Here is a 57,671-nt window from a genome sequence, read left to right on the forward strand (position 1 = left end):
GATTAACAAAACAAATAGTCTTGCTCATGCTCAACTGTCACTAAACCTCAACATATATTATCATACATTCAATACTATAAAAAAATAATTTCGCAATTCATTATTTATTAAGTTAAATAAATATTATTAATAATAATAAAACCAAAATAACCTACAATATACTTTTTTTCACAAATTCACATGATTCTGAAAAAATAATGTTAATTATTCAGTTCCTATATTGAAAAAACAAAAAATCCCCACCCCATAACAGGGTGAGGACTTTTCTAACTATACTAAACTTACTACTTTAACTATTTAAGAATGACGAATTCACTGCGTCTATTGATCGCGTGATCCTCTTCGGAACAGTTTGATTTACAATCGATTTTCGGCTGACTAGCGCCATATCCTTGGGATTCTAGGCGATAAGGCTCTATGCCTTTTGACAACACGTATTGAACGGTGGTCTTCGCTCGATTCTCCGATAGCTTCTGGTTGTAGGTTGCACTTCCGCGGTTGTCCGTATGAGCGCCTACTTTGATGCGCATCTGTGGGTTGCGCTTCATTACCTTCACTAACTTATCCAACTCGAAAGCCCCTTGTTGGGTGATGTTCGAACGGTCAAACTCGAAGTAAATATCCCCTAAGATGATTTCGTCTTTTGTGACGATCACCTCAATCGGACGCAAAGCAACATTCACTAGCTGACGTCCTCCTTTGCGGTTCAACGGAACTTCGATAGACTTGCCTTCGAAGTCCTCTTTGTCAACCTGTAAGTGGTAAAACTTATCGCAGTCAACCACGTATTCCACGATACCGCGACGATCTGTAAACTTGGTTTCTATCAAGTTCTTGCGGTCATCAAAAATGTCTACACGGGCACCCTCGAGGATCTTACCTGTATCTTTGTGGGTAACCGTTACATACATCTCTGTATTACAAACAGGTTTTGCCTTGTAGATATCATCGCGACCAACGCGGTTGGTTGAAAAGAAACCGATGTTTTTGCCTGGGTAAAACGAAAAGGCAAAATCGTCTTTTGCCGTGTTAATAGGAGAGCCTAAGTTCTTAGGCTCTGCCTGAGGAATGGCTAAGTCTACAACATAAACATCTAGACCGCCAAAGCCCTTGCGGGAATCCGAGGCAAAGTACAACTTGCCATCCTCTGAAATAAAGGGGAAAGACTCTCGTCCTTCTGTGTTGATCTGACTGCCCATATTAATTGGAGTCCCGTAGTTGCCTTCCGAATCAATATCTACTTTCCATATATCTGTGCTACCCATCGTACCTGGCATGTCGGAAGAAAAGTAAAGCGTACGACCGTCCTTACTCACACTAGGATTACTAACCGAGTAATCACTCCCATTGAAGGGAACTGGCTCGAAATCGGTCCACTTATCTTTTTTCTTAGTCGCACGGAAAACACTTACTTTTCCTAGCTTAACCAATTTTGCTTTGTTCTTAACAAACTTACCTGCGCGGAAACTCTCCGTTGCAAAGTACATCGTATGACCATCCCCAGTTACCGTAGACGGACCATCGTGGTATTTCGTATTCAATTCTGAAACCGGTTCTACATCGTACAAGGGATCATCTGCGTTTTTGTATTTCGCTTGGTAGATGTCTAAATACCCTTGGTTGTCCCAGCCGTATTTCTTTTTTGAGTTGTTCCCTGCACGAGTAGACGCAAAGTAAAGCGTGTCCCCAACGGTTAAAAAGGCACCAAAATCATTGCCCTGACGGTCGTTGATCCCTGACTCTTCATAGGTAAACAACTCCTCTTGCTCGCGCAATCTTGGAATGTAATCCGGTTCGCGTAAAAATGCAATAGCCCGTTGATCCTCGGGGTTGCGCTCAGCGAATTTCTTCATCGCAGCATTGGACGACTCATAGCGTCCGCTAGCCTTGAGCATCTGTGCGTAACGATAGTACAACTCCGAATCTAAACTAGGATCCTTCTCCAAGGCTTTCCCGTAGTATTTGGCCGCTTCAACAGTATTGAAAATGTTGTAATAGCAGTCTGCTAGTTGTAAATAAATATAATTATCTGTCTTGGCACCGCGGATCAACTTCTGATACACCTTTGCCGCCTCGACAAACTCGTAGCGGTTGTAGTGTTCATTGGCAATCTCTAAAGGTGGTTTGATAGGCTCTTGAGCACTTAGACTTTGCGTGGATAATAATCCACCCAATAACAGACTTAAATAAACCTTTCTTATTTTCATTGTGTGTTTTTTAATCAATTAGAAATAACGGGATGAACTAGAAACTTTCTTAGACAAGAAAATGTCATACAACACCATGAACTCATGGGATCCTTTTGCTACTTTATTGATGTCTGACGTCACGTAATCATAAGCATAACCTACGCGCAACTGAGGCGTAACTCGGTAGTTGATCATACCGCCAACGGCATCATCTAAGCGGTAACTAATACCCGCCTCGATTTTATCCATATACATCACATTCATATTCACGTCGAACGATACAGGGGAATTAAGTGCGTATTTGATCATAGTTGAAGGTTTCAATTTCCAGTCTTGATCTAAATCAAATACATAACCTCCATTTAAGAACATATGGATCTCGCGTTGACCGAAGTCTTTTCCATCGTAATTCAGGTAATACTCTTTGATCAAGTTGGGAACTCCTAAACCAATGTAGTATTTATCAGTATAGTAGTAAGCTCCGATACCTGCGTTAAAAAGCGTTGATTTACTATCTGCACCGAAGGCTGGGTCATTGGGATCAATCGTATAACCATCACCAACCTCAGAAAACAAGTTCGCACTGTGAAACGTAGCACCTGCTTTAATACCCAAGGCCAACTTGTGTACGCCACCTAACTCCAAGGTATAAGAGAAATCTCCATAGAGGTTGTTCTCAGTAACAGGGCCAATGCGGTCATTGATAAAAGACAATCCAACCCCAACTTTCTTACCAACTCGGCTGTTGATAAAGAATGTGCCCGTTTCTGGAGCTCCTTTAAATCCAGCCCATTGTTTGCGGTATAAGGCTCCCATAGAAACAGCATCCTTAGAACCAGCATAAGCAGGGTTAACAACACTCATATTGTACATGTATTGGGTGTACTGTGGGTTTTGTTGGGCCTTTGTCTCTAGGCAACTAAGCAGACTCAGTAAACCTAGTGTTAAATATATTTTTCTCATATACGATTTAATTTTTTACAAAGAATTGAACCAACTGTGTGAATTTTCACACAGTTGGTGGTTTTATTAATAATTAAGTTGTACCCAACCTGTTCTCATATTTCCATGCGTAACAACTACATAATAGTAGGTTCCTGCTGGAAGCAATTTACCAGAATTGTTTTGACCTGCCCATTGTGTTTTATATCCTAATCCATGACTGTAAACCTCTACTCCATTTCGGTTAAAGATCTGGAGTTTAGCAACACCGTGATTACTTAAATCAAAGGTATCGTTGATACCATCGCCATTAGGTGAAAATCCTTTAGGAATTGGACACTCTTCAAAATCTACTGTAAAACTTGTCTCATCATAACAATAAACCTCTTTATTACCGTTTCTTGTTACAATATAAATCGTCATTGGAACAATTACTTCATAATCTACTGGCAACTCAATACCGCCTTCATTTGGCAAGGTGTAATACTTACTTCCCGCAGGTAATGGTGGCAATTTGTAGGCTTCACAGCTAAATACTTGATCTTCAAAAACAGGAGAGAATACCTCTGGCAAAATCTCAATTGTGAATTCCGATTGTCCATAGCATCCATTTTCATCCTCACGATAAACATACAAGGTGTTCATTCCTACGACATTATACAGTGCACCTGCTTCGTATTTGGTTCCCGCCCCGTATGGATCTGTATAGTATGCTTCTCCATCCGCTAATTTAGGTAAAACAACTTCTTTACAAATAAAAATAGGCTCTATTTGAGTTGCCCCTAATTGCTCATTTTTACCTAGCCTAAATGAGGTATCTTTCGGACATTTGGTCAGCTTATTAGTAACCTTCATATAGATGATCTCATCTTCTGGAGTCTTCGTTACAAACGAGGGGTCTATTGGATTAATACCAGCATCTAAATCGGCTTTACTAGTAAAATACTCAATCGTAAATTCCTCTATATTTAGACCTTGTAATACCGAAGGAATAATTTCATCTAAATTATAGAAATACTCTGATCCTGGTTTTTTAGCGCAATCATACAATGTTGTAGGAGTGCTTAATTCGAATGGTTCTTTTAAGAAAGAAAAGTTCTTTTTAATTTCTAATTCCTCACCATTACAATGGGTATAACTAATTTTTCCTGTATAGACAACTGATTCCTCAATAGTTACGCTAATATCCGTTTGATCAGAATAGAATTCTCCATCTTTTAACCATTGGAAGGTAGCAATTGATGGGCCACTAGGCACAAAGCGCCAAGCCTCATTTTGAGCATCCCATGGTCCAGAATTTCTTCCTGGAGGGGCATAGCCTTGAGTACCATCTTCATTTTGAATACCAATTAAACCACTTCCGTTATTAAATCCAGTACATGCCTTTCTGTTCTTTACATAGACTTCAATAATATTAGTACCTTCATATAAAACAACTTGCGTTGTTTGCGTACTTCCCTCAATATCAGATGGGTTGTAAGGACAGTTAGAGCCAAATAATCCCATGTGATACATATTAAATACTAACGCACGACATGGAGCGGTTCCCAAAATCTGATAGTTAACAGAATAATCTGATGGAGAATTATTAGGATACATATCTTGCATTACTCCAAAAATTGAATTTACATAAGGAGGGCTTCCGCCTCTATCTATTGGAATTTGATGCGTATCATCAAAGCTATATCCCGTAGTACCAAGCGGTCGGTATCTTCCATTTTCGACTTCTCCAGCTATACTGAATGTCAGCATCCCATTAGTACCGATTAATACTTTGTCATAACTATTGCCAAAAAAACAAAAATCAAATCCAAGATCAATGATATCAGACCAATAATCATCTCTTGTCAAACTAATAGCTGCACCTCCCACAAATGGGAACGGAGGATCGTAGTCAATCGATTCAACTTCATATTCCGTGGTAGCTTTGATATCGTAGAAATTTGCTTTTAAATCTAGCGTTACAGGTTCATCTGTACAAAGGTAGTAATTCCCATCATCAGCAATTTCAATATCGAGTTCCTCAACGTTAATATTTGCACATCCTGGAGGGTAGAAAATAGAGAATTCTTGTGGTCCTACCCAGAATCCTTTTTCAGTATCAGAACAAATAGCGCGAACATAAACACGATAGAACACCTCTTCTACAGCATCTTCAAATATATACTCTGGGGTTCCTTCTACTACAATACCCTGAGTAGCATATAAAGGATCTCTTTCACCTACTTCATGGATAAAAACTTCCCATTTTGTTTCGTCACCAGCAGGTGTCCATGAAATATGAAAATCTTCTGTATTGTCAATTTTCTCAATCACAATTTCCTCAATATCTCCACAAGCCACATGTTGGATATACAAGTTCTTAATTGCAGCAGGTGGTTGAGCACCGCCACCCCCATCTTGTCTCCACTCAAAAATAACACGCATAGTCTGACCCGCATAGGGTGTAGCATCAAAATCAATGCGCTCTGGTGTAAAAGAAGCCGTTAGATTGTAAATATCTTGTCCTAACTGAACTCCGCCACTATTGGCAGCAGTTGTCTGTACACCGGCAACAGGAACGTATGTAGTAGGTACTAACCAGACCTTGAAATAATCATAAGCATAAGGTGCTGTTCCTTCTCCTTCGGATCTCCATTTAAAGCTCATCGTGTAAACTTCTGTTGCATTTGCTGGGAAGACAATGTCTTTATAAATATGTGAAACTTGTACACCATTTACATCATACGAGTTAGAAACTCCGTTGTCTTTACTGATATACATTGCTTCTCCAATAATATTATCAGCTTGACCCACAAACCATTTATTCTTGCTGTCGTTCACATAGCCAAATTTTGGATTCTCGTTAAAATCCTCATAATACGGTAAATTAACAGGGCCCAAATCTGTTCCAAACACTATAGGTCCTTCCCAATAGCCTGTATCAGTCGCACTACAATGAGAACGTACCCAAACAAAAAACTGTGTACCATCCTCTAAGTTATTTAAGGTATGAGTTGTTCCATTAACTGTAGCAGTTGGCGTAGTTGTTTCATCTGGACGAATCCCCGTTGTATTGTGATAAACATCATAGGAGCTTATTCCTGCAACCGCAGTCCATGAAACAACTGCTGAATTTCTTGTTATTGATCCGATGGTGATCGTTGTAGGATCAACAGTCGGACATGTGATTTGTTTCAGTTTTAAATTGTCTATTGCCGCTGGAGGTTGAGTCCCACCACTTGTGTCATTCTTCCATTCAAAGACTAGACGCATGGTCTGCCCTGCATAGGTAGAAGCATCCGCAACGATTCTTTCCGCTTCAAAGGAAGGATTCAAACTATACACGCTTCTTCCTACTTGTACACCTCCACTATTTGTGGCTGTGATTGCAGTCCCAGCAGTAGGGATATGCGTAGTAGGAACCATCCAAACTCTAAAAACATCCCATGAATTTTCTCCCACACAGCGCCAATCAAATGTAATTTCAATATCTGTTGCTCCGGTAGGAATCGTGAAGTCCTTAAAAATATAGGAATATTGTGCTATTTGATTATTTGTATAGATATTGCTCACCCCTTCATCATTACTAATATATAGGGCTCTCTCACCACCATTATTTACAGCATTACCAATAAACCATTTATTCAAATTATGATTGACGATACCGTACTCTTGATCTGTTTCAAAATCATCCACATAGGGTAAACTCACAGGAACAAGAGGTGTTGTTTCACGTAAATTACTCCATAAACTTTTATTGGTGCTAGAGCAAATTGAACGCACCCAAATATAATACGTTGTATTACTTGCTAAGTTATCGAATGTATGTGAGGTAGTGCTCACGGTTGTTCCTACTGCTGTATCAGCTGGAGCGGTTGGAGTAGTTGTAATTATTACTTCGTAATTTGAAACGCCCTCAACTGCTGTCCACTCAACATCAATACTAGTACTGGAAAGGGTGTCAACAGCTAAATTTGTCGGTTGAACACAAGCCGAATATAGCAATTTCAAATTGTCAATCGCTGCAGGTGGTTGCGTTCCTGCCCAGTCGTTATTTTTCCATTGAAACACTAAACGAACCATTTGTCCTGCAAAATCACTCGCATTGACCACCATACGCTCCGTGATGAAAGCTTGATTTAGGTTGTACATAGTACGACCGAGTCGAACTCTATCCGCCGATGTGGTAATCTCACTTCCTGCTACTGGCACAAAGTTGACAGGTACAACCCATACACTAAATCCATCACTGCTATCCCCAACAGATCGCCAATCAAATTGCACTTCAACTTCTTCAGCATCTGCTGGAATAGTAAAATCTTTGTAAATATGAGATACTTGAGTGGTCGAAGTTGAATATTGATTCGTTACCCCATTGTCATTACTGATATATAAACTAGACGTACCTCCGTTATTAACGGCAGTACCGATATGCCATTTATTAAGATTGTGATTGGCAAAGCCATAATTTCCTTCTTGTTCAAAGTTTTCCGTAAAAGGAAGCGTAGCTGGTATTAATGCTGTAGTAAACACAACAGGTCTACTGATCCAAGCTGTTGTTGAATCATCCTCACAAATATTTCTGGTCCAAACATAATAGGTTGTACTTTCAGTTAAGTCCTCTAAGTCTAAAGAGCGATCATCGCCAGTTAGAGAACTTCCAGAAGGAGTTGTTGTATCCGTTGGTGCCGTATCGGTCGTTGAGATATAGTAGTCAATCCCATTGGATTCACCATCCTCAATAATATCCCAATTCAATTGTGCACTTTCTGCTTCGATATTGCTTACCGCTGTATTCAAAGGTAAATAACAGCTAGGCGGAACAATTCCCCCTAAATATATCTTAGGCAAATATTGATATCTTCCACTAGGCGAGCCTAATCCTGTGTCTGGACTAAACTCCGTATCCGTGTTGCGATTAATTCCTCTATAATTAGTAGTTCCATAAACACCAAAACTAGCACCACTAGACCAACCTGGTGCATTTTCGTACAAGGCAATGGCCAAATTGCTTCCTTCATTCCAGACAAAAGGAGAATCCAACTCTATTTCAACCCATGCATTTCGAACAAGCGTAACTGTTCCTTGGAAGACTTGTGAAAATAACGAAGGATCTATCCAGTTCGTAGCAGAAGTTCCTGTAAACTCTCCAACGGAAGTATTCAACATATACAATGTCCATCTATCATAGTTAGAAGTTGTTCCGTTTCCTGTATAATAAAATCGGATGCGTTCAATAAGCTTATTAGCTCCCAAAACTCCCTCTACCTCGTCAGCCGTATAGATCATTTGAGCGTAGTTATAAGAGTTATAAGAGTACAGCGGGAATGAAGTTTCCGTTCGAGTTCCTTCGCCAATTACACCTATTTCTCGCGTTGTAAAAGTTCTAGCTTCAGAAAAATCCGATGCTGTATCTGCATCACAAACCACCTTCACATATACACTATAGTTTGTGTTTTCGGTCAAATCCGAAATTTCAATAGGGAATGTAGTCAAATCGGTAACCGTGCCAGAAGTAACGAGTCCGGTAGCACCAGAACCTGCTGCTCCTGCTGTACGCACTTCATATTGAACAGATAAGGCCGTACTATTTACACCAATCACATCCAATTCCATACTAGTGACACCAACAGTACTGACTATAGGTACAGCGCTTAAACAACCCGTTGTCTCAGTACCAAATGTGATTTTTAAATTTGGTCTATTACCTTGGAAGCTCAACATCCCATCAGGAGCAGAGGAATCCCTTGTTGCACCCAAATGCATATTTGTTGCACTTGACGCCTTAATTTCCAATCCAGAAACAGTGTCAGTACCACTGCCTCCAAAATTCGCCTCTACCAAGACAACTAGGTTTTTTGTACCTCCTGAATAGTGAAAACTTCGATCCAAAGTAATCGTTCTATACCCTGTAGTAGTAGCCTCAAATACACCGCTATATACAGGTAAAGCATCATTTATCAAAGTAGCCCAAGTGGCTGAAGTCAACGTAGCTGCGTCCACTTCTTTTAGATAAATCTTTATAGGACGGTTTGCACCTGTCCTACCGACGTTCCAAGCTAATTGGGTGATAAATCCTCCTTGTCCTATCTCTGCGGCTGTATACAAAGCAGCAGAGCGTTGGTAACCAAAGTAATTACTCAACGGATGCGTTTGATTTATTGTCCCAACACCTATGGTCACTTCTTGTCCATAGCTAAGCATAGCGCTCAACAAGAACAAAAAGAGCATCGTAATTTTCTTCATACAAATCTGTTTTAAGTTAGTTACTACCAAATATAAAGTTTTTTTATATTAATATTAACAAAACATAAAGATTAACAAAACAGAAGATGTAAAAATATAAGTAAATTAAATACACATAAACATTAAATTACACAAAATAAAACAATATCTTCATCAACAAAACACTTAAAGCCCCTTTATATTAACAGAATCATAACATTCTGTCATTTTGTTGCTAATTATTCATTTCTAGTACGTAACAAAAAATCCCCACCCCATAACAGGGTGAGGACTTTTCTAACTATACTAAACTTAATACTTACATATTTTTATTTGAGGATAACAAATTCACTGCGTCTATTGATCGCGTGATCCTCTTCGGAACAGTTTGATTTACAATCGATTTTCGGCTCACTAGCGCCATATCCTTGGGATTCTAGGCGATAAGGCTCTATGCCTTTTGACAACACGTATTGAACGGTGGTCTTCGCTCGATTCTCCGATAGCTTCTGGTTGTAGGTTGCACTTCCGCGGTTGTCCGTATGAGCGCCTACTTTGATGCGCATCTGTGGGTTGCGCTTCATTACCTTCACTAACTTATCCAACTCGAAAGCCCCTTGTTGGGTGATGTTCGAACGGTCAAACTCGAAGTAAATATCACCTAAGATGATTTCGTCTTTCGTGACGATCACCTCAATCGGACGCAAAGCAACATTCACTAGCTGACGTCCTCCTTTGCGGTTCAACGGAACTTCGATAGACTTGCCTTCGAAGTCCTCTTTGTCAACCTGTAAGTGGTAAAACTTATCACAGTCAACTACGTATTCCACGATACCGCGACGATCTGTAAACTTGGTTTCTATCAAGTTCTTGCGGTCATCAAAAATGTCTACACGGGCACCCTCGAGAATCTTACCTGTATCTTTGTGGGTAACCGTTACATACATCTCTGTATTACAAACAGGTTTTGCCTTGTAGATATCATCGCGACCAACGCGGTTGGTTGAAAAGAAACCGATGTCTTTGCCCGGGTAAAACGAAAAGGCAAAATCGTCTTTTGCCGTGTTAATAGGAGAGCCTAAGTTCTTAGGCTCTGCCTGAGGAATGGCTAAGTCTACAACATAAACATCTAGACCGCCAAAGCCCTTGCGGGAATCCGAGGCAAAGTACAACTTGCCATCCTCTGAAATAAAGGGGAAAGACTCTCGTCCTTCTGTGTTGATCTGACTACCCATATTAACCGGAGTGCCGTAGTTGCCTTCCGAATCAATATCTACTTTCCATATATCTGTGCTACCCATCGTACCTGGCATGTCGGAAGAAAAGTAAAGCGTACGACCGTCCTTGCTCACACTAGGATTACTAACCGAGTAATCACTCCCATTGAAGGGAACTGGCTCGAAATCGGTCCACTTGTCTTTTTTCTTAGTCGCACGGAAAACACTTACTTTTCCTAGCTTAACCAATTTTGCTTTGTTCTTCACAAACTTACCTGCGCGGAAACTCTCCGTTGCAAAGTACATCGTATGACCATCCCCAGTTACGGTAGACGGACCATCGTGGTATTTGGTATTCAATTCTGAAACCGGTTCTACATCGTATAAGGGATCATCTGCGTTTTTGTATTTCGCTTGGTAGATGTCTAAATACCCTTGGTTGTCCCAGCCGTATTTCTTTTTTGAGTTGTTACCTGCGCGAGTAGACGCAAAGTAAAGCGTGTCACCTACGGTTAAAAAGGCACCAAAATCATTGCCCTGACGGTCGTTGATCCCAGACTCTTCATAGGTAAACAGCTCCTCTTGCTCGCGCAATCTTGGAATGTAATCCGGTTCGCGTAAAAATGCAATAGCCCGTTGATCCTCAGGGTTGCGCTCAGCGAATTTCTTCATCGCAGCATTGGACGACTCATAGCGTCCGCTAGCCTTGAGCATCTGTGCGTAACGGTAGTACAACTCCGAATCTAAACTAGGATCCTTCTCTAAGGCTTTCCCGTAGTATTTGGCCGCTTCAACAGTATTGAAAATGTTGTAATAGCAGTCTGCTAGTTGTAAATAAATATAATTATCTGTCTTGGCACCGCGGATCAACTTCTGATACACCTTTGCCGCCTCGACAAACTCGTAGCGGTTGTAGTGTTCATTGGCAATCTCTAAAGGTGGTTTGATAGGCTCTTGAGCACTTAGACTTTGCGTGGATAATAATCCACCCAATAACAGACTTAAATAAACCTTTCTTATTTTCATTGTGTGCTTTTTAATCAATTAGAAATAACGGGATGAACTAGAAACTTTCTTAGACAAGAAAATGTCATACAACACCATGAACTCATGGGATCCCTTCGCTACTTTATTGATGTCTGACGTCACGTAATCATAAGCATAACCTACGCGCAACTGAGGCGTAACTCGGTAGTTGATCATACCTCCAACGGCATCATCTAAGCGGTAACTTATACCTGCCTCGATTTTATCCATATACATCACATTCATATTCACGTCGAACGATACAGGGGAATTAAGTGCGTATTTGATCATAGTCGAAGGTTTCAATTTCCAGTCTTGATCTAAATCAAATACATAACCTCCATTTAAGAACATATGGATCTCGCGTTGACCGAAGTCTTTCCCATCGTAATTCAGGTAGTACTCTTTGATCAAGTTGGGAACTCCTAAACCAATGTAGTATTTATCAGTATAGTAGTAGGCTCCGATACCTGCGTTAAAAAGCGTTGATTTACTATCTGCGCCAAAAGCTGGGTCATTGGGATCAATCGTATAACCATCACCAACCTCAGAAAACAAGTTCGCACTGTGAAACGTAGCACCTGCTTTAATACCCAAGGCCAACTTGTGCACGCCGCCTAATTCCAAGGTATAAGAGAAATCTCCATAGAGGTTGTTCTCAGTAACAGGCCCGATGCGGTCATTGATAAAAGACAATCCAACCCCAACTTTCTTACCAACTCGGCTGTGGATAAAGAATGTGCCCGTTTCTGGAGCTCCTTTAAATCCAGCCCATTGTTTGCGGTATAAGGCTCCCATAGAAACCGCATCCTTAGAACCAGCATAAGCAGGGTTAACAACACTCATATTGTACATGTATTGGGTGTACTGTGGGTTTTGTTGGGCCTTTGTCTCTAGGCAACTAAGCAAACTCAGTAAACCTAGTGTTAAATATATTTTTCTCATATACGATTTAATTTTTTACAAAGAATTGAACCAACTGTGTGAATTTTCACACAGTTGGTGGTGTTATTAATAATTAAGTTACAGCAACTGATCCTCATATATTACAATGTAACAGTTACTTATCTACAAGTTTTGAGATCGTGTATCTTCAGGTTTGTCTTGCCCTGATTGGGCAGCTGTCCAATATTTTTAACTAACAAACTGCTCATCCTACTCATTCAACTACAGCTTACTCCTTCACTTTATCTTTAGAACGGTTTATACAAGTAGAAAACCAATCTCCGCCAGAAAAGTTTCAACTGACATTTCTTTCTGCCTTCAAATCCCCTAGCCCATCGATAAAAGGGCTATTCAGTTGTTTGTGGAACGCGCCAATATACAAAAATAACTAGCTTATTTTTACGTTGTCTGCCAACCCAACAAAGCAGTAAAAAGCAAAAGTGTCTATCAACTTTTATATGCTCTGTCCATTTTCAACTTAGTAACATCAAACATATGATTTTTTTTTAAATAATTATTAACATTTTGAAAATAAAAAATTACATTAAAGTTCGTTAATTAACTATTATATAAATAAAATAAAGCAAATACACTCAATTATTAAACAATACAAAGAATTCACAAACACACACCCAAAAAACATTCAAGCCATTTTTTTTACTAATTTTGTTACCATAGACAATATATATATGATTGAAAGAGAAGAAATAAATTTTGAAAGATCTGTCATTGTTGGTATTATCAATAGAGATCAGGATGAGGCGAAGTTAAATGAGTACTTGGATGAACTTGAGTTCTTAACGATTACGGCGGGTGGTGAAGTACACAAGCGCTTTAGTCAAAAATTAGATCAGCCGAATCCAAAGACCTTCTTGGGAACGGGAAAGATGGAGGAAATCAAGCATTATATTGTTGAACACGACATTCACACCGTAATATTTGACGATGAGTTATCGCCAGCGCAACAAAAGAATATCTCTAGGTTATTGGATTGTAAAGTTTTAGACCGCACGAATTTAATCTTGGATATTTTTGCTCAACGCGCTCAAACGTCTTATGCGAGAACACAAGTAGAACTCGCCCAGTTTCAGTACTTACTTCCTCGTTTAGCGGGAATGTGGACCCACTTAGAAAGACAGCGTGGGGGGATTGGAATGCGTGGACCTGGAGAAACAGAAATTGAGACTGATAGACGAATTGTTCGCGACAGAATCACCTTATTGCGAGAAAAATTAAAAGTAATTGACAAGCAAATGGCTTCTCAACGCAGCAATCGCGGAGCTATGGTTCGCGTTGCCCTAGTTGGGTACACCAATGTGGGAAAATCCACCTTAATGAATGCCATTGGAAAAAGTGAAGTCTTTGTAGAAAATAAATTATTTGCCACTTTAGATACAACTGTTCGCAAAATCGTAATCGGCAACTTACCATTCCTTCTCTCTGATACTGTAGGATTTATACGCAAATTACCTACGCAATTAGTGGAGTCATTTAAAAGTACGTTGGACGAAGTACGCGAAGCTGATTTACTTTTGCACGTCGTCGATATTTCACATCACGACTTTGAAGATCACATTGCTTCGGTCAACGAGATATTGAAAGACATCAAAAGTGATGATAAGCCGACCATCATGGTATTCAACAAAATTGACGCCTATCACCCAGAAGTGATTGCTGAAGATGATTTGATGACGGAACGTACGTCGCGTCACTATAGTATAGACGAGTGGAAAAAAACGTGGATGAGTAAAGTAGGTCCTGACAATGCTATTTTTATCTCAGCTACAAACAAAGAAAACTTCGAGGAGTTTAGAAAGACGGTATACGAAGCGGTACGTCACATCCACGTGACGCGATTCCCATACAACAATTTCTTATACCCTGATTTTGACCATTTAATCGAAAACGAAGAAAAAAACGAAGACGAATAAATTTAACTTTTATTTGAGGGTATCTTCAAGATAAAAAATAGTATCTTTATTCTTTAGTTAATCAAACGCCAATTTATAATGCTTATCACACATTTAATCAATACTAATTTCTCTTCAAATTTGAATTGCATCTGCTATTCGAAGGGGAATTTCTATGGATCAAGGATAAGCTAATTCTTATATTATTTATTCAACGTTTCAAGGCTCCTCATTCGAGGGGCCTTTTTTTATTTATTAATTTTAATACCAGGTACATTTATGCGTAAAGACGACATTTTACAGACCGAAAAATCCATTGCTTTAATTAAACAAACCTTTGCTACAAACCTAAGTGAAAACTTGAATTTGTATCCGATCTCTTCTCCCATGCTTGTCAGTGAAGGCACGGGAATCAATGACGACCTAAATGGCGTAGAAAAAGCAGTTTCATTTCCTGTAAAATTCTTATCGAATAATGCCGTAATTGTACACTCTCTCGCCAAATGGAAGCGAATTCGCTTACAAGCCTTAGCCTTGCCGCTATACGAAGGAATATTGACGGATATGCGTGCGATTCGCGCGGAGGAAGACTATAGTCCGATTCATTCTATCTATGTCGATCAATGGGATTGGGAACTGAGAATTGCGGCTTCAAACCGCTGTTTAAGTTATTTAAAAACGGTAGTTCGCACTGTGTACCAGGCCATCAAGGACACAGAAACTACGCTTTGGCAACAGGTAGAAATAGAGCCTATTCTTCCGACTAATCTTGCCTTCATACAGGCAGAGCAACTCTTACAGCTTTATCCTACCCTCACTCCTAAAGAGCGAGAACAAGCGATAACAAAAGAACACAAAGCTGTATTTATAATAGGCGTGGGACATCCGCTGTCTGACGGACAAGCACACGACAGTAGAGCCTCCGACTATGACGATTGGAGTACGCCTACGGAGGACGGATACCGCGGTTTAAACGGCGATCTATTGGTTTGGCACCCTGTACTAGAGCAAGCGATAGAACTGAGCTCTATGGGCATACGCGTCGATCAAGCGACCTTACAACACCAACTGGAGCTCACCCAAACCACTAACCGAACAAAGTTGTTGTACCATCAACTTGTGCTTAACGACCAGCTGCCTTTGAGCATTGGCGGTGGCATTGGACAATCACGCCTGTGTATGTTCTTGTTGAGAAAAAGACATATTGGCGAAGTGCAGGTCAGTTTATGGCCAGAAGAAGTAAGAAAACAAGCGGAACAGCAAAACCTGCAGCTGTTGTAATAAAAAAAGCTCGAGCAATGCTCGAGCTTTTTTATGCTGTATACTTAATTAAAAAGTATAATTTACTCCTAAACCAACCATTTCACGTAATTGGAAACCTTGGTATGCTTTGTCATCATAAATCGCTTGGAAAGTCAAGTTTGTAGATAAGTACTTGTTCACTTTCAACACCACGTTTAATTGATAATCTAACACCACATTTTGCGGTTTGTCTAAATAGTTAGAGTACAAGTTTAAAATGTTCTCAATCGAAACATTTTCCATTGGATTAAACTTGTAGTACCCATTTACTGCCATACCCAGTTGATACTCCATTGTTTTACCTTGTTCAACCCCAAAAGCATCACCGAATTCAGTAAAATGCTTATGAACCATAATAAAACGAGAAGTTGCTGGCGCGATGTTCACTTTTAAGTTATCATCTTGTTTCCACAATAAACCAGGTCCAATTTGTAAATAAGCTGGAGACATAAAGTGTGTATTTTTATTCCCGTCTTTATCCCATCCAGAATCCATCTGTGTTTTAAAGTTCATGAATAATGAGTAATACCACTTGTCTGTCATTTGTTTACCAAGTAAAGAGGTAATTTCTAAACGGTCATCCGTTTTCTTTTCTTTTTCCCCTTTCAATTTGGTTAAACCATAACTTACTTGAAATTTGTTATCCCAAGTCCAATCGTCTTGTTTGTAATTCAAATCGTAATTCAAGTTCACGTTTCCAGCAAGGTTATTATCCCCTCCTGCTTGCCAATTTGAAAAACTCGACTGATTTGCGATTAGGGCAAAATTCCCTTTAGAAGTCCATTTTTTTTGAACTTCCGTTCCTTCAGCTTCCTGAGCTTGTGCGGAATACAACATAAACACAGCAGCAATGCTAAGCAAAATTTTTCTCATAATACTGTTATTTTAACACGAAAATAACAATAAAGGTTGAAAAAGACAAAAATAAATTACTTTTTTGCTAAACGTTTGTAAACTGGAACTGCAGAACAAGCCTCACCGAACATAACGGAACGAGCCGTATTCATCATTAACTGAGTAACTAAGACATAAGCTTCGTCGGGAATTTCCTTCTTTGAGCAGCCCTTAATAATTACAGGTAAATCCTGGTATTGACTGTAGTCAATCGAAAATAGTAACTCCTGATAAATCGACTGTTCTAAATGGTGTTTATCCCCTAAGAAGATACGGGTCGCAAAAGGTTGTAAATAACTAGTTAACAACATATAAGCCCATCCAGGTAAGATAGCATCTGTCGAACAAAACAAACCGACATAAGCATCTTGATAACGACTCCAATCTACTTCTTTTAACGCCGCTCTAAAGTCTTTTTCTCTTAACACTAAGCCTTCGTACAACCATTGTGTAATGTCGATTTCCATCCTTGGATTTTCGGGATATAAATCCTCCAAATCAAAAACTACTAGTGCGCTATTGGCAACTTTATTTACAATTTCTCCTTCCATATTATAGCAATCCCAACTCTAATTGTGCTTCTTCACTCATCAAATCTTTAGACCAAGTAGGTTCAAATGTCAATTCCACCTCCACGTTATTCACCTGGTCGATAGACTTCACTTTTTCTTCTACTTCCATTGGCAAGGTCTCAGCTACAGGGCAGTTAGGCGAAGTTAAAGTCATTAAAATCTTCACGTCATTTGTTTCATTGACAAATACGTCGTAAATCAAACCCAATTCATAAATATCAACTGGAATTTCGGGATCGTAAATTGTTTTCAACATTTTAACAATATTCTCTCCTAATTGTTGTACGTCTATTTCTTCCATACTAAAACTCTTTCTTTTAATTAAAAATTACTTGGCTTGAAACGCCAAAGCGTACATGCGAATTTGTTTGATCATAGAAACCAATCCATTTGCGCGTGTGGGTGATAAATGTTCTTTCAATCCAATTTCGTCAATAAAAGACAAATCGGCTTCTACGATGTCTTTTGGATGTTGATTGGAAAAAACACGAATTAAAATAGCAATAATTCCCTTGGTAAGAATGGCATCACTATTGGCTGTAAATACAATATTACCTTCTATATTTTCAGCGTGCAGCCACACTTGGGATTGACAACCTTTGATTAAGTTTTCCTCTACTTGGTATTGTGCATCAATAATAGGAAGTGTTTTCCCTAATTCAATGATATACTCATAGCGTTGCATCCAATCCTCAAACATAGAGAATTCATCTATTATCTCTTCTTGTGCTTCTCTTATCGTCATATTTTTCTTATTTCAATTTGCTTTATGACAGCATTTGCTTGGCTTTTTTAACGGCTTCCACCAAGATGTCAATTTCTTCTTTTGTATTGTAAAAACTAAATGAAGCTCTAATGGTACCCGGGATACCAAAGAAATCCATAATAGGTTGCGTACAGTGATGTCCTGTTCGCACGGCAACGCCAAGTTTATCGACAATTACCCCTACATCATAAGGGTGTAAACCCTCTAGATTAAAGGAAATAACTGAAGTTTTATCAGCTGCAGTCCCCACGATGTAAAGGCCTTCAATTTCGAGTAAGCGTTGTGTTCCATACTTCAACAACTCATGTTCATAGGCTTGAATATTGTCAAAACCTAAGTTGTTCAAGTAATCAAGTGCATGACCCAGAACGATACCGCCTGCGATGTTGGGTGTTCCCGCTTCGAATTTATGAGGCAAACACGCATAGGTCGTTTTTTCGAAGGTCACCGTTTTGATCATTTCCCCACCGCCTTGATAAGGAGGTAATTTGTTTAACCACGCTTCTTTACCATACAAAACTCCGGTTCCTGTTGGCCCACAGATCTTATGTCCAGAAAAAACGTAAAAATCACAATCGAGCTGTTGTACATCGGGTTTAATATGTGGTGTTGCTTGAGCTCCATCAATTAAAACTGCGGCGCCGACAGCATGTGCTTTGGCAATCATCTCCTTAATCGGGTTGATTGTTCCCAAGGCATTCGATATATGCGTAATAGCCAATACTTTCGTATTAGGGCTTAACAAGGCGTCAAATTCTTCCTGAATCAATTCGCCTTTTTTGTTCATTGGAATGACTTTGAGCGTAGCGCCAGAACGCTCGCAAGCGAACTGCCAAGGCACGATATTCGAATGGTGTTCCATCGCAGAAATCAAAACTTCATCGCCCTCCTTTAACAAAGCACCGAAGCCATGAGCCACTAAGTTGATGCCAAATGTCGTTCCTGGTGTAAAAATAATCTCTCGATCTTCTTTGGCATTGATATGTTGTTGCACTTTTTTTCTCGATTCTTCGTATGCATCAGTAGCCAATTGACTCAACGTATGAACACCGCGGTGAATATTCGCATTAATCGTCTCGTAATAGTTTTTGATTGCTTCTTCAACCACTTTGGGTTTTTGAGCTGTAGCAGCATTATCAAAATACACCAAAGGCTTTCCATTTACTTGTTGTTGCAAGATTGGAAAATCATCTCTAACTGCTTTTATATCGAACATAATCTGTCTTTTTTAATCAAAATTATAGACAAAGATAGTGAATCCCATTTGTTTGCAGAAAACAATCTATTCGCAATACAATACTGCATTTATTAAAAAATAGCTGTATTATTTACTAAAACACCCTATACCTTTTACTTCTAAAAGAGGAAAAGTAGAAACTCTACGGCTAAATACCTTAAATGCAACACCTAAGGATTTTAGCTTTTAATTTAATATTTAGCTTTTTCTTCACAAAAGATAGCGTCCTCTTCCCTTTTTCTATCGCTTTTTCACCTCGTATACTTTAAACAAATTCGCCTAGTTTTTATAGGACATGCGTCCATAGTGAGTCCATTATAAGTCCATAGTGCGTCTATTAAAATGGCCATTTTAATAGACGCACTATGGAGGCAGAACGCTTGTATTATGTAGTCAACCTACAGTTATTCCGTTTAAGTCTAATCGTAAAGCCAAAAAAAAAAGAGTGCCCTTATGGAGCACTCTTTTTTACTTTCTTATGCAGAAAAGACTATTTTTTTGCGTCTTTTTTAATTTTTTCTTCTACGCGTTTTACGCGTTTTTCACTGTCTGGGTGACTAGCTGAAATTTTAGCTCCTAATGATTTGTCTGCTCCGTATTCTTTTTCCATGTCAGCGAATTTTTGGAATCCATCAGCCAAAGCTTGTGGATCTTTCCCATTCGCCACTAAAAACTTGTACGAATAATCATCTGAATCCGTTTCTTGTTTACGCGAGAAAGAAGCTCCCATCAATTTTTCTGACATCCCTCCTAAATCCGAATTCATCAGGTCTGCCACAGTTCCTTTAGTAGAACCTACATACTTTGTTGCTGCCTCTGCTAATAAAATTTGCTTATAGGCATTTTTGGTGTGCTCTAATTTCACGTGTCCGATCTCATGGCCGATTATCGCTAATAATTCGTCATCTGTCATGATGTCCATCAAGGAAGAGAATACACGGATACTTCCATCAGCACAAGCAAAGGCATTGATATCCGTTACATAATACACTTTGTAGTTTAAATTTAAGCCATCGTAGTTCTTATATGGCCCAAAAATACGCTCTAATCGCTCAGCATACTCACGCATGTCTTTTTGCTTAGAATTTAGCTCGCAAATCGGATTGTTTTCATCCATCCACTTGATTGCTTCTTGTGCCGATTGCTTAATTTCAGCATCTGATACAGTAAATGCAGAAACCGCAGTTGTAATAGCGTCGATTTTTTTTCCGCTTAATTTACCTAATTGCGCCTGAGCCGTTGTCATTCCCATAAATGCTACGGCTGCTGTAAATAAAATTTTTTTCATAGTTACTTTTTTAATACAGCAAATATACTGTAAAAAAGCAATTCATTGCGCCTGATTTTTTGTCAGAATGACAAAAGCACGCCCCCATATAATCTGCTCTTTTTCAATCTCCCTTTAACCGTTGCACTTTTTGTCAATTTGTATTTCGATTTTTTTAACATATCCTCAGGCTACCACGACTTTAGCTATAATTTAAAATTAATCTTAATATATTTTGTTTGAGTGTAAAAAACCCTATTTTTGCCTCTATTCAGATTTAATTAAAATAAGAATCCGGTATGAAAAGAACTGCCCTTGTAGTCTTAGTCGCGTTATCAGTAATCGCGTGTAAAAACAGCAAAGAAGAGAAAGCTGTAGAAACAACTAACACAGAAGTAACAACTTCGAACGAACGTATTGTTTCCTTAAACGGGGCCATTACAGAAACTTTAGTTGATTTAGGTCAACGCAATAATATCGTGGGAATCGATGTTACAAGTACCTATCCAACAGATATGAATACAACAGCAACACAATTAGAGCACGTAAATAAAATCAATATTGAGGCTCTTCTAGCGTTGAAACCAACAATTGTATACATTGCGAAGAAAGATTTAAACGAAAATTTGAAGAAGCAGTTAGAAGATGCTAACATCAAAATAGTGGTGATTGATCAGGTGTATTCAGTTGAAGGAACGAAAGCCTTAATCAAAGACATCGCTACGAGTTTAAATCTTACTGATTACGAAGGCTTAGTAGCTAAAATTGATCAAGAACAAGCACAAGTAAAAACCTTAGAAAACAAACCTAAAGTTCTTTTCATCTATGCAAGAGGTGCGGCGAACTTATTTGTAGCAGGAGATAAAACACCAATGCAAAGCATTATTGAATTAGCAGGAGGACAAAATGCAGTAACTGGATTCGAAGATTTCAAACCACTTACTCCGGAAGCTTTATTAAACAGCAACCCTGATTACATCTTGATGTTTGACACAGGATTACAAAGTATGGGTGGAGTAGAAGGCGTGTTAAAAATCGAAGGATTAGACCGTACAAATGCAGGTAAAAACAAGAAAATCATCGCCATGGATGGCTTGTTGTTAACTGGCTTTACGCCGCGTATTGGTCAAGCTGTTACCCAATTAAATCAACAGTTATCAGAATAAGGAAACGAATATGCAGAAAAGACTCTCTTTTTATATAGTCACTTTAAGCATTGTCTTATTGGGAATTGCTGTTGTGTCTATTTTTTTAGGAGTGTATAACTTTGAGGATAGTAGTCTAAACACCATTATAAATTTACTTTTTCATCCTGAAAAGGTAAATCCGAGCGATCAATATGTCATAACACATGTACGATTGCCACGAATTATCATGGCTATTTTAGCAGGGGGTGGTTTGGCCTTATCAGGAACAGCGTTGCAAGGGATGTTTAAGAATCCTTTAGCGTCTCCTGATTTGATTGGAATCACCTCTGGATCCGTTTTATTTGCTTCCATAACCATAGTATTAGGCGCTTTTATTAAACCCTTCATCCCTGAGGTTCTTCACTATTCGCTTTTGAGTATCATGAGCTTTTTTGGAGCGATCTTAACGATGAGTTTTGTGTACAAAATGTCCACTGTTGGCGGTAAAACCAATATCAGTATTCTCTTGTTATCAGGGGTTGCCATCACCGCTTTATCGGGTTCGATTACTGGTTTGTTGACCTTTATTTCAAACGATGAAGAGTTGAGAAACCTAACATTCTGGACTTTAGGTAGTTTAGCTGGTGCCACTTGGACCAAAATAGGGATTTTAACCGTCGTAATTGGCGTATCTCTATTTTATTTACTAAATTTAGGTAAAGCACTAAATGCCATGATGTTAGGCGAAAGAGACGCCAATCATTTGGGCATAACAGTTGAGCGTATTAAAAAGAGAATTATCTTATTTTCTGCGCTAATGGTCGGGACGATTGTTGCCTTTACGGGAACGATTGGGTTTGTTGGCTTGGTAGTACCGTATATTTTGCGTTTAATATTCAAGTCCAACTACTATTTTATCCTGCCCTTATCCATACTAGCTGGTGGTATTTTATTACTCCTGGCAGATGGGGTTAGTCGAACGTTAGTTCCCCCGACGGAGGTTCCCATAGGAATCTTAACCGCTATCATGGGAGCTCCCGTTTTTATCGCCATTTTAATTAAATTCAAAAAATCACTGTAACATGATTGAAGCACTAAAAGTTAGTTTTAAAGCAAAAGATACTTTCCTTATTAACAACATCGATTTTAGTTGTAATAACGGGGAGTTTATTGCTGTACTAGGTCCTAATGGTGCAGGTAAATCAACTTTTTTGAGCCTACTTGCCGATGAATTACACCAACCGGGCAATCGCATCTTATTAAAGGAGTGCGAGTATCCTAAGTGGTGTAAAAAAACATTGCCGAAACACAAAGCTAAATTCTCTCAATCATTCAATACCGACATTCCATTACAAGTTGAAGATGTAGTCATGATGGGACGCTATCCTTATTTTGAGCATACGCCTTCAGAAGAAGACAAGAAAGCCATTCAACACAGCATGGAGTGTATTGATGTATGCCCGCTTCAACACCGGGAATACAACCATCTTTCAGGGGGTGAAAAACAACGCGTCCACTTGGCTCGTGTGTTGTCTCAACTCAACAATTCTATAGAGAACAAATTGTTGTTTTTAGATGAACCTCTCAATAACTTAGATGTCTTACATCAGCACAAAATTCTTGATCTTATTAAAGATTTTACCAAACAAGGCAATACTGCCATTGTTGTCATCCACGATTTAAATATTGCAGCGCAATATGCTGATCGCATCCTTTTACTCAACAAAGGAGAAAAAGTATTGTATGATACTCCGGAAAAAGTGTTGACACAAGAGACCATTTCTCAGGTGTATAAATTTCCGTGTATCGTAACTAAAAACCCAGTTAATAATGCTCCATTAATCATATTTGGAGTTTAAAACTAATATCATAATGAATACCGAAATAGCAACATTAAAAGACCGTTGGGCAAAGTTAAAGGAAGAAAATCCACGTTTGCGCATTCGCAATGCAGCGGCAGAATTAAACACAAGTGAGATGGAATTACTTGCTACTACTTTAGGAGAAACAGCAACGTTGTTGCGTCCTGAAATGGTGGCAATCCTAAGTGAAATTGAATCCTTAGGCAAAGTAATGGCCTTAACGCGTAATGACGAATGTGTACACGAGCGCAAAGGGGTGTACAGCAATCCTGATTTCTCAAATCCACATGCAGGTTTATTCGTTAATCCTGACATTGATTTGCGCATCTTTTTATCTCACTGGAAATACGTTTTTGCCGTGGTAGAAGAAACGGGTAATGTTGTGCGTAAAAGCTTGCAGTTCTTTGGCAAAGATGGAGAAGCAATCCACAAAATTTACCTGACAAGCATTAGCAATGCCGCAGCATTTGACGCTTTAGTTGAAAAGTATAAAGAAGACGTTCAAGAATTTACAGGTAAAACAGAACCCTATATTCAAAACCTAGATGAAAGACTAGACGAAGAAGTTGATGTTGAAGGATTTAGACAAGAATGGGAAAGTTTAAAAGACACGCATAACTTCTTCAGTTTGCTTAAAAAATACAATGTTACGCGCACACAAGCTTTGCGCTTAGCACCGAGTGAGTTTTATGCTAAACCTATTGCAAAAGAGGCTATAATTACGTTATTAGAACAAGCGGCAGCAGAAAAGACTCCTATCATGGCTTTCGTTGGTAATCGAGGAAATATTCAAATCCACACAGGTGAAATCAACAAAACGATGTGGCACCAGAATTGGTATAACATTTTGGATCCTGATTTCAACATGCACTTGGATATGGACAAAGTAGCACAGACGTGGATTGTGCGAAAACCAACAGAAGACGGTATCGTAACTGCAGTAGAAGTATTCAATGAAATGGGTGAAATCATCATCCAATTCTTCGGAAAAAGAAAACCAGGTATTCCGGAATTAGAAACGTGGAGAACAATTGTTTCTCAGTTAAACTAAACCAAAAATAGTCCAAAAAGAGCATCCATCTCACCGATCGATGCTCTTTTTATTTGCCACATTCTTTCATCTAATTTGGGAAAGGCCACCAAAAAAAAATTTGATTTCTCAACAATTTATATCAAAATAAACAAACCCTTCTCGTCTCAATCCGCGACGAATCTAGGTAAATACGGCCTTAAAAAAGTTATTAACAATATTTGATAACTTAATCTAAAATAAAGTTGACATCATAGGTTCTAAATAGTAACTTAGCATTATTGAGTTTTACCGATATCCTTATCTCTAAGGAAGTAAAAGCAAGCGAGTTAAGCAAAAACCGAGTGACATTTCTAGCTGAAACATCCCGTGTTTACTGCCATTACCAAACGCACATCTGTTATTAATTTAAAAATATATTGCTATGTCTATTTTTGATAAAAGAGTTAACTATAAACCATTCGAATACCCAGGGATTTACCAGTTCACGGAAGCGATCAACAAATCATTTTGGGTACATAGTGAAGTAGATTTCACGGCAGATACACAAGATTTCCACTCGCATTTGTCGAAAGAAGAGCAATTGGCGATCAAGCACAGTTTGTTGGCTATTGCACAAATTGAAGTAGCGGTAAAAACATTTTGGGGAAATTTATTTCAACACTTCCCAAAACCGGAGTTTAATGGTTTAGGTGCTACGTTTGCTGAATGTGAATTTAGACATTCGGAAGCCTATTCTCGCTTATTAGACGTATTGGGATATAACGATGAGTTTGAAGCCTTGTTGACTATTCCAGTAATCAGAGAGCGCGTGGAGTATTTGTCATCGGTATTAGAGAATTCAAATAACAGTACGGATCGCAAAAAATACGTCGTATCGCTTATCTTGTTTTCATTATTAATTGAAAACGTATCTTTGTTCAGTCAGTTTGCCATCATCTTGTCGTTTACGCGATTCAAAGGTTTGATGAAAAACGTGAGCAATATCATCGCATGGACCTCAGTTGACGAACAAATTCACGCCAATGCGGGAATCTATATCATCAACATCATACGCGAAGAGTACCCTGACTTTTTTGATGAAGAATTAATTAATCACGTAAATGATGTGGTACGCACATCAATTGATATCGAAGCGAAAATCTTAGATTGGATTTTCGAAACAGGCGCGATTGAAACGGTAAATAAACATGACTTATTGAACTTTATGAAATTTAGAGTAGATGAGAGCATGTTGAAAATTGGCTTGAAGAAAGTGTACAATATTACACAGGAACAATATAAACCGATGGCTTGGTTTGAGGAAGAGGTATTCGCTAATAGTTTAGACGATTTCTTCGCCAAAAGACCCGTAGATTATACGAAGCACGACAAGAGTATAACCGCTGAAGATTTATTCTAATAACCCCTTATAATTGCACAAAAAAACTATGAACAATTTCGCATTACCACTAGAAGTAAAAGAAAATGATAACCTACAAGAAAAACTGTGGTGGAAAAACTCCGAAAGTGAGCAAATTCTAAACAGAGGTTATTTATTGAAAGGAGAAACGGTTGAAGGAGCTATTGACCGTATTACGACGGCAGCTGCAAAGCGCTTATTTAAACCAGAATTAAAAGAATCTTTTCAAGAGATGATTGAACGTGGGTGGATGAGTTTAAGTTCACCAATTTGGGCAAATATGGGAACAGAACGCGGCTTGCCGATTTCGTGTTTCAACGTAAATATTCCGGATAGCATTGAAGGAATTACGCACAAATTAGGGGAAGTGATTATGCAAACCAAAATCGGTGGAGGTACTTCAGGTTATTTTGGAGGCTTACGCGAAAGAGGGAGTGCGGTTACAGATAATGGTAAAAGTAGTGGGGCGGTAAGCTTTATGAAGCTTTTTGATACGGCTATGGACACCATCTCACAAGGGGGCGTAAGACGCGGTGCATTTGCGGCTTATTTGGATATTGATCACCCTGACTGTGATGAGTTTTTAAACATTAAAAATATCGGAAATCCAATTCAAAACTTATTCTACGGCGTGAGTATTCCTGACTATTGGATGAAAGAAATGATTGACGGAGACAAGGAAAAAAGACAATTATGGGCAAAAGTACTGGAAAGCAGACAGCAAAAAGGAATGCCGTACTTGTTCTTCTCTGACAACGTAAATAGCAACAAACCACAAGTGTACAAAGATTTAAACATGCGTATTAACGCAAGTAACCTTTGTTCTGAAATTATGTTGCCCTCTTCTGATGATGAATCGTTTATCTGTTGTTTATCGTCAATGAACTTAGAGCTATACGACGAGTGGAAAGATACGGAAGCGGTTAAATTAGCGATCTTCTTTTTGGACGCTGTATTACAGGAATTCATCGAAAAAACGGAAGGAAACTATTACTTAGCTTCTGCTAATCGCTTTGCGAAAAGACACAGAGCTTTAGGTTTAGGTGTGTTAGGATGGCATTCTTACCTACAAAAAAACATGATTCCTTTTGAAGGTTTAGAGGCTAAGATGTTGACAAACAAAATCTTTGAAGACATCAGTGCTAAAGCAGATAAAGCGTCTCAAGAATTAGCGCGCATCTACGGAGAACCTGAAATTTTAAAAGGATACGGTAGAAGAAATACGACGACAATGGCGATCGCACCTACAACATCTTCTTCTGCTATTTTAGGACAAACATCTCCTGGAATTGAACCGTTCAGTAGTAACTATTACAAAGCGGGCTTATCGAAAGGAAACTTCATGCGCAAAAACAAATACCTAACGGCTTTATTAGAGTCGAAAGGAATGGACAATGAAGAAACGTGGAGAAATATCATGCTTTCTGGAGGAAGTGTTCAACAATTAGAAGGCTTAACAGAAGAAGAAAAAGCGGTATTCAAAACATTCAAAGAAATCAGCCAATTGGAAATTATTCAACAAGCTGCGATCAGACAAAAATACGTGGATCAAGCACAAAGTTTGAACTTAAACATTCCGTCTTCTCTTCCAATTAAAGACGTAAACCGCTTAATGATTGAAGCATGGGAATTAGGAGTAAAAACGCTATACTACCAAAGAAGTCAAAGTGTTTCTAAAGAAATGGTGACTAACTTAGTAAACTGTAGCAGTTGTGAATCTTAATCTACACCTACAATAATAAAAAGCCTCAAAGTATTCCTTTGAGGCTTTTTTCATATGTATCTTTAGGACGGATCGGTCCTCTACTTCCACTTCAATCCAATCGGTTTGTTTTTTACTTAAGATTCTTCATCACGAATTAGCCCCCAGTACAACATCTTCTTTTTACACGATCGGTACAAACCTCATCTGACGCTTATTTTAAGCGTTATAAAGGATTTTTTATGTAATTATATCCTGTAAACTGTTTTGTGTTAATTAAGCGCTTATTTTCGCTAAAATCAACGTTAAAGGTCTAGAAAGCAAAAACCTCAGCGATTTGCTTTTGTTTAACTCTTGGATTCACCGCAATTTACTTGAACTTACATCGACTCTTCTTAAAGTGATACTACCTCAACCTTTGATATAGGTTGAATTTCGTTGAAAAACTAAGGTAGATAAAACAACGTCTACGCTCCAAGCTTTCCTAGTAAATGGAATAGTAGATGTATTACAAAAAACAATCTACCATAATTGACATACTTGGTATCAATCCTATTCACTAAACTTTAGTTATACACAGACTCAATTTTCTGATTCAATTATTTCAAATCTAATTTCAATTAAATCATTAATTGTTTGGAGAATTTTCCGGACGTTGTTTGCTCTTTTTTCCTTGTCTTCATTTTTTCCATGAGTAAATGAGGCAGTTACTAAAATAGGAAAATGCTGATGTGCCTCTTCTTGCCAGCAGTCCTCTTCTTCTACATAATTTTCAAGAATAGAAAGTGTTTCCGCTACAGGACCAAATCTATAGCCTAATGTTCCTCTTGAGAGAGTCTTCAATTGAATCCCTAACTTACTTGAAATTATTTCACCCAAACCTACTTTGTCTTGTTTCGAAAAGCCGAAGGTTAAATAATATGATTTTACCATCTTAGTTAATAACTTTTTATTGTATAACTTTTAGTTATACTAGCATCTATAGCAACTTCTACGCTCTGAAATACTCTAAAATTAACGTCACGCCCCATTCTATTTGAAATTTTACTCTGTAATTTTCCAAGGCCTAATTTTTTTGCTCTCCATGGATTATCAACATCCAATGGAAAAGATTTTCCCGATCCTTGTTTTGATAAACCAACAGATTCTGCTTTTTTCAACAAAACTGGATTGACAATCGCGACATCAAAATCACTTACTCTCCCAACGTCAAAAGGCAACTTACTCTTGTATCCTATACCACTAACTGCACTACCTTGTAAGATAATTGGTGATCCCTTGCCATTGCCTCCTTTTGCGACACTAGCTTGTATCTCAATTGCAAACTGACTTAATTGTCCGTAACTTTTAAATCCGAATGGAAGGGTTAACCCAAATGGGTCAATTTCAACACTAGTATCCCAAACATACCCATACAACGTTGGGTTATTCCCTGCTAGACCAATGGGATCCTGGCTGATGTAATTACCTACATTCGGATCATAGTATCGAAAGCGGTTATAGGCTAAACCCGTCTCCATATCAACGAGCTGTCCTGGATAAAGGTAGTTACAAAATCCCGCATGCCCAACAGTCATACGCGTATTTCCGAAGCTATCGAGTTGGCGTTGCCAAACCTTATCTCCAGTATCAGTATAGGCGCGGATTGGTGTTCCCAAATGATCACTCACCAAGCTGTATCGCTTGTTGCCTTTGATCTTTGCCATAGGCGTAAAGCTATCTTCCTCAAACACCCAAGTAATGATATCGTCAGCTGTAGTTACTCTAGCATCGAAAGTTTTGTACTCATGTAAGATGACATTCCCTTGCCACACATAATGGGTCGTCGCACTTTTATAGCGCTTGCTCACCCGTCTACCCAAAGCATCGTACTTAAAGATTACGGCTTCTCCATCTGGTCGTACCACTTGGCTCAACATACCTGCACCATTCCAGGCATACGTCCACTTTTTACCTGTTAGCTTCTCTATCTTTTCAATGAGATATCCTGCTTTATCATACGTATACCTTGCCGTTTTCGTTTCAATTAAGCGATTTTTAGTATATATTCGATCCTTACATCCCAACTGTTGATATAGATTTCCACTGGCATCCACTCCGCGCTCTTCTTTTTCATTCCCCTCATAAACAACCTGTTGTAAAAATCCTCTTGGATCGCGTTTGTATTGGGTTAACTCATGTCCTTGATCTACAAATTGACGAAGCCTTCCTGCGTCTGCCCACGTGTACTGTCGATGAAAACAAGGAATGGAAACACTGTTTTGCTGTTGTTTATTGACGCCTAAGGTTAGCATTTGACCCATTGAATTGTATGACCACGCTTGCTGTATGCCTCCTGAGTAGGCTCTGGTCAATTCCATGCCAAAGGAATCATAGGTTTGTGTAACCTTCCAATCGTTGAACTCGCTTTCAACAACATTGCCCCATGCATCGTACTGATATTCAAATTTTGCCCCCAAACTACTGCTGACTCCAATGCGACGTCCATAAACATCATAGGTGTGTTTAACCTCATGTCCATTAAAGCACTCCTTAATTACCTGTCCTTCCTTGTTGTAATATAGATCGACCACACCCGCCTCATTTATGGCTTGGCGTAAAGAGCCGAATTCATAGGTAAAAGTTTCACTTGTTTGATCACTGTAATTCACCTGTATCACACGTCCCATTTCATCGTGTTCATACGTCTTCCAGCGATTTGCAGTGCGTTCTTCTGTGATCCACCCTCCTTCATTGCGCTTGTATTGCTTTTCCAACCCATCAAATCCTCTTTCGCGAATGACTTGTCCAACGGCATCTAGTTCAAAGTGATACAGTTGTCCTTCTTCATTTTGAATACTGCGCAACCGTTCATTTGAATCGTAGCTGTAACAAAGCCGTTGACCTGCTTCACTTCTGCTAATCAGCTTGTGCATGCCCTTATACTGATAGTAGATGTTGTGATAATTATCTTCATAGTGTATCACATTGTCCAATGCATCGTATTGCAAGTGAATGATATTGCCGTCAAATTCACAAACCATTAAAGGACGTCCTACGTAATCCAACACACACTTTCTCATTCGACCCTTGGGATCTAAAGTATGCGTACAGCGGTTCCAAAGATCGTATTGATATTGTGTTCTTTCTCCCGTTGTGTTAACCATCGCTACTACGTTGTACTGCTCGTCGTATTCAAGCGTCATACGAACTCCTAACCCATTGCTAATTACCGAAAGTAGTCCGTCTTTATTATAGGAAAAATTGGTTTTTGCCCCTAGTGGATGGCATTTTTGGCGAAGTCGTCCTCCAGCATCATACGTAAACCTCCACTTTCCGCCACGGGAATCAATCACTTCAGTTGGCAAATAAGGAAAATTCAAATCTTCGTACATCAGTTGGGTAAATTGTCCATCGGGTTCAATCAACTGCACCAAATTGCCCAGCTGATCGCGAATTTGGTTTTGCACATGGCCCAAAGGGTCCATACTGCGCTCTAACTCATTGTATTTGTTGAAGAATTTCTTCCACACTGCACCCTTGGGATCAATCGTCTCGTACACCACGTGATTTCGATGCTTGTAAATCGTCTTATTCCCTTCGCCATCAACAACATGGGTTTCCCCTTGATAGTAGGTTAAGATCATGTGATGAATACCGCCATCTCCCCAAGATTCCGTGCAACGAGCCCCTGTATTTTTTCCCTCGTATTTAAAAAACCAACGGTGTCCATTGCGCCAAATTTCTTCTACAAGTAGGTGATTTTTGTACTTCATTTGTAGAGGTTGGCGGATCTCGTCATAATGCACAATCAGATTGCCTTGGGTGTCATAAACATATTCACTAATACACACTGCTTCCATACCTAGTTCGGGTGCATCTGTCCATACCTTGGTCAATCGCCCTTGTGTATCACTTTCGATTCGATACCCTCGACCCACTGAATCTAAGATATGGGTCAATGTTCCATAGGAATCATAGGAAAATCGAATGGCAAACCCTTCTCTAGTACAAATCGAACTTAGCAAATGGGCCTCTTGTTTAGCGGCTAGGGAAGTTGTCTGAAACAGATACATTTCTCCCGTTTGCTTTTGAATGTAGTAATACCCATCTGGGTGAAAACACAGCCAAATTTTTTCAGAACGATGATAGCGCGACGTTGGAAATTCCCGAGTCGGAATATGATCAAAGTTAATCAGGCGACCATCCCCTACCCTCACTTGTGCACGTCGATAGTCTTGGTTGACAAACAAAGCCCAATCGTAGCTGTGGTGCCAACCATGACCCAAGGGACCACAGTACTCACTATCGCTATACCAAACGCGCCTAAAAGACAAGGGAATCATTCCTGTAAATGAAAAATCAAGATTATCCGTGAATAGATCACCTCCTGCTACGTCAATAGGATGTCCGACATAGGTTTTTATACGCTTGTCAACTTTGTTGTATACGCCTTGGGTGTACTTGTGTTTAAACAGCTTTTTATTCACTTTATTTAACGCGCGCGAGAAGCTGCTACAAGGTTTTCCGTTGTCTTGGTTTTTTGCTACTTGTTTTGCGCGTTTAAGCTTTAATTTATTAAATCCAGCACGCAAGAGAAATCTAGGGGCTTGCAGTGGATTAATAGGCGAAGGAACGGGATTAGTCAAGACAAGACGAGTTAAGGGAATTGGAATGATCATCCCTGTTGGCACGTATAGTTTTGCTTTTACTCCATTTTCGGGATCAGCAGGGCCGCTGGCATCGTGAATAGAAGTCATTCCAATATCGGAACACGCATTTTGTAGATGGGCAATAGAGCCTACTAAGGGAGCATTATCCGCCAAAACAAACATACTACCAAGCCAGGAATGCCCTTTATTTTTCATGATGGTTTTTTCCGCAACGGGATGAAATCCTCCACCCGCAGGTGCATGTTGAAAACAACGTATACTAGTGCCAGCAACTGTTCGCGGCAAAACATGCCCCACTTTTACCGTTGCTCCAAGACGCAATATAAACATACGGGCAAAACTGCTAACCGTAGCAACTACATCATTAGTCACCTCCGCATCCTTTCCCGATATCAAGTCTTGGTCCACCAAATAATCTGTTCCCTTTTTAAAAGCATCAACGCCCAGTACACATACTTTCATAGCTGCTAAAGCAAGAAAGTCTTTGGCGTTAAAAGATAGCCCCATAAAGGGGTGTGGAAGGGGAACTGGCGATGGGGAGGGTGGAATCTTCACCATGTGAATGTCAATCAAATTCAACACAGGATCCAATTGTTTAGACACTGGTAAACAACCGATACCCTTGGCAAAATTAGTGGCTTGAAGCAGGGGTAACATCACCCCCTCACTCATGTTATTAGCAAATGTAAGTACCGTAGTAAAGGCCGATAATGCTCCATTAGAGATATTTACAATCGCTTCTACAATCATTTGTTCCTGGTTTAGACTTGTATCGGTCACAATATTGTGATGTCTATCGTATATAGCGGTAAAAGTCCCTTTATAATTCTTGAATATAGCGTCAAATGTCTGCTCGTAAATAGATTTTTCTTCCTTTTGTAGAAGACGCTCTTCCGACAGATTTTCATTAGATAAATTGCTTACTTTTTTTTCCTTCATCGTGCATACTCTCTTAGTGATCAAAATTTTTACAACTTTTTTTCTCTACGCTCTTTATACCCCTCCGTCTTGGACTACCAATGAATGGCTTTTGAGCAGCTACTCTTTACTTGTACTGATGGTTAATCTAAGCCAGACTCCCAGCCCTATCATAGCAATTCCAGCAATCATAATCCCCCAAGAAATAAAACAATTGAAGCGACGGGCGACTGTTTCGCCCAACACATTCTTGATCCAGGTTATATTGGTAAAGACCCCTGGCCCTCCTGTATCATACATCCAATCATATCCCCTCTTCGAACAGTACCAAAGAACAAACCCTAGCAAAAACAGAAGTATACCAGGTAGTTCAGGGAATACTAGGACAAGATCTGTTACCCATCCTTTGTCTTTTTTATTCATTTTTCCGTTTTATTAGTCATCATACTTTTCACATTTTTAGCGTTAACTCTCCATTTCTCCCCTAACAAGGGTTGAAGAAGACTGTCCAATTCGCTATCAGAGATATACGACGTATACCGAGAGTCCAACACCTCTTTCACGAGCAAAGCATAGGTCGATGCTTGAATTATAGGTGCGGATAGGTGTTGGCCAAGGCGAAGTCCCTTGTTTAACGCATCATACCTCAACTGTTTATCTGCCCCTTTATCTGCGGCTTGTGCTAATAGTCGATAAGCCTCAATTTGCATCAGGTAATCTTGTCGATTCTCACAATGGGTCACCCCGCTTTTGAAATCTTCAATCGCCTTGTCGCTCTTGTTGAGCATCATAAACAAGCTCCCTCTAAACAAATGGGATTGTGCCGCTATTTGCCCGACTAGATCTTCAGCGAGTTGACCTTCGATCTCTTGCAAGATGGAGATTCCTTCATCCATATAGCTGATTGCTTTATTAACTTGTTGCTCGCTATATGCTGAAGTAGCTAAAGCGCAGTAAACCATCGTTTTTTGAATGTACCAGTGGGCCTCTGTTTCCTTAAAGCGATCTGCGATAGCGAGACAACTATTTGCGTGTTGGTCAATCGCATTTTTTTGTTTTTTAGCAATCGCATCATACAGCTGTACCAAGTGATACCGATACTTTGTATCAGGAGCATCAGGGTCTCCCATTGCAGCGACTTCTTTTATGGCTTGCGCCAAACCAAAAAAATGGGGTAAAATATGGGTTGATTTAGGAGCAAAATGTTGGAGTTCATCGAATATTGGTTGCTCAAATGTATCGGATAATACTAGTCGAACTTTAGGGTGTAACTCCAGTACGGCTAAATCTTTCAACCAGCGAAGCATTGCCTTGACACGCTTGTTTGGATCATCTAAAACACAGACTAAATAGGAGTCTTCTTCAAATTCCACACTGGCGCAAAAGGCGTTAATATTCGACACAAATAGTGCCGCTACATTATGGGTGTCGGAAGTTGTGACATCCAATTTCCAGTGTATATAGTTGGACTCAATGCCCGGTGGTTTATCTGTATAATTCCACAAAAATGTAGACATAAACAACTCTTCCACCAAAGCCTTGCTATAGAGATTCACCTGTTGCAATCCAGACTTAAAGACCACAACAACATCGTCAATTTCATTGTCGACTGCGACCATATAATCGTAAAAGGCATCTATCATTTCACAATCATCCGAAGGGGTGCGCAAAATAAGAAAGGTATAGGGATGCGTATCCTTTAGCTCGAGATACTTTAATTCAAGTTCTTCCGCTCTTTGTTGAATTGGATTACACTCCATTGGCTTAGTTCAATTTGACGATTGCTCCTTCAACGGCTGCCGTGCCATCCGCCGTTAGCTTGGCTTTTATTCCACCACTTACAGTTACACTACTCTTGCCGTCCACTGCTGTTGTTTTAGAGGAAAGTGTAGCCTCATTTTCCTCCGCATCCAAGGACAAAATCGCCTCTCCACTTTGTTCTACGAGTCTTGTTGACGCCACATTATTGATGGTTTTTCCCTTGAGGAATAACTCCTCTCCTTCTAGGGTAATCTTTCCATTTTCCTCAAGGGTCAACTTCGATTTTCCCGATTGTATGCTAATTGCTTGGGCACTCTTCACAACAATAGTTCCACCTCCGTCGAGTTCGATGAAGTTTTTGTTCTTGTCCACTATTTTTATTCCTCCTTCATCATTGAATTCGATGATGTGGCCACTCTTAGAGCTCCAACTTTTAATGCTGTTTCTTATGCCTCCACCAGCACTTGCATCACCGTGAAACAAACTTCCCATAACGACAGGTCGATCTGGATGTTGGTTGATGAAGCCTACGATCACTTGATCGCCAACTTCAGGGACTGTTACAAAACCACGATTTTTGTCTACAACAGCACTACTTCCTGCATCTGGCGTCACCACGCGAATAAAAGCCGTATTTTCATCTACTTTTTGCCAGTCAAATCGCACTTGTACACGTCCTTTACTTTTAGGGTCTTCGTTGTTAACTACCGTGGCAATTTGCTGCTCTATCACGGGTGTATCAAAGTGAATACGCGGAATAAAACCTGTATCAGCATCTACAGCCTCAAAATATCCTTTATATGTGCCCAATGCGTCCACCTCATGTTTAATACTAGTGATCATCAACTTGGTGAAGTAGTGACTTTCTTTGCCTGGCGATTGCAGCACATGGAGTTCTATTTTACATCCTGGATATAAAAATGGTACTGTTGTCGTACCAGAAACAACAAAAGCATTCATGCCCTCACTTGCGATAAGTCCTTTCTGTGCTTGGGTGATATCTTGGTTGGTGGATGCCTTTATCGGGGCTACTTGCAAAGAAGGCGCTGTAAAAATGCGTTGTGATTTTTCATAAGCTACCTTAGCGAGAGTCCCTTTGGCAACTAATTTGGTGTTTCCTATTGCGCTTAACCGCTCATTGTCTAGACTGTTATATCCGTACAGATCCCGGTTAACATGTTGTGCGGATAAGCTTACTTTGACATGATCAATATCGCGTCCATAAGTAAGGGGAATTGTAGACTCCGCAAGGGGAAAATCACCAAAGTGCAGTACTTCTCCATCGTAAAAGAATTGCTCCCCATAGGCCTCAGCCATTCGCGCTAGATAATTATAGGCTGTTTCGTTATATTGACAACTATAAGAGAGATTGACTTGTCGATGGGATTGAACAGCATAGTTGTATTTTCCTTTTTGCGCGTAACCTTCTTCCAAAACAGCTTGGACTATTGCGTGCAGCGAAAGGGGATTCGATCCTCCAAAACTCTGAATATGTGGAGCCTTATCGAGTAAAATAGTAGGGCTATATCCTCGGAGAATAATGTCGCCATGGTTACCTTGTTTTTGCTCAAAACTAACCTCTGTTATGAGTCCAATAAAGTCGCGTTCAAGATTTTCACGACTATTTTTTAAATGAAAACGCACTAAAATACGCTTTCCCAATAATTCTTGAGTGTGAGCCATTTGATAGGTTTCACTCTTGCCTAATGCATTGTGATGTAAGGATAATTCAAACGAATGATGTCCCTTGATGCACTGATTTAAACGAAAGTTTATAAAACTCAAGCACTCCGTGCCTTCCATTGTTATTTTTAGATCAACTAAATGGTTAACCCCAATAGGAGTGGGGTTTACAATGGTTTTTGCGGGGCTTCCATAGTCTTGATCAGCTGCAGCAACTAAAGAAGATTCGATAGCTTCAAGGGGATTTTTTGTTTGCTCTAACTCCTTAGCATCAAATAAAGTTTTACTTGTCATAAACTAAATTATCTTACTATACGGTTAATTGCGAATTAACTACTTAAAAGGAGAGAATGCCCCAAAACTAGTGGAGCAACTAGATAGCGGGATAAAGGACGGTTGTGGCCTTAAAGAAGATCTGCCTAATCCTACTATTTCCAATTGAGATCCGCGGATCAACAATGGAAGAACCTATATAGATCACATCCCAATAGGAAAATGAAATGCATCTGTCTAGCAATAAAAAAACAGAACGAGTAGTAAGTCGTCAACAAAACCATTGGATTGCGTAAATCGCATCAATGCAGGAAGCTTTGTAAAACTAATTATGTACCCGTTCTGATTTTAATACAACAAGCGTGTGAACTGCTAGTCCAAGTTAATTATGCGCTTGGCCAGGTTCCTTGATACGCTGAGTTTCCATATTCAATTTGCTCTGCACTGACCACAAAAGAAATATACATGGCATTGGAATTGATGGCATCAAAATCAACGTGATGCTGGATTACGTATCCATTAGACCAAGTTAAAGAAATCAACGTTCCCTCTTCATGGGATTTATTGAAGATGATTTCTCCTTTTGTTGGTTTGTATTTCCCATTGAGCAAACTTTCTAAAATCTCCGATTTATCTGTTGCTTCTACTGTAATGGTAATGAGGGCATTGGAAGGATCAGATGCTACACGTCCTGAAACATCGACAGAACGAGAGACACCATACTTCAAATTTAATACTTTCTGTGCGTCACCTCCATTGAATTTTAAAACGGCTCTTGAATTGTTTTCTGCCATAACTTTTTAGTTTTAAATTATTACTACATCAAACTTAAAAACTATTCAGGAAGAAAACTTAACATATTCTCTTTTTTTAAAAAAATAGAGGGGTTTTACTGTTAAAACACACGCAAACTTAACAAATAAAACTATTATTTATTAATTTATACACTATTTAAATAAATTTAATTTAAAACCTCCATATCAACAAATTGAGAAACTAAAAAGCCGAGAATTACCTCTTGATTATACAGGTTTAACAGCGGAGTACAGTGCGGTCTAGGCTTACTCTTGTACATATTCGGCTTCCCAGTCATTGCCATCATCTCCTTTATGCCCGTCTAGCTTAATTACAAAGCTTTTAGCGGGGAAATAAGGAGTTAAGCGGATATCGAGCCATACACGGTCTTTTTGGTGCTTATCTTGCTCGAAACGCACGATTTTAAATTTTTCAATCAATTTATCGGCTCCCTTGATTCCGTCTAAAAACAGGACAATTTGCTTGCGCAAATCATCTTCGTTTTTTGCATTCCAATTTTCAAAAGCACGGCGATTTAAAAAATCCAATAGTACTTTGGTCACATAATCGAAAACACGAACGACAGAATAGGTTTGCAGGCCAATATTGTCGCCATCGAACAAGGTTTTTGCCGAAAAGGCCATAATCTTGCCGTATTCATTCACCATCGGCACAAGTCCCATTTTTTCGAGTTGAGAGATCTCACTTTTCTTGAGCTCAAACTTAACAGCGTTAACCTCGTTGATTCCGCCGTGTTTTTTACCAGCAGCAACTTGTGACATAAGCGTTTTGTGAATCTTGCCTGTAAGCGAGGTCGAAGGTGCAATAAAAACATCTTCTTCTTCTCCTACTTCCTCAGCGCGACCGCGACCAACTAACCAGTTACAAGTCATGATGACATTGCTCTTGTGAACATCTCCGCTCGTCAGATTAGCCGAGTAAAATAGGTCGACCACATCATCTGGCTTGTCTAAATTGGCAAAGTCAGTGAGCAACATGACTTTGTTTTCATTGCAGATTTTAGCCCATTTGTCCACCACCATATTAGACCCCATATACCCAGGAATAGACAACAACGAATAGTTGTCACGCAGATCCAATCGATCGTAGTACAGCTTAAATTCTTCTGCTATATAATTGATGAATACCGGATTGTCTAGATCAGTTATTTGCTCCATTGAAGCGTTGATCACATGCACATTATCCACTTTATCCAGCTCTGTATTCTTATAAAACTGTGCAATCGTACGATAGGACACCTCCAACTCGCGACTCTGCAGCAAGGCTTGTTTCAAATTGCTCTTTAAACAGGATACGGCCTGGGTAGCTTTTTGCTTACAAGCGTCAATGAGTTCCTTTGTGGATTGATCGGATTCTAACAATTCCAACCATAACTGTATGTTTTTCAACAATTCTTCACGCTCCCCTTTCTTACTAGAATCCGTAAGAAAGATTTGTTTCCTCGCCTTGCGTTCGGGATTCATATTCGCCATGCCATCCACGACAGTTTCTACAAATCCATAGCCCCCCAATTTCTCCAAAGCCTTGCCTACTACAGGCGTATCTAGCATACTTCGTTGGGCTTGATTCAGCTCCTGTTGCGTATTTTTCTGTGTTTCTTGATCTACTTTTGCCATGCTTTCTTACTTTTCTAATTCTTCTGCAATTGCTCTTAACGTATCTGCAAATTCTCTTTTTGCTTCCTGGTCTTCCAATACTTTTCGAAGTACTTTGTTGACCTGCATCTGTTTAACAATCTTGTTATACTGCTCTTCATCCACCTTTAGTCCTTTCAAAAAAGGGGAGTTCTCCACCATTTTTTTGGGAGTAAAATCTCCGAGATTATTGAATCTAAACACTTCTTTTACTGATTGTCCATCGGCGGTTTCGTGTTCCATTTCCAAACTGGGGGTGAAATAATGAAACACCTCTTCCACTGTTTTCAACCCCGTTACAATTTCAGGGGCGATGGCATCATCCGTTGTGAGTTTGGCCACTAATAAACTTTTATTGCCCTGAATTTCTTGAATGGCCTCGTTAGCGTCAACTTTTACTTCATTGCCACCAACTCCATAATTAAACATTGTCATTTTCTCGTTCTTATTAAAATTAATATTACTTTTTTCACTCGTTGAGGCCGTTTGATTCTTGTTACTACCCTCGGACTCTCTCTTGTTTTTTCTTGTTGATTTTCTTCCTTGCAAGGCCTGTTCTAGTCCAACTTCCACAGATTCCGCAATTGACTTGACTACGTTTTTGAATCGATCAAACAGCTCCATGTATTTCTCATTTAATCCAACACACTCCAACCGCGATTTGTCTTAGGTGGGGGTGCTACTTCTAATGCTGTAATGATGATGTTTTCTTTGCGCTGTCCGATATAATCAAGCTCGCTCAGTTGCAGAAAGATCTTTTCTAAACTGCTCAAAAGGAGATGAATTTGATCCATGTGCGCCCCACAATCCAGGTGTTCATATTTCATTTCAGCCACAGTAGTTAGCTGACTTAAAAGCATATGAGGGGCTAAATCGCTCCATTCTCCAATATAGCTGAGTAGTTCTTCAAGGTCTACCGATGAAAGAACTTGTGTAGTTTGATAGAGGTGAATGGACAGTTGAGAAAAACCTTCGACAAAATAAATAGGCGATACATGGGGAATTACATTTCTAAAGTGAAAGTAAGTACTGCCTATATCGCGGATTAACACTTGACACAATTGCTTTACATTAGTGGCTAATGTTGAATTTTGCTTGTCTATTTTATTCTTTTGAAGAATACGCAATGCATACTTTTGAAGCAGGGGCAAGGAAGTAGCTGCGCGGTTGTACGATTGGAGCAATAAGGGATGGCTCCTCATACTAGTACAAGGGGGAATAAAATGTACGTCTGTTTGCAGTGTTTCCCCTTGCACGATTACTTTACCGATGACGATAAAGTTTGATTCTTCCATAGATCCGTTCGTATCAAAAGAAGTCACAGGCATAAATTCGATACGATGGCGAGGCTTCGTAAACGGATAGCGCGGAGGAGTTTCTTCTAAATCAAGGGGACCGTATGGAATTTTATCAAAAGGATTGACCGACAGAAGCAAGTAGTAAGGGATCTTTTGCTGATGCAACTCCTCAGCTACTACAGGAAGTAGCTCTTTTAAACTCGTTTTAAAATCATCGAGATCAATTCTATAGCCCCCAGGTGTTAATGCGCTACAACGCTTAATAACCACCTCAACATCTCCGGTTAGAGAGTCAACTAAATCAAAGATCGCTTGCCCGCTGCTTTTGCCATTTAAAGGCAGTAAACCATAAGTAAATGCATTGGTAAACACAGCGCGTACTTCTCTAAATCCATCCAAAATAAAGTTGGTATGTGCGTCAAAGTGTTGTTGTGAAATCTTCATGCCATCAACCCAGTTAATGGCTTGGTATTTTTCAGAATTTATCATTTTCATTCGTTTATTTGTTGTTTGTGTTCCATTACGCGTTTACAAATAATTACATCGTTTTCCTTAATTTTATTTTGGGTAATATCTAATTCAAAATCAATGTAGTGTCGGAGGTGAAACATGGATCGTTTCACATAGAATATCCAGGCGTAATACACTCCCTCTTCGTTGCGCAACTCAATGGTGTATGATGCGTTTTTAAAGTTGTAATCTTCCAATACTTTTTGAAACCAATCGCCAAATGTAATTCCCGTTCCAAGTGTTTTTGCCTGAATGCGAAATTGATGTCCCTCCCCTTCATTTTTACTCAACTCCAGCGTAACCACCTTTAACTTACTTAAATCAAACCCTTCAAAATCAATTGGCTGCTTATTTAACTGATAGTTCCATGTCTTGTATATACTAAGGGGAATTTTTAAAAACTGATTGAAACAATAGCCAAATAGCAAGGGAATAAAAAAGGTGATACTACAAGAAGCAGACAACAAGGCGTATCCTTTAAAAGGGCTAAGCCAATCAAAAAGATAGGTAAAGAGCAATACCCCAAACAACAGCATAAATACAGAAATGCTCACCTCAAACAAGGTTGAAAGTCCTTCTGCAACATCCAACGCTTGAAATCGCTTTCGTATTTGGTTGAGGTGGATACAACCCATCAAAAAGTAAAGAATACTCCCAATCAAATACCAATAGGGATTAAAGGTATTTCCAGCAAACCCAAATAATCCAGGCAAGCCCAACAGAACCCCACCTACCAAAAGGTACAATATCAACTCTTTAGCCCGGATAAAGGGCAATTTTTTTTTGAGGTATACCAGTAAAAAAGCAAGTACAATCAAAACTGTGGGTATAATTAAATGTTCAAGAAAAAAAGCTTTTATAAATTCTATATGCATAACTGTTGTTGTTTGAGCCTCACAAATAGGTAGAATACCCTAATAAGCTGTTATTGTTGTTTTCCAGTCGAAATGAATGTTGATTTTTTTGGGTGATAAAGCGTTCTATTACCGTTGCAGTAACAGGTAGACAATAGTCGTAAATCGCTTGTAACAAAAGCCTCAAGGGCGTTCCTTCTAAATACAGATGCAAATCGGCATAGTCAATTGGACCATAGCGAAACAGCCAACTCTTCTCCCCGTCAAAATGATCTTCGGTTAATACACTTGTTAGTCCCATTTGCATGACTCCCAATACTGTAGAGCGATCTTCAATTGCTGCTATTCTATTGGGTACAAATGAAATAGCTACCGGTATTTTAAAACACCTACTCAAAGACTTTGCTATCCATTCTTTTTTTCCTCTTGCTTGGTGAAAATAGGGAAGTAAGAAGGAGAAAATACGCGCATTGGCAGTATCTAACAGTTTCAGTAAGGGCCATAGCTCTTCCAAGACCTGTAAGTATTGATTGCTTGGATCTAGGCCATCAAAACTAGCTGCGAGCTCTAAAGCCTTTAGATGACTGAAGTAAACCTCCATTTCAAAAGGCTGAAAAAAAGAACGAGCCTTTTGTTCAACCTGTCTTTGCTGTCGAATTTGATCCACCACATCCACAATATTTGTGCGGCTATGCTTGTGTGATGGAGGGTGAAAAATACCTTCCGGTAGATAGTCGTAAATGCCTTCCCTGTAACTTTCGACGCTGATAATATTTTCTTTTACCTCCATAAATTCGACTTTAATGCGCCTAAGGTCTTTGTGGAAGCTGCGGTTATTACTCCCTAACCGCTTCAAAAAAACACCGTCGACATCAGGGTAATACTTCCAAATGTGATAGGCTATTACCTCTGTTTTATAATCTGTATCCAAGCTGTTGTAATCTTGGAGGTATACTGAATTGCTATCTTTCATGTACTATGCCTCTTCTTCATTCAAATGTTCACCTTTAAAATGGATGATATACGTCACTCCATCTATCGATCTACTAGCTATTTCTTGCTTTAAACTGCGCGCGTAATCTATCCAGTACTGTGAACCCATGTCTTCGTAATTGTCCACTACAATCTCGATGTTTACTGTGCGCTCAAAGCCTTCTTTAGGTTTATCGCTTACTTGTACGCCTCGAGCAATAGTAATTTGCTTACAATTTGCTTGTAAAACCATTTTGCAATAATTTTTCACATCTTCTTTAGAAATGATTTTGTCTCGTGTAGTCAATGCATATTTATAGGCTTGAATAGCATCCGTGCCTCTCTTTTCACGTTCTCCACCTTGGGTCGTACTCAACAAAGTAATATGCCTATTGGCATTGGTATACACCTTGTCTTGTTGCGTGAGTTGCACACCTTTTCGGATGTTGTTGGCTAAGGCACAATGGGTAATCCAATAAGTTGCTTGTATGTATTCTGTCTGTGACTTTGGCTCTACAATGACATAGTGTACCTCATTTGCCACACTGCCGTTTACGGTCTTAACCTTTTGGTCCAAAGCGCGCATTTGATACACCATCTTTTTAAGTGCTTCGATCACTTTGTCTCGATCGAGAACACCAAAGGCAGATACCTCATCTCGCGTAAGTTCAATCACTTGAGTGATGAGATCTATGGCATTGCGTTCACTAAAGCGCTCCATCCCCCCCTTTCGAACTGTATATAACCCTTGTCTTAAACTATTGTTTTCAGAAAAGAGAATCTCGCTATACAGCCTGCCTTGACTATCGACAATCTCCTCTGTATACAAAAAGGCTTCTCCGATTTGCGCTACTAAGGGAATGGTATTACCCATGATATCTAAACTCGATTCATTGTGTCTCCATCCCCTGTTGTACACGGGAAATGCATTCAAATAAAAAGAAAAGCCCTCCAAAATATCTTGGCTGTATTGCGCTGGAAAATCAAATTGAATCCACAGTAACTTTTTGTTTTCTATTAGCTGTTTTGCTTCTTGATTGGCAAGTAAAAAAGAAAGATTCTCAGGTACGTCCACAAGTCCTAGTTCGTCCACTTTGCGTTTAAATCCGCTCAACTCTATGAATTTATTTGCGTAAATACTCTTGATCCGTTCTTGGATGCGTTTTTCAATAGAATAGTCTTCAAATGTTGAATCATAGCTGTACTTTTTCGCTTTAGTTGCGTAGGATAGCCCCGCAGTTACCACCAAGGGCATTCCATTCACAGAGGCTGTGGTAAAAGGCAATAATTTGTACACAAACTCAAGGCTATCATAGGTTGGATTATCGCAATACAAGCTGAAATGATCAGGAAGATGTTCTAGCTCATACGCGCTGAGGTCCAACGCTAAAAAGAGCTGATTCCTTCCTACCGCTTGGTCGAGTTTTACAGTGGCTATACTGTTGTAAAAAGCGTCATACTCCCAAATAGTATTCCCTATCAGGCGATAACAAACGTTAGATTTTACAAGTTGTACATGACCCACAGCAGTAAAAGGTAGGTCAAACTTGAGATCCCCTACTGTTTTCACCGTAGAGGGAAAGACCTTTTTGCTGTAAAATTCCTGGTGATCCAACAAAATCTCCCGTGACTCTTCAGGTTGTGTAATCGCTATGGCATGGGCGGGTTGTGGATAAGTGTAAATGCTTGGCGTTAATAATCGCGCAATTTTTTCTAAAATATTCACCTTGATACTTTCAATATCGTTATTCACTTTAAATATCTCCGTACTAAATGCATCAATTAATAGAGAGACTAGTGGATCTAGCGCATTGGGGTTCTGCACTCCCCAAAGTTTTGTTGCATGTTGAAGGATTCTAGCCTTTATGACTTCCTTCGCATTGTTATTTACAATCTTTTTCATCGCATTGTTTATTTAGTCTACAGCCATCGGGCTTAAATAGATCTGTGTGCTAAAAGTATAGCGCTCTCCTAGGCCCGTTAACTCGGCATTGATTCCTATTTTTGCCTTTTTTCGGATCTCCACAAAGTCCTTCGTTCCATACGTATGTTCCACGTATTCCATGTGTACCTGTATTTGAGGATAACTAATTCGCGTTTCATATTTTTTGATTTGTTCGAGTAAACTCTCTTCGAAGACACGCTCCCACTCCACAATTGTAATCCCGTTATCAAACTCTAAGTCCCATACAGCATTGCCATAATCTGGATTAAATCGATTCTCTCCTTTTCGCGTGAGAATGAGCAACATCACGTGTTGCGCAATACTCTCGGCCAAACTACACGTGGGTATCACCCCGCCCTCGGTCATGGCTAACTCTGGGTTGAACGGAAATTTTAAAAACGTATGTAGCATTATTTCCCTTATTTAACAAGTTGAAAAACAACAGCTTCCTCTTGCCAATCCACGTAAATTTTTTGTCCAGCCCTTAGCTGTTCTCTTACTATCATTTTAGAAATAGGCCGTGCGATTTCCTGCCGAATTACCCCGTTGATTTGTCGAGCGCCATACTGACTAGTAAAACCAGCTATTGCCAATTGCTTATGGGCTAAATCCGAAATTTCAAACCCTATATTCAGTCGATCAAAGGCCTGGCGCAAGGTCTTGAGCTGAATCGAAAAAATTTCTTGGGCCATTGGTACGGTAATTGGCCCAAAAGGAACAATTTCTGTAATTCGACCGAGGAATTCTGGTCGAAAATGTCCTTGCATCAACTCCATTAACTCCTTAGAGGTTGGGATGTGCTGCTTGTCAAAAGCGGTGCGAATTGCGTCACTTGCTATGTTGGAGGTAAACAAGATCAAGGCGTTGCTGAAGTCGCCTTCTTTTCCTAATTTATCGTGGATCTTCCCCTCGTCCATCAGCTGAAGAAAGACATCAAAAATAGAAGAATGGGCTTTCTCAATCTCATCAAATAACACTACGGCATAGGGTTGTTGTCTTATTTTGTTGACGAGCATCCCGCCTTCTTCATAGCCTACATATCCTGGAGGTGCTCCATACAGCAGAGCTGCCGCATGTTCTTCTTTAAACTCAGACATATCGAAACGGATCATTGCCTTTTCATCGTTAAAAAGCAAAGAGGCAATGGCTTTGGCAAGTTCTGTTTTTCCAGTACCGGTAGGTCCTAAAAAGAAAAAGGAGCCCATGGGTTGTCCGGGTTTATTCAATCCGCTTCGGCTTTCCACAATCGCATCTGCGACAACCTTTAAAGCGTGCTGTTGCCCTACAACGCGTTGACCAAGTAATTCCTCCATCCCCAGGAGTTTTTCTTTTTCTTGAACTTGTATTTTTCCCAATGGAATACCCGTTTTAGCCGCCATAACCGCCGCAATCTCCAAACTTGATACCCGACCTACCTTCTGCTTGCTATTTTCGATTAATTCCCCATAAATTGACAGTATGGTTTGCTCCAAATGCACACTTGACATACTCGAATCTAATTCGGGCTGTTCCCTTAGTAGTCCCCATAGAATAGGACTCAGGCTGTTTTTTAATTGGCAATACAGCCAAACTAGTTCACTTGCTTTGGCTTGTTCGTCTGCAAAAACTTGAGCTAGGCGATTGTCGTAGTCTGCTTTCCAAGCGTTCAATACCACTGTTGAGCGCTCGTCTAATAAGCCAATCGCCGCCATGGTGCGATCCAACAAATCCAAAGCAGTATCGGGTAATCTCTTCTCCTTCGCATAGCGTTTCGCCAAGGTCACACAAGTAAGTAATGCTCGGTCTTCCACTTGAATCCTGTGGTGGTGTTCATAATTTTCCACAACACTCGACAACATTTTTACACAGGTTTGCACATCGGGTTCAACCACGTCTAATCGTTCAAATCTCCTGTTGAAAGCCTTGGCCGGTTCAATAATCTTGCGATATTCTTCCCCTGTGGTTGTGCCGATAATCGTCAAGCTACCATTTGCTAAATCGGGTTTCAGCAAGTTGGCCACTCCCCCATAGCTTCCTCTGTGATCCAACAATTGGTGAATCTCATCCAGGAAAAGAAGTGTGCGCCCTAACTGTTTACACTCCGTTAAAACCTTCTTCAAGCGATCCTCAACTTCTCCTTTATAACTCGTACCAGCCGCTAAAAGTCCAAGATCTAACTGGTATAAATGACAGCCTTTTAAAAGGGAAGGAACTGCCTCTTGACTCAAATGCTGAGCAAATCCCTCAACCAAGGTGGTTTTTCCTACACCGGGCTCGCCAACTAAGAGAACATTTGACTTGGTTTTTCGACCTAATATTTCAACTAGGGTTCGAATCTCCTTTTCGCGACCAACCACAGCACTAAAATGCCCCTGTTTGGCCTTTTGAAGCAAGTTAATACCATATTTTTCTAAATGCTGTAGCGATGTTGCTTGACCTTTTTCACCGAGTAGCCCCTCTTCGACTATGCGCTCGCCCCTATCTTCCATCGACTGAATCGCGAAAAACAACTCGGATTCTCTCAGTGGCAACGATCTTAGTTCTTCTGTGGTAAATATCGTATTGGGTTTTACAAGACTAGCCAATACACACAAAGGTGTTACTTCTAGTAATCCTAATTTACTTCTTACGTCTTCCGCATTCTCCCACAGCACCTCTAAGCTGCTTGCTTCCACAATCTGCGTTGCTAGCTGCGTCGTTTTAGGGTAGGCTTCTATTCTAACCTCTGCCCATTCATATACATAGGCAGGGTCTTTGCCCAGGCGTACTAAAAAATCGTGTAACTCAACATTTTTATGCATCAGCGCCTGTAAAACATGAGCCCCAGCATACTTTGCATTATAATTTTCTCTCGCAATTGACTGTGCGATATGAATCACTTCTTGCAGGGATTCATTGAATAACAATACGTTCATATTCATTTTTGTTTTAGGGCATTCCTTTTTTCACGCGTTCGATATAATCCTTCGCATGGCCCTCATTAACTTCTTTTTTAGGGTTTTGTTCCTTTATTTTTTCGAGTTCGACAGGCAATAGATCAAACGACTGATCTTTTAGCTGTTGGTTGTTATAATTTAAAATGGGGATATACGCTTGATTCAACCAATAAAAGCAGTGGTCGTTCTGCTGTAAACGCACCGTTTTATCTCCTTTGTGCTCCTCTATTTCACTTGCCTTTGTCTTAAAACTGCTGAAGAAATCTTCCAACATTTTCGCATTCATCCGTCGGGTTTGCTTCCATTGCTTCAGCTTCAAGACGGATAGGGAATCAGCATTAGTCTCATACAATCCCGTCCGTTGAAAAAGCCCTGTAGACATAGTGTTAGCGAGTAAAAAGCTTTTTGTTACTTTATTAGGCAATACGCTTTTCCCTCGGGCTACTTGAATATATCGGCGAATCATTCGTCTATTGCTGAGGTTCTTCTTATTCTTGATCACAGCTGCGTAAATACTGAGGTAATAATCGCGTATATCCGCCAGTTCTTCTTCGTCTAAAAGCACCCCGTATTCCAAGGCGTCAACACCTATATCTTCTTGTTTTTTCAGTACGCCCTCCTGCATAAAAACGCGCGATTGACGCTCTAGCTGTTTGGCAAGCACAAGTGGTACATAGGGCTGGTCTTGCTGAAAAAAAGGCTGGTAAGTCGCCTTTATTTTAGTTCGTGACATCCCCTGATCACTAGTAAAAGCCGCCGTTAATGTGCTGTCAATCTTCTTGTTGTCTATAACAATCGCTTGGGTAATACGTTGAAGCGTATTTTGAAGGGCAAGCGGTGCATTCACTTGTCCTTTTTTCGGAAATAGAACCGCGCCCTGATGCATGCTCTGCAAGGGATAATCCAAGTGATAAAACCCTTGATTTCCCTGAGATAAGTCGAATTCATTGCCTTCTACTACATCTTCATGACGGATCAAGAGCTGCTTTTTATATGGGATGAGCTGATTCGAAGAAGCTTTTATCACCTCTTCAGCAAAGAGTACAAAATCGTTATCTGGATCCAAATAATTGGCCTGAACCTGATAAAAGAGCAAGCGACTTTGTGTATCGACGAGCTTATCGATAAGCCTTTGTTGCTTTTCCTTGTCTTTAGGCTGTATAGCCTCACCGATTACCACCACCAAGTTGCTCTCATTTTCACGGGATTTCAGGAGGGAGCTCAAGTCATCCATCGCTTCATACAGACTGATATTGGCAGCGGAGTGTTCTGGCATCTCCATTGGCCTTTCAAACGCGTGAAACCAAGATGAAAAATCTTGTGTATGTTGGTCAGAACCTTGTTTTACAGCAGCACTCACGTGGTAAAAAAGCGTGGAATAGGAAATAGAATCAAAGTAAGACTCCTGATCAAATTGCTCCGCTAATCCCTGCATGATCACTTTGAAAGCCCCCAAATGATCCATTACTTCCCTTGATCCATCGAGGACAAAAACAAGGTTTAACTTTCGATGCGCTACTACGCGCTTTTTATACGTATCATAGGCAATGGGTTGCCCATCGACATTGTACAACCAGTTTGCTGAATAATCTAGATAATGGTCCCAATAGCGAATCGAAAAATCGTCTTTTCGCCAGTGATAAGTCAAGGGAAAAATATGATAGAAATCGTGTATGTCCTGTATCTCAGAAGAAGAGATAACAGGAATGAAAGCAGTCTCACTGCGTTCCATTCCTACTTGAATAGCAGGAATTCCGGGGGTTGGTTTTACTTTAAACGCAGTTCGCTCTCCCCAAACGGATAGGATACGCGCATCAATCCAGCCGTATCGGGTACTATCGAGATGGTCTGCATCAATTCTAGGTCGATCTCCTACAAGTACTCTTTTGTTATCGGCCGAAAACTTATAGAGATACACAACAGTATTGAGGGGCATTTTAGCCGAGGATCGTTTCAGTAAACTCGGATCTTTAAACAAGGAGATAGAATCGCTTTGTACAAACTGCTCGCTATTAGCTATCACATCGGGATGGTGCAAAGTGAGTAATCCTTTTAAGCGAAAACCAGTTGTAGCACTTTTAAGTGACTCCCCCCACAACAACAAATCCTTTTCGCCTATCCAGCTTTGAGATTGGACTTGTGCACGATCCATTTTTCCATTCATCATACTGCCCGTATTGTATGGGGCTACTTTATAGCGATCTCCGCGCTTTTTTAAAACAACAAAAGGGGCTAAAAACGATGTTTTTTTATTCGCTTGCTCTTGCTTCTCCCTGTCGTATATTGCGCCTTCCTCTTGGGCTGAGAAAACAATCCAAGGCGTTGAAAATTTTGGGTATCCCGAAAGCAATTCATTGTCTTCGACCCTGTAAACGACACGGGATGCCGGTGTTTTTTCAACCGCAATCTTTTTCCCTCCACAGCTCCACAGCCCTATTCCTCCTAAGAATAATATAACCCCTAATCTGCGTTTAACGCTATCCTTCATCTCTAATTTAATATTTGTTCAACTGCAATTTTTACCACGCACCTAACCTCTTCATCAAAACCGACTTTAACCGACTGAATGACTGCTTTACGATCAAAGCGCAACCCCATACAGTAGAAATAAAATGAATTTTTCTTAGCAGAATTTACAGTGACAAATGCATTTTCATTTCCACATAAGTACTTTTTAACCAAATAGTTATAATGCTCGTTAAAAGAAGCTCCCAAAGCTATTTGTTGTAAGTGTTCTTTGAAATCATGGTCAATAGCTTTGTATTGTTCTTCGACGTTCAATTCCTCCGTCAGGTTTTTGTATGAAGGAAGAATCGTGATGTTGTGCACAACGGGGTAGGCTGTTTCATCTGTATAGAGAAGCACCTCATAGTCTCCTGGTTCTTGATAAGAGTAGATGACAAAAGGTTCTTTGGCATCAATGTTTCCCGTTTCACCGAACTTCCAACTAAACAAGCTAGCCCGATCCGTGTTTGCGCGAAAAATCAAATACTCGTTCTGCATAGCCTGTGATGGTGCTTCTATAGTGGTAAAATAGTCGGCATTATCTTTTTTAGAGCTCGGCTTCACCTCCACAGAAGCAGTGTATACAAGCGCTTCATTAATAGCGAAGGATACTTGATAGAAGCCCGGTTTTTTATAGCAGTGACTCCCTCGATCGCCCATTGCCAAACTCCCATCGCCAAACTCCCATCGCTTCAATCCAGGCATGGAAGTAATTTCACTTACCTCAAGGGTATCTCCTACCTCCAATACTGTTGGATATACCCTTACTTTCACATCGGAAAACGGAGCATAAACCTTTTTTTGAAAAAAGTAAATGCCCATGAGTAGCAAAATGATCGTAACTGCTACTAGCAAAATCAACTGATCCTTATTCTGTCTCTTATAGTTCATCTTATCGCGACATTTGTATGTTCTTTCGTTGAATCAACTGTTGTTCTTTATCTTTAAAACCGATGCTACACTCCTCAAATTCCTTGCGGAAATGTTGAATATTTTCTGACTTTCTCGCTTGAATTTTTTTGTCTTCAAAATACATCTGATAAAAGTCACCTATTTGCCTATACCCTTCTTTTCGAGGATCATAACTGTTGGAATGATTAAAAAAATGAGCCATTGTCTCCATGCGCCTAAGGAGGTCATTTTCAACTTGAGGTTGTGGCATATTCTCTTTTAATTCACTTATTTTTTGAAATGTTTCAACAACAAAGGGTTCAACTTCCTTTTGTTTTGCATTAAACAGGTTTTTCTGTTCTAAAAGCTCTGCATCCATCAGGGCAATTGTTGAAAAGGGCGACTGATAAGAAGACAAAAAGATCAATCCAAGAATCAGTTGAGTGAGGAGCAACAGAAATAGTAGGTACAAAAATTGGTAGGTGTGCTCTTTTTGAGCAAGCGTTTTAGTTTGATATTGTGGCATTTGAAATTATTTAGTGTTGAATTTACGCAGGGGGTCTTCGTTTAATTCTGTTTGTAACGTCTTGAAACGGTTCAGACATTCATTCAAATCTTTTAAAGCCAATGCTTCTTCACTATTGGTTTGTATGAGCTGATTTTTTAAAACTAACAAGCTGTCCAATTGAGTAAACAACAACCTATAATAGTTGAAATCTCCATCTTTATCCGATTCTACTAGATTTTTTATCTCCTGTATCTGTTTAGCAATATACTGCTCTAGAAAGCGATCATTATGAACTTTACCTGTGTTTAATAGGCTCATATAGTAGTAGAGTGTATCCACTTTATTTTGCAAATTGTATTGGCTGTTCAGCACTGTTTTATACCCTAGGACATCTTTTTTAATCTGCTTATGTTGACGGTCTGAACATTCAAAAAAGAAGTAGATTACCATAAAACAAACCAAAATCAAAGATAAAAAATTGACAATAAAATAGATAGTTTGTAAATATATACTCTTATTATTTATACTTTTCAAATACATAATAAAATGATTTAAGTTATTTATTGAGAATAACACAATAACTCAAAATTAATATTAATTTTACATTATCCAAGCTAAAAAATATATAAATGCCCATTCATCTATCAATTTGTGAGTCGGACTCACACTTCAAGAATTTAATTATCGAATCCATCAAGCATACCTTGAACTTTGATATACTAGATACGTATTCCAATGGTTATGAACTCGTTAATAGGATAAATTACAGACAGAATAATTTTCTGCTTATCGATATATTTACTCCGATTATCACCGGTTTAGAAGCCATAAAAATTTTGAGAAAAAAAAACAATAACACGCCGATAATTACCTATTCACACGTCTACCAAGAAGATATTCACCAAACTCTAGTTGGTTATGATCAGGTGTATTACTGTCAAAAAAACTGTAACGCAATCTTTGCCATACTCCTAGCACAACTAAATGGACATGAGGCTACGTATGAACAACATATAGCCGAATGGAAGAAAAGTAAAATGACTTATTCTACTTCCAATAACACTACACTGCAAAGTATTTACAAGCTCACTTTTCTAGAGCTTCAAATCATCAATTATGCGTGTCAAGGATTGACCAATCATGAGATAGGTACGATAATTCACCTGAGTGGGAGAACCGTTGAATCACATATAAAGAAGTTAACCGAGAAGTTTCAAGTAAAAAACAAGATTCAATTAATTGCGTATTGTGTGGAGCAGAACCTACACCATTACAAATGAAAGTAGATAAGAATATAAAACCAACGCAGTTGAAGTGCCACATACGATTTAACAAGTCCATAAAGCACAATAGCATCGGTTTAAGCCATTTTCTTCACGTTGGCAACTCAGAATATCTAAACGAAAGATTAAAGGCGTTAAACGCTTAAAAATATACAGATAAAAAAAAGGGTAGTTAACCGGTGGTCAACTACCCTTTTTCGTATTATGAATGAATGAATATTAAATATCAAACCCCATAGAAACGCCAAGTTTTTTCGCAATCAATTTTGCAACTTTGCCTTTTAATTCGGGGATTTTAACAGACTCCATTACCTCATCAGTAAAGGCGTACATCAGCAAGGCCTTTGCCTCTTTTTGCGGAATTCCACGTTGACGCATGTAGAACATCGCTTCTTCATCTAATTGACCAATGGTACAACCGTGTGAACAACGAACGTCATCAGCAAAAATTTCCAACTGAGGTTTGGTATACACTTGTGCCTTATCGCTCAACAAAATATTGTTACTTTGTTGGAAACCATCGGTTTTTTGAGCGATTTTATCGACATAAATCTTACCGTTGAAAACACCAACTGAATTGTCGTCATACAATCCTTTGTAATTTTGGTGGCTTTCACAGTTTGGACTATCGTGAGAGACTAGTGTATAGTGATCAACGTGTTGCTTGCCGCCAATCAGGGTAATTCCCTTCATCGTACTGTCAATACGCTCACCATCTTGATAGAAATTCAAGTTGTTACGCGTTAACTTTCCACCAAATGAAAACGTATGAACCGATACTCTACTCTCCTGTTTTTGTTTGATGAATGTATTGTCAATCAACGTTCCCGTATCTAAGTCATTTTGCAATTTATAGAAATCTACAATCGCGCGTTTATGACTAAAGATCTCTGTTACAGAATTGGTGAAAACGCTACACTCGTCTAAACTTTGATGACGCTCTAAGATCTGAACGTGTGCATTTTCTCCAACGATAACTAAATTACGCGGTTGAACTAACAAAGCTTGTTCGGCAGAAGTAGACAAATAAACAATTTCAATTGGTTTTGAAACTACTTTGCTCTTCGGTACATTGATGAAGGCACCTTCAACAGCATAAGCTGTGTTTAAAGCTGTTAAACTATCTTCTTTATCCGCAATGGTATTGTAATAATTGTCAATCACCATTTTGTACTTAGGTTTAGTCAATGCAGAAGACATCAAACAAACATCTAAGCCATCGTGTGTAGTAGACGACAAATGTGAGCTGAATACGCCATTGATAAACACCAACTTATACGTATCAGAGTCACTTAAAAAGTACTGTTTAACATCTTTGTACTCAATCGCTACCTCTTTTTTGGGAACCACACAAAAATCTTGTTTCAAAATTGAATTTAGAGACGTGTATTTCCACGCTTCCTCTTTTTTTGTAGGGAATCCCTTATCTTCAAAAGTCTTTAGTCCTTCAACGCGAATAGCGTGTAGCGTATCATGCTCCCCACTTACTTGCTGTTCAAAAGCAACAAAAGACGTTATTAATTTATCTTTAAGTTCCATATTCCTTATTTACCTATTAGATTAAAATGATTGTATACTGTATCAACCGCCAGATTACAGCGATTCTTTAATCCAGTCGTATCCTTTTTCTTCTAATTCTAAGGCTAATTCTTTTCCTCCTGTTTTTACAATTTTTCCGTCGTACAATACGTGTACAAAATCAGGAACGATATATTCTAACAAGCGTTGGTAGTGCGTAATTAAGATCACTGCATTGTCTTCGCTTTTCAATTTATTTACTCCATTGGCTACAATGCGCAAAGCATCGATATCCAATCCAGAATCCGTTTCATCTAGGATGGCAATTTTTGGTTCTAACATCGCCATTTGAAAAATCTCATTTCTCTTTTTCTCTCCCCCTGAAAATCCTTCATTCAACGAACGAGATAAGAATTTTCTATCAATTTCAAGTAATTCTGATTTTTCCTTAATTTTTTTCAACATTTCATTTGCAGGCATCTCCTCTTCTCCTTTTGCTTTTCTCGCTTCGTTGATTGCTGTTTTAATGAAATTTGTTACGGAAACACCAGGAATTTCAACTGGGTATTGAAAAGATAAAAACACCCCTTTGTGTGCTCTTTCTTCAGGAGCTAATTCACCTAACTCTTCTCCTTCCAATAACATTTCACCTTCCGTTACTTCAAAAGCCTCATTTCCAGCAATTACAGAAGATAATGTACTTTTACCAGCACCGTTTGGCCCCATAATCGCGTGAACTTCACCCGCTTTTACTTCTAAATTAATTCCTTTTAATATTTCTTTATTTTCAACACTTGCGTGTAGGTTTTTTATCTGTAACATAAACTGTTTGTTATTTTAAATTTGTAATGATACGAAATGCCTTCATTAGTTTGTTGGGATTAACCCACACTTCCTTCTAATGAAATCTCTAGTAATTTTTGTGCTTCTACAGCGAACTCCATCGGTAATTTATTCAACACCTCTTTAGAGAAACCGTTGACAATCAACGCAATTGCTTTCTCCGTTGAAATTCCACGTTGGTTACAATAGAAAATTTGGTCCTCTCCAATTTTACTAGTTGTAGCTTCGTGTTCAATTTGAGCGGTTGAATTCTTTGCCTCAATGTATGGGAAAGTGTGCGCTCCACATTCGTTCCCCATCAACAACGAGTCACATTGAGAAAAGTTTCTAGCGTTTTCAGCACGTGGGCCTACTTGCACTAAACCGCGATAACTATTTTGAGATTTACCAGCTGAAATACCTTTCGATATAATCGTCGATTTCGTATTCTTACCTAAGTGAATCATTTTTGTTCCTGTATCGGCTTGTTGGAAATTATTGGTTACTGCAACAGAATAAAACTCCCCTACAGAATTATCTCCCTTCAAAATACAAGAAGGATATTTCCAAGTAACAGCAGAACCTGTCTCTACCTGAGTCCAAGAAATTTTGGCATTTGTCTCACACAATCCGCGTTTAGTCACGAAGTTGAAAACCCCACCTTTTCCTTCTTTATCACCTGGGAACCAGTTCTGTACTGTAGAATACTTGATTTCAGCATCGTCCAAGGCTATTAATTCTACAACGGCAGCGTGCAATTGATTTTCGTCACGAGACGGCGCAGTACACCCCTCTAAGTAAGACACATAACTACCCACATCTGCGATAACAAGTGTGCGTTCAAATTGCCCTGTTCCCGCTTGATTAATGCGGAAATACGTCGATAACTCCATAGGACAACGCACGCCTTTTGGAATATAACAGAACGATCCATCAGAGAATACAGCAGAGTTCAATGCTGCATAGAAATTATCCGTTTGCGGCACTACTGTTCCCAAATATTTTTTAACTAATTCGGGATATTCTCTAATCGCTTCAGAAATAGAACAGAATATGATCCCCTTTTCTGCCAACGTTTCTTTAAACGTCGTTGCCACAGAAACAGAGTCCATTACAATATCTATTGCAACGCCTGATAAACGCTTTTGTTCATCTATTGAAATACCTAATTTATTGAAGGTCTCCAATAATTCAGGATCCACCTCGTCTAAACTCTTGTATTTATCTTTACTTTTTGGTGCCGAATAGTAAGAAATTGCTTGGAAATCTGGCTTTTCATACTGTACATTAGCCCATTCCGGTTCTGTCATTTCTTTCCAGATGCGGAACGACTCTAACCTCCAGTCGGTCATCCATTCAGGCTCTTCCTTTTTGGCAGAAATAGCTCTGACGATATCTTCATTCAATCCAATTGGAAATGTTTCAGATTCTATATCTGTATAGAATCCGTACTCATACTCCTTACCTTCTAATTCTTTTTTTAAATCTTCTTCTGTATACTTGCTCATATTTTGGTACTTAAAAGCAATTATTACCTGCTTCTACATTAGACTTTACTTTGGTAAAAGGGAAGATCGCAACCTTCCCTTTTTGTACTATAAAGAAAAACTTTCTCCACAACCGCAAGTTCTACTTGCATTCGGGTTGTTAAAGTAGAAACCCTTTCCATTTAATCCTCCTGAATATTCAAGAGTTGTTCCTACTAAATACAAAAAGCTTTTTTTATCAACAGCAATCTTCACCCCGTTATCTTCGAAAACTTTGTCTGTTTCTGAAATTTCACGGTCAAACTTCAATTGGTACGATAAGCCGGAACATCCGCCGCTTTCTACCCCTACACGTACATAATCTCTCTTAGAATCGAATCCTTCATCTTCCATCAAAAGAGCAACGCGTTTACTTGCTATATCTGAAACTTTTATCATACGTTTTACTTAAAATAGATTAATTCTATACCGATTGACAAAGGTATTATAAAAAAATGGTTTCTAGCACTAACTAACATATTTATAACGATTAGAAGTTTTAATACTAAAATCGATAAAATCTATTGTTTAAAACCATTTTTAATTACTTATTACGCAGTAGTTTATCAATTTTACTAACGAATCGAAATCCGTTTAATACGGGAAATAAATTCTTTTTCTATTTAAAAAGCTTTCGTTACAAATTTCGCATCTAATTTTGGATATAAAAGACACAAAAAAAAGAAAGGATTGAACAAATCCAAGAAAAGCATTTTTTTGGCCTTTTTAACGGTAATTTACTTTTTTTCAAGAGGTTAAACTACCCTTTCACTTTGATGCAAAACACAGT

General features: G+C 39.2%; 42 protein-coding genes. 9 read left to right on the forward strand and 33 right to left on the reverse strand.

Annotated elements, in window-relative coordinates; all coding sequences use genetic code 11:
• Positions 1–293: 293 nt before the first annotated feature.
• The 5 genes from H4K35_RS03400 to H4K35_RS03420 form a co-directional block, all read right to left on the reverse strand.
• Positions 294–2,207 carry an OmpA family protein gene (locus H4K35_RS03400; protein WP_182625979.1) on the reverse strand — a complete coding sequence of 638 codons (1,914 nt, stop codon included), beginning with the start codon at positions 2,205–2,207 and terminating at the stop codon, positions 294–296.
• A gap of 18 nt (positions 2,208–2,225) precedes the next feature.
• Positions 2,226–3,152: a type IX secretion system membrane protein PorP/SprF gene (locus H4K35_RS03405; RefSeq protein WP_182625980.1), complete on the reverse strand. Its 927-nt coding sequence runs from the start codon at positions 3,150–3,152 to the stop codon at positions 2,226–2,228.
• A gap of 66 nt (positions 3,153–3,218) precedes the next feature.
• On the reverse strand, positions 3,219–9,359 hold the full coding sequence (locus tag H4K35_RS03410) for a fibronectin type III domain-containing protein (RefSeq protein ID WP_182625981.1): 6,141 nt from the start codon (positions 9,357–9,359) through the stop codon (positions 3,219–3,221).
• Between the two features lie 308 nt (positions 9,360–9,667).
• The gene (locus H4K35_RS03415) at positions 9,668–11,581 is read right to left on the reverse strand and encodes an OmpA family protein (protein ID WP_182625982.1); all 1,914 of its coding nucleotides are present in this window, start codon (positions 11,579–11,581) and stop codon (positions 9,668–9,670) included.
• 18 nt (positions 11,582–11,599) lie between these two features.
• Positions 11,600–12,526, reverse strand: a complete 927-nt coding sequence (locus tag H4K35_RS03420; RefSeq protein WP_182625983.1) for a type IX secretion system membrane protein PorP/SprF — start codon at positions 12,524–12,526, stop codon at positions 11,600–11,602.
• A 689-nt stretch (positions 12,527–13,215) separates the two neighbouring features.
• On the opposite strand from H4K35_RS03420, the gene hflX reads away from it, so the two are divergent.
• Complete coding sequence (gene hflX, locus H4K35_RS03425) at positions 13,216–14,457, forward strand: GTPase HflX (protein WP_182625984.1); 1,242 nt, start codon at positions 13,216–13,218, stop codon at positions 14,455–14,457.
• Positions 14,458–14,715: 258 nt separating this feature from the next.
• On the forward strand, positions 14,716–15,717 hold the full coding sequence (gene asnA / locus H4K35_RS03430; protein ID WP_182625985.1) for an aspartate--ammonia ligase: 1,002 nt from the start codon (positions 14,716–14,718) through the stop codon (positions 15,715–15,717).
• A gap of 48 nt (positions 15,718–15,765) precedes the next feature.
• On the opposite strand, the gene H4K35_RS03435 is transcribed toward asnA, so the two are convergent.
• The 6 genes from H4K35_RS03435 to H4K35_RS03460 form a co-directional block, all read right to left on the reverse strand.
• The gene (locus tag H4K35_RS03435) at positions 15,766–16,611 is read right to left on the reverse strand and encodes a DUF3078 domain-containing protein (protein WP_182625986.1); all 846 of its coding nucleotides are present in this window, start codon (positions 16,609–16,611) and stop codon (positions 15,766–15,768) included.
• A gap of 56 nt (positions 16,612–16,667) precedes the next feature.
• A complete protein-coding gene (locus H4K35_RS03440) occupies positions 16,668–17,183 on the reverse strand; it encodes a DUF2480 family protein (protein ID WP_182625987.1) in 516 nt (171 codons plus the stop codon).
• Between the two features lies 1 nt (position 17,184).
• Positions 17,185–17,505, reverse strand: coding sequence for an iron-sulfur cluster assembly protein (locus H4K35_RS03445; RefSeq protein ID WP_182625988.1), 321 nt, complete (start codon positions 17,503–17,505; stop codon positions 17,185–17,187).
• Positions 17,506–17,532: 27 nt separating this feature from the next.
• Positions 17,533–17,949, reverse strand: a complete 417-nt coding sequence (locus H4K35_RS03450) for a SufE family protein (protein ID WP_182625989.1) — start codon at positions 17,947–17,949, stop codon at positions 17,533–17,535.
• 22 nt (positions 17,950–17,971) lie between these two features.
• Positions 17,972–19,186 (reverse strand): aminotransferase class V-fold PLP-dependent enzyme, encoded by a 1,215-nt coding sequence (locus H4K35_RS03455; RefSeq protein WP_182625990.1) that lies wholly within the window; start codon positions 19,184–19,186, stop codon positions 17,972–17,974.
• Between the two features lie 511 nt (positions 19,187–19,697).
• A complete protein-coding gene (locus tag H4K35_RS03460; protein WP_182625991.1) occupies positions 19,698–20,495 on the reverse strand; it encodes a M48 family metallopeptidase in 798 nt (265 codons plus the stop codon).
• Between the two features lie 278 nt (positions 20,496–20,773).
• Here H4K35_RS03460 and H4K35_RS03465 point away from each other — a divergent pair, with 278 nt between their 5' ends.
• The 6 genes from H4K35_RS03465 to H4K35_RS03490 all read left to right on the forward strand — a co-directional run bounded on the left by H4K35_RS03465 (position 20,774) and on the right by H4K35_RS03490 (position 27,618).
• On the forward strand, positions 20,774–21,640 hold the full coding sequence (locus tag H4K35_RS03465) for a hemin ABC transporter substrate-binding protein (RefSeq protein ID WP_182625992.1): 867 nt from the start codon (positions 20,774–20,776) through the stop codon (positions 21,638–21,640).
• Between the two features lie 10 nt (positions 21,641–21,650).
• A complete protein-coding gene (locus H4K35_RS03470; RefSeq protein ID WP_182625993.1) occupies positions 21,651–22,682 on the forward strand; it encodes an iron ABC transporter permease in 1,032 nt (343 codons plus the stop codon).
• A 1-nt stretch (position 22,683) separates the two neighbouring features.
• Positions 22,684–23,460 carry a heme ABC transporter ATP-binding protein gene (locus tag H4K35_RS03475; protein WP_182625994.1) on the forward strand — a complete coding sequence of 259 codons (777 nt, stop codon included), beginning with the start codon at positions 22,684–22,686 and terminating at the stop codon, positions 23,458–23,460.
• A gap of 13 nt (positions 23,461–23,473) precedes the next feature.
• Entirely contained in the window at positions 23,474–24,514 is a 1,041-nt protein-coding gene (locus H4K35_RS03480) for a hemin-degrading factor (protein ID WP_182625995.1), read from the forward strand.
• A gap of 403 nt (positions 24,515–24,917) precedes the next feature.
• Complete coding sequence (locus H4K35_RS03485) at positions 24,918–25,895, forward strand: ribonucleotide-diphosphate reductase subunit beta (RefSeq protein ID WP_182625996.1); 978 nt, start codon at positions 24,918–24,920, stop codon at positions 25,893–25,895.
• 28 nt (positions 25,896–25,923) lie between these two features.
• Positions 25,924–27,618, forward strand: coding sequence for a ribonucleoside-diphosphate reductase subunit alpha (locus H4K35_RS03490; RefSeq protein WP_182625997.1), 1,695 nt, complete (start codon positions 25,924–25,926; stop codon positions 27,616–27,618).
• Positions 27,619–28,179: 561 nt separating this feature from the next.
• On the opposite strand, the gene H4K35_RS03495 is transcribed toward H4K35_RS03490, so the two are convergent.
• The 18 genes from H4K35_RS03495 to tssO (H4K35_RS03580) all read right to left on the reverse strand — a co-directional run bounded on the left by H4K35_RS03495 (position 28,180) and on the right by tssO (H4K35_RS03580) (position 52,272).
• A complete protein-coding gene (locus tag H4K35_RS03495) occupies positions 28,180–28,530 on the reverse strand; it encodes a hypothetical protein (protein ID WP_182625998.1) in 351 nt (116 codons plus the stop codon).
• A 5-nt stretch (positions 28,531–28,535) separates the two neighbouring features.
• Positions 28,536–33,188, reverse strand: coding sequence for a DUF6531 domain-containing protein (locus H4K35_RS03500; protein WP_255492351.1), 4,653 nt, complete (start codon positions 33,186–33,188; stop codon positions 28,536–28,538).
• A gap of 99 nt (positions 33,189–33,287) precedes the next feature.
• Positions 33,288–33,590: a hypothetical protein gene (locus H4K35_RS03505; RefSeq protein ID WP_182625999.1), complete on the reverse strand. Its 303-nt coding sequence runs from the start codon at positions 33,588–33,590 to the stop codon at positions 33,288–33,290.
• Positions 33,587–34,927, reverse strand: coding sequence for a hypothetical protein (locus H4K35_RS03510; protein WP_182626000.1), 1,341 nt, complete (start codon positions 34,925–34,927; stop codon positions 33,587–33,589). Before H4K35_RS03510 ends, H4K35_RS03505 begins: the two co-directional genes overlap by 4 nt.
• A gap of 4 nt (positions 34,928–34,931) precedes the next feature.
• Positions 34,932–36,905, reverse strand: a complete 1,974-nt coding sequence (locus H4K35_RS03515; protein WP_182626001.1) for a type VI secretion system Vgr family protein — start codon at positions 36,903–36,905, stop codon at positions 34,932–34,934.
• 365 nt (positions 36,906–37,270) lie between these two features.
• Positions 37,271–37,678 carry a type VI secretion system tube protein TssD gene (gene tssD / locus H4K35_RS03520; RefSeq protein WP_182626002.1) on the reverse strand — a complete coding sequence of 136 codons (408 nt, stop codon included), beginning with the start codon at positions 37,676–37,678 and terminating at the stop codon, positions 37,271–37,273.
• Positions 37,679–37,945: 267 nt separating this feature from the next.
• Complete coding sequence (locus tag H4K35_RS03525) at positions 37,946–39,250, reverse strand: DUF5458 family protein (RefSeq protein ID WP_255492356.1); 1,305 nt, start codon at positions 39,248–39,250, stop codon at positions 37,946–37,948.
• A 72-nt stretch (positions 39,251–39,322) separates the two neighbouring features.
• Entirely contained in the window at positions 39,323–39,958 is a 636-nt protein-coding gene (locus tag H4K35_RS03530) for a hypothetical protein (RefSeq protein ID WP_182626004.1), read from the reverse strand.
• An 11-nt stretch (positions 39,959–39,969) separates the two neighbouring features.
• Positions 39,970–41,127: a hypothetical protein gene (locus tag H4K35_RS03535; protein ID WP_255492352.1), complete on the reverse strand. Its 1,158-nt coding sequence runs from the start codon at positions 41,125–41,127 to the stop codon at positions 39,970–39,972.
• Positions 41,124–42,017: a TssN family type VI secretion system protein gene (locus tag H4K35_RS03540; protein ID WP_182626005.1), complete on the reverse strand. Its 894-nt coding sequence runs from the start codon at positions 42,015–42,017 to the stop codon at positions 41,124–41,126. Before H4K35_RS03540 ends, H4K35_RS03535 begins: the two co-directional genes overlap by 4 nt.
• Before the next feature lie 19 nt (positions 42,018–42,036).
• Positions 42,037–42,969, reverse strand: coding sequence for a type VI secretion system baseplate subunit TssG (locus tag H4K35_RS03545; RefSeq protein ID WP_182626006.1), 933 nt, complete (start codon positions 42,967–42,969; stop codon positions 42,037–42,039).
• A 3-nt stretch (positions 42,970–42,972) separates the two neighbouring features.
• The gene (locus H4K35_RS03550) at positions 42,973–44,871 is read right to left on the reverse strand and encodes a type VI secretion system baseplate subunit TssF (protein WP_182626007.1); all 1,899 of its coding nucleotides are present in this window, start codon (positions 44,869–44,871) and stop codon (positions 42,973–42,975) included.
• A 12-nt stretch (positions 44,872–44,883) separates the two neighbouring features.
• A complete protein-coding gene (locus H4K35_RS03555) occupies positions 44,884–45,324 on the reverse strand; it encodes a GPW/gp25 family protein (RefSeq protein WP_255492353.1) in 441 nt (146 codons plus the stop codon).
• Positions 45,325–45,332: 8 nt separating this feature from the next.
• Positions 45,333–47,807 carry an ATP-dependent Clp protease ATP-binding subunit gene (locus tag H4K35_RS03560; RefSeq protein WP_182626008.1) on the reverse strand — a complete coding sequence of 825 codons (2,475 nt, stop codon included), beginning with the start codon at positions 47,805–47,807 and terminating at the stop codon, positions 45,333–45,335.
• Between the two features lie 13 nt (positions 47,808–47,820).
• Positions 47,821–50,316 carry a type VI secretion system protein TssR gene (tssR, locus tag H4K35_RS03565; RefSeq protein WP_182626009.1) on the reverse strand — a complete coding sequence of 832 codons (2,496 nt, stop codon included), beginning with the start codon at positions 50,314–50,316 and terminating at the stop codon, positions 47,821–47,823.
• Between the two features lie 2 nt (positions 50,317–50,318).
• Complete coding sequence (locus tag H4K35_RS03570) at positions 50,319–51,224, reverse strand: PKD domain-containing protein (protein WP_182626010.1); 906 nt, start codon at positions 51,222–51,224, stop codon at positions 50,319–50,321.
• A gap of 1 nt (position 51,225) precedes the next feature.
• Entirely contained in the window at positions 51,226–51,750 is a 525-nt protein-coding gene (gene tssO / locus H4K35_RS03575) for a type VI secretion system TssO (RefSeq protein ID WP_182626011.1), read from the reverse strand.
• A gap of 6 nt (positions 51,751–51,756) precedes the next feature.
• Positions 51,757–52,272, reverse strand: a complete 516-nt coding sequence (gene tssO / locus H4K35_RS03580; protein ID WP_182626012.1) for a type VI secretion system TssO — start codon at positions 52,270–52,272, stop codon at positions 51,757–51,759.
• Positions 52,273–52,361: 89 nt separating this feature from the next.
• Here tssO (H4K35_RS03580) and H4K35_RS03585 point away from each other — a divergent pair, with 89 nt between their 5' ends.
• On the forward strand, positions 52,362–53,012 hold the full coding sequence (locus H4K35_RS03585) for a response regulator transcription factor (protein WP_182626013.1): 651 nt from the start codon (positions 52,362–52,364) through the stop codon (positions 53,010–53,012).
• Positions 53,013–53,234: 222 nt separating this feature from the next.
• Here H4K35_RS03585 and sufD read toward each other — a convergent pair whose 3' ends face one another.
• From sufD to H4K35_RS03605, 4 genes are all read right to left on the reverse strand, one after another.
• Positions 53,235–54,554: a Fe-S cluster assembly protein SufD gene (gene sufD / locus H4K35_RS03590; protein WP_182626014.1), complete on the reverse strand. Its 1,320-nt coding sequence runs from the start codon at positions 54,552–54,554 to the stop codon at positions 53,235–53,237.
• Positions 54,555–54,608: 54 nt separating this feature from the next.
• On the reverse strand, positions 54,609–55,355 hold the full coding sequence (gene sufC / locus H4K35_RS03595; protein WP_182626015.1) for a Fe-S cluster assembly ATPase SufC: 747 nt from the start codon (positions 55,353–55,355) through the stop codon (positions 54,609–54,611).
• 59 nt (positions 55,356–55,414) lie between these two features.
• Complete coding sequence (sufB, locus tag H4K35_RS03600) at positions 55,415–56,863, reverse strand: Fe-S cluster assembly protein SufB (protein WP_182626016.1); 1,449 nt, start codon at positions 56,861–56,863, stop codon at positions 55,415–55,417.
• An 87-nt stretch (positions 56,864–56,950) separates the two neighbouring features.
• Positions 56,951–57,280: an iron-sulfur cluster assembly accessory protein gene (locus tag H4K35_RS03605; protein ID WP_182626017.1), complete on the reverse strand. Its 330-nt coding sequence runs from the start codon at positions 57,278–57,280 to the stop codon at positions 56,951–56,953.
• Positions 57,281–57,671: the final 391 nt, after the last annotated feature.

The organism is Myroides sp. NP-2, assembly GCF_014145665.1.
Taxonomy (GTDB): domain Bacteria; phylum Bacteroidota; class Bacteroidia; order Flavobacteriales; family Flavobacteriaceae; genus Flavobacterium.

Coding starts and splice junctions, on each gene's coding strand:
- H4K35_RS03410 (WP_182625981.1), bottom strand. CDS start 9,359: ATGAAGAAAATTACGATGCTCTTTTTGTTCTTGTTGAGCGCTATGCTT.
- H4K35_RS03550 (WP_182626007.1), bottom strand. CDS start 44,871: ATGAAAAAGATTGTAAATAACAATGCGAAGGAAGTCATAAAGGCTAGA.
- H4K35_RS03460 (WP_182625991.1), bottom strand. CDS start 20,495: ATGAAAAAAATTTTATTTACAGCAGCCGTAGCATTTATGGGAATGACA.
- H4K35_RS03515 (WP_182626001.1), bottom strand. CDS start 36,905: ATGACAAGTAAAACTTTATTTGATGCTAAGGAGTTAGAGCAAACAAAA.
- H4K35_RS03535 (WP_255492352.1), bottom strand. CDS start 41,127: ATGAAAATGATAAATTCTGAAAAATACCAAGCCATTAACTGGGTTGAT.
- H4K35_RS03605 (WP_182626017.1), bottom strand. CDS start 57,280: ATGATAAAAGTTTCAGATATAGCAAGTAAACGCGTTGCTCTTTTGATG.
- H4K35_RS03450 (WP_182625989.1), bottom strand. CDS start 17,949: ATGACGATAAGAGAAGCACAAGAAGAGATAATAGATGAATTCTCTATG.
- H4K35_RS03495 (WP_182625998.1), bottom strand. CDS start 28,530: ATGGTAAAATCATATTATTTAACCTTCGGCTTTTCGAAACAAGACAAA.
- H4K35_RS03500 (WP_255492351.1), bottom strand. CDS start 33,188: ATGAAGGAAAAAAAAGTAAGCAATTTATCTAATGAAAATCTGTCGGAA.
- sufD (WP_182626014.1), bottom strand. CDS start 54,554: ATGGAACTTAAAGATAAATTAATAACGTCTTTTGTTGCTTTTGAACAG.
- hflX (WP_182625984.1), top strand. CDS start 13,216: ATGATTGAAAGAGAAGAAATAAATTTTGAAAGATCTGTCATTGTTGGT.
- H4K35_RS03440 (WP_182625987.1), bottom strand. CDS start 17,183: ATGGAAGGAGAAATTGTAAATAAAGTTGCCAATAGCGCACTAGTAGTT.
- H4K35_RS03420 (WP_182625983.1), bottom strand. CDS start 12,526: ATGAGAAAAATATATTTAACACTAGGTTTACTGAGTTTGCTTAGTTGC.
- sufC (WP_182626015.1), bottom strand. CDS start 55,355: ATGTTACAGATAAAAAACCTACACGCAAGTGTTGAAAATAAAGAAATA.
- H4K35_RS03585 (WP_182626013.1), top strand. CDS start 52,362: ATGCCCATTCATCTATCAATTTGTGAGTCGGACTCACACTTCAAGAAT.
- H4K35_RS03570 (WP_182626010.1), bottom strand. CDS start 51,224: ATGAACTATAAGAGACAGAATAAGGATCAGTTGATTTTGCTAGTAGCA.
- H4K35_RS03470 (WP_182625993.1), top strand. CDS start 21,651: ATGCAGAAAAGACTCTCTTTTTATATAGTCACTTTAAGCATTGTCTTA.
- tssO (WP_182626012.1), bottom strand. CDS start 52,272: ATGTATTTGAAAAGTATAAATAATAAGAGTATATATTTACAAACTATC.
- H4K35_RS03465 (WP_182625992.1), top strand. CDS start 20,774: ATGAAAAGAACTGCCCTTGTAGTCTTAGTCGCGTTATCAGTAATCGCG.
- H4K35_RS03505 (WP_182625999.1), bottom strand. CDS start 33,590: ATGAATAAAAAAGACAAAGGATGGGTAACAGATCTTGTCCTAGTATTC.
- H4K35_RS03530 (WP_182626004.1), bottom strand. CDS start 39,958: ATGGAGCTGTTTGATCGATTCAAAAACGTAGTCAAGTCAATTGCGGAA.
- asnA (WP_182625985.1), top strand. CDS start 14,716: ATGCGTAAAGACGACATTTTACAGACCGAAAAATCCATTGCTTTAATT.
- H4K35_RS03510 (WP_182626000.1), bottom strand. CDS start 34,927: ATGGAGTGTAATCCAATTCAACAAAGAGCGGAAGAACTTGAATTAAAG.
- H4K35_RS03475 (WP_182625994.1), top strand. CDS start 22,684: ATGATTGAAGCACTAAAAGTTAGTTTTAAAGCAAAAGATACTTTCCTT.
- H4K35_RS03525 (WP_255492356.1), bottom strand. CDS start 39,250: ATGCTAGATACGCCTGTAGTAGGCAAGGCTTTGGAGAAATTGGGGGGC.
- H4K35_RS03490 (WP_182625997.1), top strand. CDS start 25,924: ATGAACAATTTCGCATTACCACTAGAAGTAAAAGAAAATGATAACCTA.
- H4K35_RS03540 (WP_182626005.1), bottom strand. CDS start 42,017: ATGCATATAGAATTTATAAAAGCTTTTTTTCTTGAACATTTAATTATA.
- sufB (WP_182626016.1), bottom strand. CDS start 56,863: ATGAGCAAGTATACAGAAGAAGATTTAAAAAAAGAATTAGAAGGTAAG.
- H4K35_RS03435 (WP_182625986.1), bottom strand. CDS start 16,611: ATGAGAAAAATTTTGCTTAGCATTGCTGCTGTGTTTATGTTGTATTCC.
- H4K35_RS03485 (WP_182625996.1), top strand. CDS start 24,918: ATGTCTATTTTTGATAAAAGAGTTAACTATAAACCATTCGAATACCCA.
- tssO (WP_182626011.1), bottom strand. CDS start 51,750: ATGCCACAATATCAAACTAAAACGCTTGCTCAAAAAGAGCACACCTAC.
- H4K35_RS03415 (WP_182625982.1), bottom strand. CDS start 11,581: ATGAAAATAAGAAAGGTTTATTTAAGTCTGTTATTGGGTGGATTATTA.
- H4K35_RS03560 (WP_182626008.1), bottom strand. CDS start 47,807: ATGAACGTATTGTTATTCAATGAATCCCTGCAAGAAGTGATTCATATC.
- H4K35_RS03480 (WP_182625995.1), top strand. CDS start 23,474: ATGAATACCGAAATAGCAACATTAAAAGACCGTTGGGCAAAGTTAAAG.
- H4K35_RS03545 (WP_182626006.1), bottom strand. CDS start 42,969: ATGAAAGATAGCAATTCAGTATACCTCCAAGATTACAACAGCTTGGAT.
- H4K35_RS03455 (WP_182625990.1), bottom strand. CDS start 19,186: ATGTTCGATATAAAAGCAGTTAGAGATGATTTTCCAATCTTGCAACAA.
- H4K35_RS03400 (WP_182625979.1), bottom strand. CDS start 2,207: ATGAAAATAAGAAAGGTTTATTTAAGTCTGTTATTGGGTGGATTATTA.
- tssD (WP_182626002.1), bottom strand. CDS start 37,678: ATGGCAGAAAACAATTCAAGAGCCGTTTTAAAATTCAATGGAGGTGAC.
- H4K35_RS03445 (WP_182625988.1), bottom strand. CDS start 17,505: ATGGAAGAAATAGACGTACAACAATTAGGAGAGAATATTGTTAAAATG.
- H4K35_RS03555 (WP_255492353.1), bottom strand. CDS start 45,324: ATGCTACATACGTTTTTAAAATTTCCGTTCAACCCAGAGTTAGCCATG.
- tssR (WP_182626009.1), bottom strand. CDS start 50,316: ATGAAGGATAGCGTTAAACGCAGATTAGGGGTTATATTATTCTTAGGA.
- H4K35_RS03405 (WP_182625980.1), bottom strand. CDS start 3,152: ATGAGAAAAATATATTTAACACTAGGTTTACTGAGTCTGCTTAGTTGC.